A 56,348-nucleotide genomic window follows, 5' to 3' on the forward strand; every position below is an offset into this window, starting at 1 on the left:
GTGTATCAGATGTCATCACCGCCGACTGAAACACCGCCTTCGCGAGCAAGCCCGCTCCCACACCATTGGCCCGATTGCAATGGGACTACGGGTGCTTGAGACCGTTGAGCTTCATCGCACCAGCCAGCGGCAAGTCGCCCTCGAGCTCGGCCAGGCCTGCGGTCTTCACGGTTTCGGGGTCCTGCACATGGCCGTGTTGCAGGTAGCCCAGCAGATTGCCTACCAGCGGGTTGTGGCTGACCAGCAGCGCGTTGTCGACCGACACCAGTTGCTCGGCCACCGCTTGCGGGCGGTTGTCGGGGGTCAGCCATTCGACGGTGCGAATGTCTGGCGCAAAGCCGAGGGCCGTGCGCACGATCTCGGCGGTTTGTTGTGCGCGCAAATAGGGGCTGGCGTAGATGGCCGTGATCGGTGTGCCCATCAACTCGGCAGCCGAACGCAACACTTCCTCTCGACCGTGGGCCGTCAACGCCCGTTCCGAGTCTGGACGACTGCCGCAGGGCTCGGCTTCACCGTGACGCAATACCCAGAGTTTCATAGTTTGGGTTCCTCATCTCGGACCGGGTGCGGTGCAGGCGCCACGCTGTGCGGCGCTTCACCTTCCGGCGTACGCGGCGCCGGCCAATCGGCGAACGGCCAGGGCTTCTGGTCGCTGTGAAAGGTGCCAAACCGACCGATCTGGGCCAGGAACTGGCTCAGGCTGTCGCCGACATTCATCAGGCTGGCGTTCGGGGCGCCATAAAACAAACGATAGACCAGTTGCACCAGCACCACGGCGCCGAGGATGAACTGCGCCACCTGCCAGACCAGCAGGAAAACGATCATCCACAACACCCGCAGCAGGATGGACTCGTAACTGGCTTCTACTTTCGGATCGTTCATGTGCAATGCCCTGCCCTTGTGTAAAACGTGATCAGTTGAAACCACTGGTGGAAATGAAATCGACGTCGGTCTTGGGTTCAGCCCGCATCAGCAGTTCAATCACCTGGTTGAGCGTGCGCCCTTCGAAGAGGATCGCGTGCAGTCCGGCGACCAGCGGCATGTACACACCGACTTCCTGGGCCTTGGCCTTGAGCACTTTCAGGGTGTTGACCCCCTCGGCGACCTCGCCCAGGCGCGTCACCGCGTCCTCCAGGCTCAAGCCCTGACCGAGGGCGAAGCCGACCTGATAGTTTCGGCTCTTGGGTGAAGAGCAGGTCACGATCAGGTCACCCACGCCCGCCAACCCGAGGAACGTCATCGGGTTGGCCCCCTGATTTACCGCGAAACGGGTCATTTCCGCCAGGGCGCGGGTGATCAGCATGCTCTTGGTGTTCTCGCCCATGCCCAGCGCCACCGCCATGCCGGCGATGATCGCGTAGACGTTTTTCAGCGCCCCGCCCAGCTCAACACCGAAGCGATCGGCGCTGGCGTACACGCGGAAAGTGCGACCGTGCAAGGCTGCCTGGACCTGCTGGCAGAGTTCTTCGTCCGCACTGGCGACCACGGTCGCGGTCAACGCATGCTCGGCGACTTCACGGGCCAGGTTCGGCCCGGACAAGACGCCGATGCGCGCCTGCGGCGCGATCTCTTCGAGGATCTCGCTCATCAGCTTGAATGTGTGGGCTTCGATGCCTTTGGTCAGGCTCACCAGCATCTTGCCGCTCAGGCGTTGCGCGTGGGGCGCGAGCACCGAGCGCAGCGCGCTGGACGGCAATGCCACGAAACACAGTTCGCACGCCTCGAGCGTCGCCAGCAGGTCCGTGGTCGGGTCGACGGCCGCCAGCACCTTGATGCCCTTGAGGTAGCGCGGGTTCTCGCGATTGACCCGAATGGCCTCGGCCTGCTCGGGGTCACGCATCCACATGCGGACCTGATGGCCGTTTTCCGCCAACAGGTTAGCCACGGCGGTACCAAAACTTCCGCCTCCCAGTACCGCAATCGGGCGCTGTTCAGTCATATGCAATCCGTTAATCCATACCAGTGGCGATGCCGGCATTATACGGAGCGGCCCAGTCACGGACAGCCCCTGCATCAATTACCGGTGCTTGTGAGGAGCAGACCGATGATTGCGAGGAAAATGCGGTCATCGTGCATGGAAAAGTCGGCTGGCTCGGTTAACATGCGCGCCAGTGATTCGCTATCAAGGATGTGTCGTGTCGTTTGGTCCTGCTTCGTCTCGTTCGCCGCTGGTTCTGGCGTTGATCTTCAGCCCGTCACTGATGGCCGACGACCTGTTCCTCGACAGCGAACCGCTGCCACAGGTGCTGACCGCAACGCGCCTGAAGCAGTCGCCGGCGGCGGTGCCCGGCAGCATGACCGTACTCGACAGCGAACTGATCACCCGCAGCGGCGCCCGTGACATCAGCGAACTGTTGCGCCTGGTGCCGGGCATGATGGTCGGCAACGTCAGCGGCAACCAGCCCACGGTGAATTACCACGGCACCAATGCCAGCGATGCGCGGCGCCTGCAGGTGCTGATTGATGGCCGCTCGGTGTACCGGGCCGGCCTGGCCACGGTGGACTGGAGCGATATTCCCGTGGCCATGGAAGACATCGAGCGCATCGAAGTTTTTCGCGGTCCGAATACCGTCAGCTATGGCGCCAATGCACTGATGGCGGTCGTCAACGTAATCACCCGCAATCCCGCCGACAGCCACGGCACGCGACTCAAGATCACCCGCGGTCAGCGTGGCATCGACGACTTCTACGCCAGCCAGGGTGTGGATTGGGACACCGGAGAACTGCGCCTGTCGCTGTCCGGCCAGCAGGACGACGGGTTCGATTCCGATCGGCGCGGCGCCGATTACCGCGACAACCGTCGCCTCAACCGATTCAACCTGGCCGTCAGTCAGATGCTCGACGAACGGCAAAGCCTCGATTGGCAACTCAATGCCAAGGAAGGAAGCAATCAGCGGCCTTATACCTACCGCCCGGTGTTCTCGGGGATTACCGCCGCCGGTAACAATTCCGATGTAGTCGCCAAGGATTACGCCGGCTCCCTGCGCTGGAACCTGGACATCAACCCTGAGCACAGCCTTTATATCCAGGGCTCGGCCCAGCACTGGGATCGCCAGCAGACATGGCGCGCCTGCGATGCCGAGGTGTCGTTCAGCCCCGAGCTGACCTCGCTCTGGCAACTCAACCCGAACTACACCGAGCGCGTGGCGCGCAACATCGTGAACTACCTGGGCTCCGGTGCGCCGGCCGGCACGTCGACGGAACAGGCCCTGGCCAACAAGGTGCTGGATCAGTGGCGCGCCGGCGCCAGCCAAACCCTGTGCGGCAACATCGACCAGAGCATCCGCGAGACGCGCTACGACCTCGAACTGCAGGACACCTTCAGCCTGTCCGACAGCCTGCGACTGGTCAGCGGCATGAACTATCGTTACGACCGAGCCGATTCCGAGACCTACTTCAATGGCAAATTCGATGACACCACCTGGCGTGCCTTCGGCCAGTTCGAATGGCGGGCGACCGAACACTGGCTGTTGCAGGGCGGGGCGATGTTCGAAGACACCCGGTTGACCGGCAGTTCGTTGACCCCGCGCATGGCGGTCAACTACCTGATCAATCCGCGCCACGGTTTGCGCGCGGTGTACTCGGAAGCCATCCGCTCGCCGGACATGTTCGAGAACAACGTCAACTGGAGTTACCGCGTCACCCACCTGCAACCGGCGGCCTACGGCCAAAGCAGCGCCCGTTACTTCGTCAGGACCCGCGGCCCCGGCGACCTCGACAAGGAGCGCATGCGTTCAAGGGAAGTGGGCTATAACGGCTTTTTCGCCGAGTGGGGACTGGCCGTGGATGTGAAGGTTTTCCATGACGAAATCACCGGCATGATCAGCGAACCCTTGCGCAACAACCAGTACGTCGCCAGCAATGCCAACCGCTCGCGCTTCACCGGGGCGGAAACCCAGCTCGACTGGCGCCTGGGCAGCGCCGACCGGCTGCGCCTGAGCTACGCCTATGTCGATGCCCAGGCGAGCAATCCGCTGGATGCCAGGCAGACCGCCCGTAACAGTGGCTCCGCCGGCTGGCTGCGCAACTGGGGCCAGGGCTGGAACAGTGCCCTCTTCTATTATGGTGACGACGCGCTCAATGGCTATCGCTTCGAACGGGTCGACACGCGCGTCGCCAGACGCATCGGCCTGGGCAAGGCCAGCCTGGAGCTGGCGGGTGTGCTCCAGCAGCGCCTGGACCATCAGCCCACCACATTCATCGATAACCGTTATGACCAGCGCCGAGTGATGTACTTCAGCGCGGAGCTGATGTTCTAGATGGGCCCGCGTGCGCCGCGCAAGCTGCCCACCCTTGGCCCCCTGCTGGCCGGGTTCTGCCTGCTATTGGCCGGTTGGCTGCTGAGCCTGTCGGCCAGCGCCGGGGACATCCTGCTCATCGGCGCCGATGACAGTCCCGCCATACAGGACTTCGCGAGCGCCCTGGGTGAACTGCGCCCCGACGACAGCATCCGCTTTCAATCGGTGACCAGTCTGCCGGCGCCGAGTCAGCTGCCCGGCAGAACCCGCTTGATCCTGCTGGACCTGCCAAGCCTCGACTGGCGCCTGCAGGACGCACGGGGCCCGGCGACGCTGGTGCTGCGCATCAGCCGCGTGCAGGCCCATGAACGGCTGGGCACCACGCGGCCGCCACGCTTGAGCCTGCTGTGGAGCGATCCCCCGCCGGAGCGCCAGCTGCATCTGATCCGCAGCCTGCTGCCGGAGGCCAGGCGCGTCGGCGTGCTGTACGACCATCACAGCGAATTCTTCCTGAGCGAACTGAGTCAGGCCGCCGAAGCGTTGAACCTGGAAATCGTCACCCAGCGCTGGGACAACCCCCATGACAGCCGCCCGTTGCAGGCCCTGCTGAAAAACAGCGACGTGCTGCTGGGTCTCGACGACCCCGACCTGTATAACCCCAGGACCGCAAAAAACCTGCTGCTCAGCAGCTACGCGCGGCAAACCGCGCTGATCGGCCCGAACGTCGGCTTCGTCAGAGCCGGCAGCCTGGCCAGCAGCTACAGCGATCAGAGCGACTGGCTGAGCGTTCTCGACGAGTTGCTCGACCGGCCGACGGCCACCTGGCCACGCTCGCATTACGCCAATCACTTCAAAGTCTTGAGTAACCCGCAAGTGGCTCGTTCATTAGGTATTGAACAGATCGATGAAGCGCTCGTCGCCACACAGTTGGCTGCAGGAGAAAGCCGCCCATGACTTTCCGTCGTCGTTGGGACATCAACACCCGCACACAGATCATCAGCCTCGGCCCGGCCCTGTTGCTGACCTTGCTGCTGATCAGTTTCTTTACCTTCGTGCGGATCCAGGACTTGCGCCAGGAGCTCAACCACACCGGTCAACTGATTGCCAATCAACTGGCCCCTGCGGCGGAATACGGGGTGATTTCCGGCAACAACGAAGTGCTCGACAGTTTGCTCAAGGCCACCCTGGCCACACCGAACGTACGCTTTCTCGAGGTCCAGGACAGCGCCAACCGGATTCTGGTGTACGTCGAGCATCCCTCGGAAACCCACAGCCGCTCGGAACAGGTCGAAGTGTTCCAGGCACCGGTGCGGCTGCAGCGAATCGCCTTGCACAATGATTTCTTTCAAAGCAGCAAGGTCTCCAGTGCAGCGCCCGGCGAGGACTACCTGGGCCGGGTGATCGTCGGTCTGTCCAGCGATGCCTTCAGCAAGCGCCAGCAGGAGATCCTGTTCAAGGCCGGCATCCTGGCGCTGTTCGCCTTGCTGTTCACCTACCTGATCGCCCGGCGCCTGGCCGGCAGCCTGTCGCAGCCGATCCGCGACATCGGCAATGCGGTCAAGGCGATCCAGAGCGGCGATTACACCACCCCGCTGCCGATTGTCGACGACACCGAACTCGGTGCGCTGTCGCAGCACATCAATAACCTGGCCAGCGGCCTCGAGCAGGCCAGCCGTGAACAGCACCAGGCCATGGCGCAGTTGATCCAGACCCGCGAAGAGGCGGAAAAGGCCAACAACGCCAAATCCGACTTCCTGGCGATGATGAGCCACGAACTGCGCACACCGATGAATGGCGTGCTCGGCATGTTGCAGTTGCTGGAGACCACCGAGATGACCGAGGAGCAGGTCGAGTATGCGGCGCTGGCCTCGGAGTCAACCGAACACCTGCTCAAGGTCATCAACGACATTCTCGATTTTTCGCGCATCGAACGCTCGGAACTGGAACTGGAGCACATTGCGTTCAACCTGGCGGACCTGATCAGCAGTTGCGCCCAGTCGTTCCACCACAGCGCGGCGCAACGCGGGCTCGACCTGGCGTTGCGGATTCCCGACGACATGCACGCCTTGCAGGTTCAGGGCGACCCCACGCGCATCCGGCAGATCCTGGTGAACCTGGTGGGCAATGCGCTGAAGTTCACCGAGCAAGGCCGGGTGAGCATCGAGCCGCAGTGGCAATCGCTGGACCACGAACTGCTGTGGTTTACCTGCACCGTGCGCGACAGCGGCATTGGCATCCCGGCCGAAAGCCTGGAGTCGATGTTCAATGCCTTCCAGCAAGCCGACAGCTCGATTTCCAGGCGTTACGGCGGCACCGGGCTCGGGTTGCCGATCGCACGCACCCTGGCCGAACGCATGGGCGGCACCTTGCGTGCCCAGAGTGAAGAAGGTCTCGGCTCGGCATTCACCCTGGAAATCCCTCTGGCGCTGTATAAACAGTCATTGCCGGTGCTGACGCCCCGGGCGCAAACCGGCAGCGGCGATGGCGCAGGTCGCAATGTGCTGCTGGTCGAGGACAATCCGGTCAACCAGACCGTCATCGAGGCCATGTTGCGCAGCCTGGGCTTCACCGTCAGTGTCGCCACCGACGGCGCTCAGGCGGTGCGCAGTGCCGAGAGCCTGATTTTCGAAGCGATCCTGATGGATTGCCGGCTGCCGATCATCGATGGCTACGAGGCCACTCGCCAGATTCGCCAACTGCCCGGCTGCGCCGATCTGCCGATCATCGCGCTGACCGCGAACGCCTTGCAGGGCGACCGGGAAACCTGCCTGTCGGCAGGAATGAACGATTACCTGGCCAAGCCGTTCAAACGTGCGGATTTGCAGCAGATTCTCCAACGATGGGTGCAGTAATGCAGGCCTTTCGAGCATATGCGACTGGCGTGGAAAGCGAAATTGCGGCAGTCTTAGGCACCCGAACAGGCCCGAAAAGGGGCTTGTATAATAATTTCAGTGCACAAGTGTACTTTCATGTCCTTGGTGCTGTGACTTTCACTACAACGCAATAGTCTATGAGTAGGCTGCCGACTCGAGGCATGAATGCTTCGATCGGCCGGGAAGATTTGCCCCACCTGCCGCATGGGATTATTGAGGAGCTCGCATGACCAAACAAAACGCCTTTACCCGGGAAGACCTGCTGCGCTGCAGTCGCGGTGAGCTGTTCGGCCCAGGTAACGCGCAACTGCCCGCCCCGAACATGCTGATGGTTGATCGCATCACCCTGATCAGCGAAGAGGGTGGCAAGTACGGCAAAGGTGAATTGGTCGCCGAGCTGGATATCAATCCGGACCTGTGGTTCTTCGCCTGTCACTTCGAAGGTGATCCGGTGATGCCAGGTTGCCTGGGCCTCGACGCCATGTGGCAACTGGTCGGTTTCTTCCTCGGCTGGCAAGGTCTGCCAGGCCGCGGCCGCGCCCTGGGCTCGGGCGAAGTGAAGTTCTTCGGTCAGGTCCTGCCGACCGCGAAGAAAGTCACCTATAACATTCATATCAAGCGCGTCCTGAAGGGCAAGCTGAACCTGGCCATCGCCGACGGTTCGGTGACTGTCGACGGTCGCGAAATCTACACCGCCGAAGGCCTCCGGGTCGGCGTTTTCACCTCCACTGACAACTTCTAAGGGTTATCCGCATGCGCCGCGTCGTTATCACTGGTCTGGGCATCGTTTCGTGCCTGGGCAATGACAAAGAGACCGTCTCCGCTAACCTGCGTGCAAGTCGCCCGGGCATCCGGTTCAACCCGGAATATGCCGAAATGGGTCTGCGTAGCCAGGTTTCCGGCTCCATCGACCTCAACCTTGAAGAACTGATCGATCGCAAGATCTATCGTTTCGTCGGCCACGCGGCGGCTTACGCCTACCTGGCCATGAAAGACGCCATCACCGACTCCGGCCTGACCGAAGAGCAAGTGTCCAACCCGCGTACCGGCCTGATCGCCGGCTCCGGTGGCGCCTCCACGCTCAACCAGATGGAAGCGCTGGACATCCTGCGCGAGAAAGGCGTCAAGCGCGTCGGCCCATACCGCGTCACGCGGACCATGAGCAGCACCGTTTCCGCCTGCCTGGCCACCCCGTTCAAGATCAAGGGCCTGAACTACTCCATCGCTTCCGCCTGTGCCACCAGTGCTCACTGCATCGGCACCGCCATGGAACAGATCCAGATGGGCAAGCAGGACATCGTATTCGCCGGCGGCGGTGAAGAAGAACACTGGAGCCAGTCGTTCCTGTTCGACGCCATGGGCGCCCTGTCCAGCAAGCGCAACGACACCCCGGAACAAGCCTCCCGCGCCTACGACGCCGACCGTGACGGTTTCGTTATCGCCGGTGGCGGCGGCATGGTCGTGGTCGAAGAGCTGGAACACGCCCTGGCCCGTGGCGCGAAGATCTACGCGGAAATCGTTGGCTACGGCGCGACGTCCGACGGCTACGACATGGTGGCTCCGAGTGGCGAAGGCGCGATCCGCTGCATGCAGCAGGCGCTGTCCACCGTCGACACCCCGATCGACTACCTGAACACCCACGGCACGTCGACCCCGGTCGGCGACGTCGCGGAAATGAAAGGTGTGCGTGAAGTGTTCGGCGACAAGGCACCGGCCATCAGCTCCACCAAGAGCCTGTCGGGTCACTCCCTGGGCGCCGCTGGCGTTCACGAAGCGATCTACTGCATGCTGATGATGGAAGGCAACTTCATCGCCGGCTCGGCCAACATCGACGAGCTGGACCCGGAAGTGGCTGACCTGCCAGTTCTGACCAAGACCCGCGAAAACGCCACCATCAACACCGTGATGAGCAACAGCTTCGGTTTTGGTGGCACCAACGCGACGCTGGTCCTCAAGCGCTGGGAAGGCAAGTAATCTCCCGCTGCTGAGCCGTACCTGAAAACGCCCCGACTGGTTCGGGGCGTTTTTTTGCCTGGGGAAAACTCGGGTCCTCCCCTCCCCGTTGCGCTTCACAAACATGAAGCTTTTGTCATGCAACTCATCGCCCTGCGACCGAATGTCGCGCCGTTGGCGGGCTGCAGCACTGTTGCAGAATCCGTAACTGATCTTTACCGGATGGGTCGATTTACTTAGCCGGCTATCAAACTCTATAACAGAGACCTGCACACGCCTTGCTGCAGATAACAGAGATTGGAGCTAGCAGATGACTGTAAAAGTGACTGAACGCGACGATTCACACATGTCCCATGAAGGCGTAGCCGCCGGCGTACGGATCTGGGATGTGCATCAACAGGACTTGCTGGTCGGGATGTTCCATAACGAGATCGATGCCCACAACTACAAGGCCGAGCTGGAACTCCAGGAACGGCAACGGGAATTACGATCAGCCTGAGCGAACGACAGCATTGAAACGACAAACCCCGCCATGAGCGGGGTTTGTCGTTGGACGCGACCGATTACCACATCAGGTCGTCAGGGATCTTGTAGGCCGCGTACGGATCGTCCTCGGCTGCCGCTTCTTCGGTCTGCACGTTGAGCTGCACAATGCGCTGTGGGTCGCGCTCCTGGATCTTCAGGGCCGCTTCCCGGGGAATCACTTCGTAGCCGCCGGCATGGTGCACGATGGCCAGCGAACCGTTGCTGAGCTTGTTGCGCATCAGCGTGTTGACGCACAGGCGCTTGACCTTCTTGTCGTCAACGAAATTGTAGTAGTCCTCGGTGGTCAGCTTCGGCAGGCGCGAGACTTCGATCAATTGCTTGACCTGCGCGGCACGGGCCTTGGCCTCGGCCTTTTCCTGCTGCTGACGGTTCAGCTCCTGGTCGCGCTTGACCTTCTCGGCCTTGGCTTCCTGGGCAGCGCGCTGCTGGGAATCGTCGAGTTCGATCTGTCCCTTGTGGGCCAGACGTTGCTGTTTCTGCTTCTCTTTGCCGACCTGTTTGGCCTGCTTTTGATTGACCAGCCCTGCTTTGAGCAACTGGTCGCGAAGGGAAATGCTCATGGTGCTTGTTTCTCGCTTGGGCCACTGCTCAACCGCAGTTGGGTAAATTCTTTTCCTGACGTTTGGCTTCGCCCCACAGGGCGTCCAACTCTTCGAGGGTGCAATCTTCCATGGGCCGGTGGGTGTCGCGCAATGCCTGTTCGATAAAACGGAAACGTCTTTCGAACTTGCCGTTGGCGCCGCGCAAGGCGGCTTCCGGATCGACCTTCAGATGTCGCGCCAGATTGACCACGGAAAACAGCAGGTCGCCCACTTCATCGGCAATCGCCGCCGGGTCGTTGTCGGCCATCGCCTCGAGGATCTCGTCGAGCTCTTCACGCACCTTGTCCAGCACCGGCAACGCGTCGGGCCAGTCGAACCCCACCTGCCCTGCGCGCTTTTGCAGCTTGGCCGAGCGCGACAGGGCCGGCAGCGCGGTGGGTACATCGTCGAGCAAGGACAACTGCTGCGGCGCCGCAGATTTTTCGGCACGCTCCTCGGCCTTGATCTCCTCCCACCGCTGCTTGACCTGCTCTTCGCTCAGGCGCGGAACGTCCAGCGGGGCATACAGGTCGCCGGAGGGGAACACGTGCGGGTGGCGCCGGATCAGCTTGCGGGTGATGCTGTCGATGACCCCGGCAAATTCGAAGCGCCCTTCCTCCCGCGCCAACTGGCTGTAATAAACCACCTGGAACAGCAGATCACCCAACTCGCCCTGCAGGTGATCGAAATCGCCGCGCTCGATGGCATCAGCCACCTCGTAGGCTTCCTCGAGGGTGTGCGGGACGATGCTGGCGTAGGTTTGCTTGATATCCCAGGGACAGCCGAATTGCGGGTCACGCAGACGGCTCATCAGGTGCAGCAGGTCTTCAAGGCTGTACATATCGGGTTCTCAGCACAAATCTCCTGTGGGAGCGAGCCTGCTCGCGATGAGGGTGTGTCAGTCAACATTGACAGGACTGACACGCCTTCATCGCGAGCAGGCTCGCTCCCACAGGAGGGGCATCTTCACGGGGTACGGTTACGCCGGGTTTCAATGATGTTCGGCAACTGGGAAATCCGCCCCAGCAACCGTCCCAGCGCATCCAGTCCCGGAATCTCGATGGTCAGGGACATCAACGCGGTGTTGTCCTCCTTGTTCGAGCGGGTATTGACCGCCAGCACGTTGATCCGCTCGTTGAGCAGTACCTGCGAGACGTCACGCAGCAAACCGGAACGGTCGTAGGCACGGATGATGATGTCCACCGGGTAGGTGAGCACCGGCACCGGGCCCCAGCTGACCTGGATGATCCGCTCGGGCTCGCGCCCGGCCAGTTGCAGCACCGAAGCGCAGTCCTGGCGGTGGATGCTCACGCCGCGACCCTGGGTGATGTAGCCGACGATGGCATCCCCCGGCAGCGGCTGGCAGCAACCGGCCATCTGCGTCATCAGGTTGCCGACGCCCTGGATCTGGATGTCGCCGCGCTTGCCCGGCTTGTAGCCGCTGGCCTTGCGCGGGATCAGTTCCAGCTGCTCGTTGCCGCGTTCCGGCTCGACCAGTTGCTGCGCCAGGTTCACCAGTTGCGCCAGGCGCAAGTCGCCGGCGCCCAACGCCGCGTACATGTCCTCCGCCGTCTTCATGTTGGCCTTGTCGGCCAGCTTGTCGAAGTCCACGGCCGGCAGGCCGAGGCGACTGAGTTCACGTTCGAGCAGGGTTTTACCGGCCGCGACGTTCTGGTCGCGGGCCTGCAACTTGAACCAGTGGACAATCTTCGCCCGGGCCCGCGAGGTGGTGATGTAACCCAGGTTCGGGTTCAACCAGTCACGACTCGGCGTGCCGTGCTTGCTGGTGATGATCTCGACCTGCTCACCGGTCTGCAGGCTGTAGTTGAGCGGGACGATGCGCCCGTTGATCTTCGCGCCACGGCAGTTGTGACCGATTTCGGTGTGCACGCGGTAGGCGAAGTCCAGCGGCGTCGCCCCTTTGGGCAGGTCGATGGCGTGACCGTCCGGGGTGAAAATGTAGACCCGGTCCGGTTCGATATCGACCCGCAGCTGTTCGGCCAAGCCACCGATATCGCCCAGTTCCTCATGCCACTCGAGCACCTGACGCAGCCAGGAGATTTTCTCTTCGTAGTGGTTGGAACTGGATTTGACGTCGGTGCCCTTGTAACGCCAGTGCGCGCAAACGCCCAGCTCGGCCTCTTCGTGCATGGAGTGGGTGCGAATCTGCACTTCCAGCACCTTGCCCTCGGGGCCGATCACGGCCGTGTGCAGCGAGCGGTAGCCGTTCTCTTTCGGGTTGGCGATGTAGTCGTCGAACTCTTTCGGGATGTGTCGCCACAAGGTATGAACGATGCCGAGCGCGGTGTAGCAGTCGCGCATTTCCGGCACCAGCACCCGCACCGCACGCACGTCGTAGATCTGGCTGAACTCCAGGCCCTTGCGCTGCATTTTGCGCCAGATCGAGTAGATGTGCTTGGCCCGGCCGCTGATGTCCGCCTCGACGCCGGTGGCCTGCAATTCGCTTTTGAGCTGGCACATCACGTCACTGATGAACCGCTCGCGATCCAGGCGCCGCTCGTGGAGCAGCTTGGCGATCTGCTTGTATTGATCGGGCTCCAGGTAGCGGAAGGACAGGTCCTCCAGCTCCCACTTGATGTGACCGATACCCAGGCGGTGCGCCAGGGGGGCGTAGATGTCGAAGACTTCACGGGCCACGCGGTTGCGCTTCTCGTCGTCGGCATTTTTCACCGCACGGATCGCGCAGGTACGCTCGGCCAGCTTGATCAGCGCGACGCGCACGTCGTCGACCATGGCCACCAGCATCTTGCGCAGGTTTTCCACCTGGCCCTGGGTGCCCATCACCATGGATTTGCGTGGGCTCAGGCTGTCGCTGATCGCCGCCATGCGTAACACGCCGTCGATGAGTTTGGCCACCACCGGACCGAAGCGCTGGCTCACGGCCGGCAGCGGGATCTGGCCTTCGCGCACGCCCCGGTACAGGACTGCAGCGACCAGGGAATCCTGATCGAGTTTGAGGTCGGCGAGAATCTCGGCGATCTCAAGGCCGGTGCTGAAACTCGAGGTCCCTTCGGACCAGAGGTTTTTCGCTGCATTGGCCTGTTGTTCAGACGTGCGAGCGAACTCGCACGCGTCTTTCAAGGCTTCGCGATCCAGTGCCAGATCGACACTGACCGCATGATCGAGCCAAGCCTCGAGATTGATACTGCCGTCGGTGTTGATCGGCTGGTGTGCTCTCACCTGTACCATCTTGCTTTACCTTCCCTACGACGCAGATTCAATGCGTCAAATCGCTGACCTTCGTTGCCGAGTGCACTCGCGGGGCCATGACGAGTGCTGCACGGGCGGGTCAGTCGGACCAGACGAGCCTTCCTAGCTCGCTTCAAATAACGCCATGGCCTCGACATGTGCCGTCTGAGGAAACATATCGAGAATCCCGGCACGTTTTAACCGGTAGCCCTGCTTGATCAATTCGACCGTATCGCGCGCCAGAGTTGCAGGGTTGCACGACACATACACCAACCGTTCGGCGCCTAGCGTCCTGAGCTTGCGCACCACCTCGAAAGCACCGTCACGCGGTGGGTCCAAGAGTACCGCACAAAAGCCTTCGCGCGCCCATTCGGCGTCGGTCAAAGGCTGGGATAAATCGGCCTGAAAAAACGACGCGTTATGCAGATTGTTCGCAGCGGCGTTCGCGGCCGCCCGCTCCACCATCGCCTGCACACCTTCGACCGCCACCACTTCGCGAACGGTTTTGGCCAGCGGCAAGGCGAAGTTGCCCAAACCACAGAATAGATCGAGAACGCGTTCATCCGCTGTCGGCTTCAACCACGCCAGCGCCTGGGCGACCATCGCTTCGTTGACCGCAGCGTTGACCTGGACGAAATCACCCGGGCGGTAGGCCAGCTCCAGATCCCACTGTTCAAGGCGATAGCCCAGGGTCTGATCGGCATCGACCGGTTGCGGTTCGCCCTCGCCATGCAGCCACAACTGCGCTTCATGGAACGCGCAGAATTCCTTGAGAATCGTCATGTCGGCGTCGGACAACGGCGCCATGTGCCGCAGCAGAACCGCCAGCTTCGAGCCGCTGAACAACTCCACATGCCCCAACGCCTGGGGTTTGCTCAAGCGCCGCAACATCTCCGGCAGGCGCGTCATGATCGGTTGCAAGGGCTGTACCAGCACCGGGCATTCGTCGATCGCGACGATGTCCTGGCTGCCAGCGGCGCGAAAGCCGACCTCGAGTTGTTTCGCCTTGGCGTCCCAGCGCACGGCGACCCGGGCGCGCCGACGATAGGCGAACTCCGGACCGCTCAAGGGCGCAGTCCATTCGTCGGGCTCGACACCGGCGACCCGGGACAATTGTTCGGCGAGCATGCGCTGTTTCAGGGCAAGCTGTTCGTCGTGAGGCAGATGCTGAATACTGCAGCCACCACAGCGACCGGCATGGGCGCAGGGTGCCGGGCGACGCAGCTCGCTGGCCTGGAACACCCGCTCGGTGCGCGCTTCGACCACCTTGCCATGGGCGCCCAGCACCCGCGCCTCGACCTCCTCGCCGGCCAGGGCGCCGAGGACGAACCAGGTGCGGCCTTCGAAAAACGCGATGCCGCGACCGTCATTGGCCAGGCGCTCGATACGCAGGCGCTGCTTTTTGCCGGTCGGGATTTGCGCGGCCTTGCTGCCACCCGTGGGCTGGAAGCGCAGGCCTCTCTCGTGTCTGGCCATCAGTTGGGCGCGTCGAAAATGCCGGTCGACAGGTAACGGTCGCCACGGTCGCAGATGATCGCGACGATCACCGCGTTTTCAACTTCCCTCGACAGACGCAACATGCCGGCCACGGCACCGCCCGACGACACGCCACAGAAGATGCCTTCTTCGCGGGCCAGGCGACGGGTCACGTCCTCGGCTTCGCTTTGCGCCATGTCGATGATGCGGTCCACGCGATCGGCCTGGTAAATCTTCGGCAGGTATTCCTGCGGCCAGCGGCGGATGCCCGGGATCGACGCGCCTTCCATCGGCTGCAGGCCGAGGATCTGCACGTTGTCATTCTGTTCTTTGAGGTAGCGCGACACGCCCATGATGGTGCCGGTGGTGCCCATCGAGCTGACGAAGTGAGTGATGGTGCCCTCGGTCTGGCGCCAGATTTCCGGGCCGGTGGTGGTGTAGTGCGCTTCGGGGTTGTCACCGTTGGCGAACTGGTCCAGCACCTTGCCGCGACCTTCGGCTTCCATTCGCTGGGCGAGGTCGCGGGCGCCTTCCATGCCTTCTTCCTGAGTGACCAGGATCAGTTCGGCACCATAGGCGGTCATGGCCGCCTTGCGCTCGGCGCTGGAGTTGTCCGGCATGATCAGGATCATCTTGTAACCCTTGATCGCGGCCGCCATCGCCAAAGCGATCCCGGTGTTGCCCGAGGTCGCTTCGATCAGCGTATCGCCGGCGTGAATCTGTCCGCGCAACTCGGCACGGGTGATCATCGACAGCGCCGGACGGTCCTTGACCGAACCCGCCGGGTTGTTCCCTTCAAGCTTGAGCAATAGGGTGTTGCTGGTGGCGCCAGGCAGGCGCTGCAAACGGACCAGCGGAGTGTTGCCGACGCAATCGGCGATGGTTGGGTACTGCAAGGTCATGGCGTATTCGCAATCCAGACTGCGGGGGCGCCTATCATACCGGCAAACGTTGACGGGCCATATCACGCAAAGTGCGGTGCTTATGGCTTAAAAGAATAAGCACTGTAGATGCTCCCTGTAGGAGCGGACTCGTCCCGGGCGGCGTTCCGACGATGCTCGTTAACGATAACCTTGGCTACAGGGATGTCTGCGGCGCTTGAGACAGCATCGCGAGCATGCTCGCTCCTACAGGGGCGGGGATGTCTTCACCATGGGCCAACAGGCGCATGTTCAGGCGTAAGCCAATCCCAGTGTTCTCGGCCCACACTTGCCCACCCTGCCGTTGCACCGCGTTGCGCGCGATGCTCAGGCCCAGGCCGAACCCGCCGTTGCCCGGCCGCGAGCCGTCGAGGCGGATGAAGGGTGAGAAGATCCGTTCCAGATCCTGTTCGGCCACTCCGCCGCCTTCGTCCTCCAGCCATAAATGCCAGAAGTGCCCTTCACGCCGGCCCTCAAGGCGCACGATGCCGTTTGGCGGCGAGTGCCGGATGGCATTGCGCAGGATGTTTTCCAGGGCCTGGGCCAGGGTGTTGAGGTTGCCCCGCACCCAGCAGGTAGAATCCACCCGGCATTGCAGGCGGCTCACGGCGCAAGCGCTTTCATAACAGGCGTTTTCGGTGAGCATTTCCCACAGCGCCTGGATCTGGATCGCTTCGTCGGGCAACGGCGCGCGCTCGGTGTCGAGCCAGGCCAGTTGCAGCGTGTCCTCGACCAGGCGCTGCATGCCGTCGACTTCGCGGCCGATGCGCTCGCGCAGTTGCGTCAGGTTTTGCTCGCCTTCACTGGCCACGCGCAGACGACTCAGGGGCGTGCGCAGTTCATGGGACAAGTCGCGCAACAACTGTTGTTGCAGGGCGACGGTGCTTTGCAGACGTTCGGACATGTGGTCGAACGCACGGCCCAGCTCACCCAGTTCATCGGAGCGGTTGGTGGTGCGGCTGGACAGGCGCACGCCCAGTTGATCGGCACGCCAGGCGTTCGCCTGTTCGCGCAGTTGATTGAGGGGCACCACCAGCAGGCGATACAACCCGACGCACAACAGCAGGGTGAATAATCCCGGGATGACCACATTGGTGATCACGCGCCAGAACACCTGATAGCGCCCAGGCTGGAAACGCTGGGGCAGTTGGATCACCAGGCTGCCGGCGGAGGGATCGCCGGGAAACGGCACGCGCATCCACGGCAGGTTCTTCTTGTGGATCGGCCAGTCGAGGCCGCGCAGGAAAGTCAGGCGCTCGATTTGCGAGTCGGTCAGCGCCTCACTGCTCAACGACTGCAAATCCCCGCTGATGACCCCCGACCAACCCTGTTCGCGCTGACGCATCACCTGCAGCCAGGCATCGACGCCGGGGCGCTGGCGCTGCCGCCACGCCTGTTCGGCTTCGGCGGCGTAACGGGTCAGGGTGCCCCGGGCTTCATCCGAGAGAAACTGGTTGCGCTCTTCCATGTAGCGCCCCCAGGACCAGCTCAGCCAGATCATCAGCAGACAGAACGCCACCAGCAGGCAGGCCAGTTTCCAGAACAGCGAATGGCGCCCCGGCAGGTCAGCCCACTTCATGGTCGGCGCTCAGGACGTAGCCTTTGCCCCACACCGTGCGCACTTCCCGCTCGGTGTAGCCGATGGCCTTGAGTTTGCGGCGGATCTGGCTGATGTGCATGTCGAGGCTGCGGTCGTGGGCCACGTAGCCGCGCTGCAACACATGCTGATAGAGGAAGGCTTTGCTCAACACTTCGTCGCCATTGCGGTTGAGGGTGTCGAGCAGGCGGTATTCGCTGCGGGTCAGGCCGGCCGCCTGTTCACCATGGAACACGTCGGACTGTTCCTCGTCGAAGTGCAGGCTGTCGACCGCCTGCACCACCGGCGCGACGGCCGGCCGCCGGTCCAGCGCGACTCGGCGCAGGATCGCTTCGATGCGCACGTGCAATTCAGCCATGCTGAAGGGCTTGGGCAGGTAATCATCGGCGCCAAGACGAAAGCCGCTGATGCGATCCGCCTCGGCCCCCAGCGCCGACATCAGCAGCACCGGGGTGGAATGGCTCTGGCGCAACTCGGTCAACACCGACAAGCCATTGAGCCCCGGCAGCAGAATGTCCATCAGCACCACGTCGAAGGTGTTCTCACGGGCCATCGCCAGGCCTTCCTGGCCGTTCTGGCACCAGGTGACCTGAAACCCACTGCGCCCCAGTTGCTCGTGCACGTAGGCACCGAGCACCAGGTCGTCTTCGATGGAAAGGATTCGGGGGTGGCCCGCAGCACTGGGAGTCATGATTATCTGCAAATAATTCTCAATTGGCGATTATTCAAGATTGCCTCGCCACGGGCAAGCCGAGTGTCGCCCGCGGCCTTCAGACCGCTAACGCTCCGACGAATGGCGACATCAATTTTACGAAGATTGCCCGCAAGCAAATCGCTACACTGCGCAAGTGGTGCGTACCGGATGTACGTGCCGGTTCCTAAATGGCTGGATGCAGGAGAGTGGCGTGCTCAAGAAACTGGGAATTAAAGGCCGCGTGCTGTTGCTGACCTTGCTTCCAACCAGCCTGATGGCCCTGGTGCTGGGCGGCTACTTCACCTGGATGCAGCAATCGGACCTGCAAACCCAGCTCATGCAGCGCGGCGAAATGATCGCCGAACAGCTCGCCCCTCTCGTCGCCCCGGCCATGAGCCACAACGACGCCGAACTGCTCGAACGCATCGCCACCCAATCCCTGGAAACCCCTGACGTGCGCGCGGTGACCTTCCTCGACCCGGACCGCACGCCGCTCGCCCATGCCGGCCCGACCATGCTCAATCAGGCTCCGCTGGGCAACAGCTCGCAAATGCTGCGACGCAGCGGCAATGACGCGACCCGTTACCTGCTGCCGGTGTTCGGCAAGCACCGCAACCTGGCCGGCGACCTGATTCCCGAGGAAACCGAGCGCATGCTGGGCTGGGTCGAACTGGAAATCTCGCACAACGGCATGCTGCTGCGCGGTTATCGCAGCCTGTTCGCCAGCCTGCTGCTGATCGGCGCGGGCCTGGGCGCCACGGCGCTGCTGGCGTTGCGCATGGGCCGCACGATCAACCGGCCGCTGAACCAGATCCAGCAAGCGGTGGCACAGCTCAAGGACGGTCACCTGGAAACCCGCCTGCCGCCCTTGGGCAGCCAGGAGCTGGATGAACTGGCGTCCGGCATCAACCGCATGGCCGGCACCCTGCAAAATGCCCAGGAAGAGTTGCAGCACAGCATCGACCAGGCCACCGAAGACGTGCGCCAGAACCTGGAAACCATCGAAATCCAGAACATCGAGCTGGACCTGGCGCGCAAGGAGGCCCTGGAGGCGAGCCGGATCAAATCCGAATTCCTGGCCAACATGAGCCATGAAATCCGCACACCGCTCAACGGCATTCTCGGTTTCACTCACCTGCTGCAGAAAAGCGAACTGACACCGCGCCAGCTCGATTACCTGGGCACCATCGAAAAATCCGCCGACAGCCTGCTGGGCATCATCAACGAGATCCTCGACTTCTCGAAAATCGAGGCCGGCAAGCTGGTGCTCGATCATATTCCGTTCAACCTGCGCGACCTGCTGCAGGACACCCTGACCATCCTCGCTCCCGCCGCCCACGCCAAACAACTGGAACTGGTCAGCCTGGTGTATCGCGACACGCCGTTGTCGCTGGTGGGGGATCCGTTGCGGCTCAAGCAGATTCTCACCAACCTGGTGAGCAACGCGATCAAGTTCACCCGCGAAGGCACCATCGTCGCCCGCGCCATGCTCGAAGATGAACACGAGGACAGCGTGCAACTGCGCATCAGCATCCAGGACACCAGCATCGGTTTGTCCAACGAGGATGTGCGCGCCCTGTTCCAGGCGTTCAGCCAGGCCGACAACTCGCTGTCCCGGCAACCGGGAGGCACCGGCCTGGGCCTGGTGATTTCCAAGCGCCTGATCGAGCAGATGGGCGGCGAGATTGGCGTCGACAGCACGCCCGGCGAAGGCTCGGAGTTCTGGATCAGCCTGAGCCTGCCCAAAACCCGCGACGATGCCGAGGACATGCCGGGCGCGCCGCTGCTCGGACGGCGGGTCGCGGTTCTGGAAAATCACGAACTGGCGCGCCAGGCCTTGCAGCATCAACTGGAGGATTGTGGCCTGGAGGTGACGCCGTTCAACACCCTGGAAAGGCTGACCAACGGCGTGATGGGCGCGCACCAGACCGACCAGGCCATCGACCTCGCGGTGCTTGGCATCACCAGCAACGACATGCCGCCAGAGCGCCTCAACCAGCACATCTGGGACCTCGAACACCTCGGCTGCAAGGTCCTGGTCCTGTGCCCGACCACCGAACAGACCTTGTTCCACCTGTCGGTGCCCAACCCGCACAGTCAGCTCCAGGCGAAACCGGCCTGCACGCGCAAGCTGCGCCGTTCGCTGTCCGACCTGATCAACCCGCGCCAGCAACGCAGCGAGCCCGGCGAACCGGTGTCCAGCCGTGCCCCCAAGGTGCTCTGTGTCGACGACAACCCGGCCAACCTGCTGCTGGTGCAAACCCTGCTCGAAGACCTCGGGGCCAAGGTCCTCGCCGTGGAAAGCGGTTACGCCGCCGTCAAGGCCGTGCAGAGCGAGACCTTCGACCTGGTGCTGATGGATGTGCAGATGCCCGGCATGGACGGACGCCAGAGTACCGAGAGCATCCGCCAGTGGGAAAGTGAACGGCACAGCACGCCGATGCCGATCGTGGCCCTCACGGCCCACGCCATGGCCAACGAAAAACGCGCCCTGCTGCAAAGCGGGATGGACGATTACCTGACCAAGCCGATCAGTGAGCGGCAACTGGCTCAGGTGGTGCTGAAATGGACGGGGCTGGCGTTGCGCAATCAGGGCCCGGAGCGCTCCAGTGACAGCCATGGCGGCCACCAGGAGTTGCAGGTGCTGGATCACGAGGAAGGCCTGCGCCTGGCCGCCGGCAAGCAGGATCTGGCGGCGGACATGCTGGCGATGTTGCTGGCCTCGCTGGAGGCCGACCGCGAAGCGATCCGTGTGGCCCGCGAAACCCAGGATCACACGGCGTTGATCGAACGGGTGCATCGCCTGCATGGCGCGACCCGTTACTGCGGGGTGCCGCAGCTCAGGGCGGCCTGCCAACGCAGCGAAACCCTGCTCAAGCAACAGGACCCGAAAGCCTCCGGCGCCCTGGAAGAGCTCGACCGGGCGATCAATCGTCTGGCGGCCCAGGCCCGGATCAATGCTTGATGCAGGGCAAGGGGTTTTCGACGCCGATGCTCTACTGTAGGAGCGAATTTATCCGCGATGGTCGTCAACGATGACGCTGACTGCCTGAAGCCCCGCAGCGTTCATGTGTCCATCGCCCGGAGCAGGCTCCCACAGGAACAAGGATCATTCGATGCGTACGATCGTTTTCAGCAGCCAGACCTACGACCGCGACAGCTTCCTCGGCGCCAACCTGCCAGCCGGCATCGAGCTGCACTTCCAGTCGGCACGACTGAGCCTGGACACCGTGGCGCTCGCCGAACACCACGAAGTGGTCTGCGCGTTCATCAACGATGACCTCGGCGCACCCGTGCTCGAACACCTGGCAGCGGGTGGCACGCGCCTGATCGCCTTGCGCTCGGCCGGCTACAACCACGTCGACCTGGCCGTGGCCAAGCGCCTGGGACTGACGATCGTGCGGGTTCCAGCCTACTCGCCCCACGCGGTTGCCGAACATGCGGTGGCGCTGATCCTGGCCCTCAACCGCCGCTTGCACCGCGCCTACAACCGCACCCGCGAAGGGGACTTCAGCCTGCATGGCCTCACCGGTTTCGACCTGGTGGGCAAGACCGTCGGTGTGGTCGGCACCGGGCAGATCGGCGCGACCTTCGCCAAGATCATGAACGGCTTCGGCTGCCAGCTGCTGGCCTACGACCCCTACCCCAATCCGCAGGTCGAAGCGCTTGGCGCCCGTTACCTGGACCTGCCGCAGCTGCTCGCGCAATCGCAGATCATCAGCCTGCACTGCCCGCTCAACGCGCAAAGCAAACACCTGATCAACCGCGATTCGCTGGCGCACATGCAACCCGGCGCCATGTTGATCAACACCGGGCGCGGCGGTCTGGTGGACACGCCGGCGCTGATCGATGCCCTCAAGGATGGCCAACTGGGTTACCTGGGGCTGGACGTGTACGAGGAAGAAGCCCAGCTGTTCTTCGAGGACCGCTCCGACCTGCCGTTGCAGGACGATGTGCTGGCCCGCCTGCTGACCTTCCCCAACGTGATCGTCACCGCGCACCAGGCCTTCCTGACCCGCGAGGCGTTGGGCTCAATCGCCGCCACTACGTTGCAGAATATTGCCGCGTGGGCGGCCGGCGCCCCGCAAAACCAGGTGGATGTCGGCTGAACCGGATCGAAGGTCGCTTCTGTGCGGAGTACGGCAACGATGTCCGTGCTAGCATTCCGCGCAGATTTGGAGGACCCATGGTCGAACACGATTTCCGCTACAACCTGATGAACCCGCAACACACCCTCACCGAATGCCGCGCACTGGTGCCCGGGCGCTATCAAGTCACCGGCAACGGCGGCTCGATTCGCAACAATGACGTGCTGGTCGTGACCCTCAAAGGTGCCAAGGACCTGTCCATGCGCCTGACCGTCGAAACCGTACGCCACCTGATCAACCCGCCCGGCCAATGGGTCGCGGTGGCCAGTGGTCCGGTGTTCGGCGAACTGGCGATCCACACCTGGAAGGTCAACTGCGACAGCTGCGCCAAGGAGCTGAGCTTCGAGTTCGCGGTCGATGCCAAACTGGGCAACAAGGCTGAAAAACCTGCGGCCACAGCGCGCATTGCCGAACTGGGCTGGAGCAGCGTGGGCGAGAAGCACCTGTGTCCGAAATGCCAGGAGCCTGCGTGATGAAACGCCTCGCTCTGAGCGCTATGGTCGGTGCCAGCCTGCTGGGTTGCGCCGCCGAGCCGGTCCAACTGCAACAGAACCGCAGCTACATTCTGGAGTGGATCGGCGAGCGCCCATTGATGGATTACAGCCACCTGACCATCACCCTCGGTGAAGACGGCCGGGCCTACGGCAATGCCGGCTGCAACCACTGGTTTGCGCCCTACACCCTGGACGGCGACAAACTGAGCTTTGGCAAGGTCGGCAGCACTCGCAAGCTGTGTGCGCCAGCGCTGATGGAACAGGAAAAACGTTTCCTCCAGGCGCTGGAAGGTGTGCAGCGCTGGGACGTGTCGTCGATCGAGCAGATGCGCTTCTGGCCCGCCGAAGGCAAGCCACTGCGCTGGTGGCTCGAAGAGGGTTGAACCCGGCCTGTTGATCGATCCCACGTTCACACGCGGGATCGATCCACCTTTTCAGGGCGCGGCCTGAAGCGCTTGCAGCTTGGCCATGACGCCCGCCGCTGTCTGCTCTCCCATCAGTTGCTCACGCACCTTGCCCTTGTTGTCGATGATGTAGGTCACCGGCAAGGCCTCACTGCGCGGCAGATCGAAAATCTCGCTCGGATCCTGGGCCAGCACGGTGAACTTGATGCCCAGTTTTTCACTGGCGCTTTTCAGCTCTTCACCCTGCACGTTGTCGAAATTGACCCCGAACACGCCAATGTTCCGGCCTTTCAATTGCTCGGCCAGGGTGTTCAGTTCCGGGATCTCGGTACGGCACGGGCCACACCACTCGGCCCAGTAATTGAGCACCAGCCATTGCTTGTCCAGACGTTCGGCCGCGACTTTCTGGCCGTTCTGGTCGATCCCGTAATCGTTGCCGCAGCCCCCCAGCATCAGCGCTGCGAAAATCGCGAATGCCGCTGCCAATCGCCTTGTCATGTCTTGATCCTTGTTCAAAATTGAATGCGCCTGCGACCCATCGCCTCCCAAGGTTCAGGATTGCGCGCTGCACAGTTAGAATAGCCGCCACCTTACGCCAAATGCGACCCGCACATGACCGATCTGACGCTTTATCACAACCCGCGCTGCTCGAAATCCCGCGGCGCGCTGGAGCTGCTCGAAGCCCGTGGCCTGACCCCGACCGTGGTCCGCTACCTGGATGAACCGCTGGACGCCGCGCAGATCCGGGGCTTGCTGAAAAAGCTCGGCCTCAGCGCCCGACAACTCCTGCGCACCGGCGAAGAGGACTACAAAACCCTCCACCTGGCCGACGCCGGCCTGAGCGAGGCGCAGTTGATCGCGGCAATCGCCGCGCACCCGAAACTGATGGAACGCCCGATTCTTGAAGTCGGCGACAAAGCCGTGATCGGCCGCCCACCGGAGCAGATCCTGGAACTGTTGCCATGAGTGCGCCGTACATTCTGGTGCTGTATTACAGCCGCAGCGGCTCGACCAACGAAATGGCCCGGCAGATTGCCCGGGGTGTCGAGCAGGCGGGGATGGAAGCGCGCCTGCGCACCGTGCCGGCGATCTCTACCGAATGTGAAGCCGTGGCACCGGACATTCCCGACGAAGGCGCGTTGTACGCCAGCCTCGACGACCTGAAAAACTGCGCCGGCCTGGCCCTCGGCAGCCCCACGCGTTTCGGCAACATGGCGGCGCCGCTCAAGTATTTCCTCGATGGCACCAGCAACCTGTGGCTGACCGGCGCCCTGGTGGGCAAACCGGCGGGTGTGTTCACCTCCACCGCCAGCCTGCACGGCGGCCAGGAAACCACCCTGCTGTCGATGATGCTGCCCTTGTTGCACCACGGCATGTTGATCACCGGCCTGCCGTACAGCGAATCGGCCCTGCTGGAAACCCAGGGCGGCGGCACCCCGTATGGCGCCAGCCATCATGCCGGGGCCGACGGCAAAAGCGGCCTGGACACCCATGAAGTCGCGCTCTGCCGGGCACTGGGCCTGCGGTTGGCGAAGACTGCCCAGAAACTGGAGGGCTGAGGGTGGCCAGGAAGCCGAAAGTTCTGCCCGCCCTCGAATGGCTCGAGCCGCGCGTGCGGGCCATGCGCGTGATCAGCCTGCTGTGCTTTTTCGGCCTGGTGGGGCTGCTGTGCGTCTACTACCTGTGGGTGGCGGACCTGCACGGCGCGCGGCCATGGGTGATTCTGCTGATAGAGCTGGTGCCGCTGTTGCTGTTGGCGCCCGGCATGCTGGTCGGCAGCCCGCGCGGGCATTCGTGGACGTGTTTTGCGGTGAATCTGTATTTCATCAAGGGCGCGCTGGCCGCCTACGACCCGAACCGGCAGCTGTTCGGGTTGCTGGAGATGGGCGCGAGCCTGGCGGTGTTCTGTTCGGCGTTGCTGTATGTGCGCTGGCGGCATCAGTTGAACCGCAAGCTGGCGGGTGAAGGCCAGATCTCGGTCGCCTGATCGGCTCTCCCAGTAGGAGCGGGATCAGTGATTGGCGGTGTAAGCCAGCATCATCGAGATCTGGCTCATCGCCCGCCCACCGCTCTCTTCGTGCCACTGGTTGAACACGTCCTGCACCAGAGCCAGGTCGCGCAGGCTGGTGGGCACCTTGTCGATGATCTTTTGCGCATTCAATGCCGCCACCACGTCATAGCTCGGCACGAAGGTGTCCTTGCCGACCATGCGCAGGAACCGGGGCGCCGACAGCCCGCCCAATTGACTGCCGCGCTTTTTCAGGTAGGTCCACAAGCCGACGATGTCGGTCACCGGCCAATCGGCGATCAACGTGCCGAAGCTGCCCTTCTCAAGCGCCACGTCCAGCACGAACTGCGCGTTGCGCGGCACGCTCTTGAGCTTGCCCAGGTGACGGATGATTCGCGCATCCTGCATCAGGCGCTCAAGGTGTTCGGCACTCATCAGCACGACCTTTTCCGGGTCGAAGCGAAAGAACACTTCCTCGAAGGCCGGCCACTTGGCGTCCACCAGACTGTGCTTGAGCCCGGCGCGGAAGACACGCAGGGCCATGGTCGAAAGGTAGCGGTCGTCGGTGATGTCGCGCAATTGCGCCGGGGTCTTGGGAACGGGCAGATGGGCTTGCAGTTCAGCCGCCGAACCGAAGCGGTTCAGGCAGTACTCGTTCAGCCACTTGTAATCGCGCATGCCCTCTCCTGGTATTGAAAAACAGAACCTGTTTACAGGTTGACTACGTTGACGAAGCGCGAAGCCGCGGTTTCGTCGATCTTCAGGCTGGTGAAATCGAACAGGTTGCGGTCCGCCAGTTGCGACGGGATCACGTTCTGCAAACTGCGGAAGATGCTCTCGGTGCGGCCCGGCGTCTTGCGCTCCCAGTCCTGAAGCATTTCCTTGACCACCTGACGCTGCAGGTTTTCCTGCGACCCGCAGAGGTTGCACGGGATGATCGGGAACTGCTTGAAGTCCGAGTAGGCCTGGATGTCTTTTTCGTTGCAGTAGGCCAACGGCCGAATCACCACGTTACGGCCGTCGTCGGCACGCAACTTTGGCGGCATGGCCTTGAGCGAGCCATTGAAGAACATGTTGAGGAAGAAGGTTTCGACGATGTCGTCGCGGTGATGACCGAGGGCCATCTTGGTCGCGCCGATTTCGTCGGCAAAGGTGTAGAGCGTGCCGCGACGCAGGCGCGAGCACAGCGAGCAGGTGGTCTTGCCTTCCGGAATCAGTTCCTTGACCACCGAATAGGTGTCTTTCTCAACGATGTGATACTCGATGCCCAGCGTTTTCAGGTACGCCGGCAGCACGTCCTCGGGAAAGCCCGGCTGCTTCTGGTCCATGTTCACGGCGACGATCTCGAACTTGATCGGGGCAACCTTCTGCAAATGCATCAGCACGTCGAGCATGGTGTAGCTGTCCTTGCCTCCGGACAGGCAGACCATGACCTTGTCGCCGTCTTCAATCATGTTGAAATCGGTAACGGCCTCACCCGCCAGTCGGCGGAGGCGCTTTTGCAGTTTGTTCTGGTTGACCGTGAGAGTGCCCATGACGCGAAATCCGTGAGGTGTGACGAAAGGCCGGCATTTTACGCATAAACGCCGGGCTGGCGAAGCGCTCTCTGTCTGCCGGAGGACTGGCGTTTGACAGAGCCTGCGGCGATTAACAGGCATGTTTACAGCGCGATTTGCTCTAACACCCCTGCACCAATGCCGATAAGACCTTTCTATACTGCGACATAAGGTCGCAGACATATAAAGACCTTTCTTACCTGGCCACTTTGGCCCGTAAGCGCTCCACTGGGGGGCGACGGTAAAAACAAGAGGAGTGACTGGCATGATCCATCACGTAGTGGGGCTCTTCACCCACCCCGACCAGGAATGGAAAGAAATCCGTGGCGATCAGGAGGAAAGCATCAGCCACATGTACCTGACCCACACGCTGATTCTTGCGGCGATCCCCGCCGTGTCGGCGTTTATCGGCACCACGCAGGTTGGCTGGGTGATCGGCAACCGTGCGCCGGTGATGCTGACGAACGAGAGCGCGCTCTGGATGACGATCATGTCGTACCTGGCGATGCTCGGGGGCGTTGCAGTGATGGGCGCGTTCATTCACTGGATGGCGCGCACCTATGATGCCAACCCGAGCCTGGCTCGCTGCGTGGCGTTTGCGACCTATACCGCGACCCCGCTGTTCGTCGGCGGCCTCGCGGCCCTGTACCCCCACATGTGGCTGGGGATGATCGTCGGGACGGCGGCCATCTGCTACACGGTATACCTGCTGTATGTGGGGCTGCCGACCTTCATGAATATTCCATCGGATGAGGGCTTCCTGTTTTCGAGTTCAGTGCTTGCCGTCGGCCTGGTAGTGCTGGTGGCCATCATGGCGTTCACGGTCATTGTCTGGGGGCTTGGCGTAGGGCCGGTCTATACCAATTAGCAACACGTCACCCAATAACAACATCTGCCAATACAGGCCGCCGCAAGGCGGCCTTCTATTGTCCAGGATCACCGCAGGCGCGACGACCATTCGGCGCTTCGGCGATTCGCAAGGCCCCGGGGTTGCGGCATACTCGACATCTCTGGAGAGCCATCAAGCATGCCCGAGCAACTCAATACCCGCGTCGAAGACTGTTTCCAACAAGCCGAATCCTTTTTCAAACGAACGTTCAAACGCCCGGTGGTCAGCCTCAAGCTGCGCGGGCAAAAAGCCGGTGTCGCGCACCTGCACGAGAACCTGCTGCGCTTCAATCCGCAGCTGTACCGGGAAAACAGCGAAGACTTTCTCAAGCAGACCGTGGCCCATGAGGTCGCCCACCTGATCGCTCATCAGCTGTTTGGCGATCGCATCCAGCCCCACGGCGAAGAGTGGCAGCTGATCATGCGCGGCGTGTACGAACTGCCGCCCAATCGCTGCCACACCTATGACGTCAAGCGCCGCAGCGTGACCCGCTACATCTACAAGTGCCCGTGCGCCGACAGCGATTTCCCCTTCTCGGCCCAGCGCCACGGCCTGGTGCGCCAGGGGCGGAGGTATCTGTGTCGGCGGTGCCGCAATACGCTGGTGTTCAGTGGGGAGATGCGAGTCGAGTAGCTGGTTTTTGTGGTGACCGGTCTGGCCCCATCGCGAGCAGGCTCGCTCCCACAGGTATTGATGTCGTATACAAGTTCTGTGAACGACACCAAATACTGTGGGAGCGGGCTTGCCCGCGATGGGGCCCGCATAGGCGCTAGAGAATCACCCCGCCCCGCCGCAAATCGCCAATCCGCTCCCCAGTGAACCCCAAAGCCCCCAACACCTCATCCGTATGCTCGCCCACCCCCGCGCCGATATGCCGAGGCTCAGGCAACCCACCGGAGAACTTCAACGGGCACGCCATCTGCGCCTGGCTCGAGCCATCGCCCCGTGGCACCTGGGTCACCAGCTGCCGCGCCTGCAACTGCGGATGCCGAACCGCCTCCCCCAGGCTCAACACCGGTTCGACACAGGCATCCAGCTCGGCGAACAACCCGCACAATTCGGCAAAATCGTGTTTCTCGAACTCGATCTTCAATGCATCCTTGAGCTGCTTTTGCCGTGCCGGTTGCGGCGACAGGCCCAGGGCTGCCAACTCCTCCAGACCCAACGCCGTGCACAACTGCTTCATGAACGCCGGCTCCAGGCTGCCCACCGACAACCAGCGCCCGTCCCGCGAACGGTAATAGTCATAAAAGCTGCCGCCGTTGAGCACCTGGGTTTCCCGGCCCGGCTCTTCGCCGCAGGCCAGGTAGCCGGCGCCCGCCATGGCGTTCAGGCTGAACGCGCAATCGGTCATGCTAACGTCCAGGTACTGTCCCAGGCCGCTGTGCTGGCGGGCAATCACCGCCGCCAGCAGACCGGCGACCGCATGCAACGAGCCGCCGGCGACATCCGCCACCTGCATGCCCAGGGGCAACGGCCCGGAATCGGCGCGCCCGGTGTAGCTCGCCTGCCCGGCCAGCGCCAGGTAATTGATGTCATGGCCGGCGCGATTCCGGTAAGGACCGGTCTGTCCGTACCCGGTGATCGACACGTAGATCAGTTTCGGATTGATTGCCTTCAGTGCTTCGTAGCCCAGCCCCAATCGCTCCATCACGCCGGGGCGAAACTGTTCCAGGACGATGTCGTGGTCCTGCAGCAACGCCGTGATGATTTCCAGCGCCTCGGGCTGCTTGAGGTCCAGCGCGAGGCTTCGCTTGTTGCGATTGAGGTAGGCGTGGCTCGCCGACACGCCCCGGTCATGGGGCGGCAGCACGCGCACCAGGTCAGCGCGGGTCGGTGATTCGATGCGCAAAACCTCGGCGCCCATGTCGGCTAACAGCAGCGAGGCGAACGGCCCCGGCAGCAGGGTCGAAAAATCCAGAATCTTCAGGGATGCCAATGGACCAGGCATGAGTGATCTCCAATGCGACAGCTCACATGCGATAGCTCCAGCCTAGGCAGCCGACGGCTTCGCGGCAATCACCCGATGTGTCAGCAACTGTGACCGTTGTGCTCAAATCCCAGGCATGAAAAAACCCGCCGAAGCGGGTTCTTCCTTTGCAGCAGGGTTTACTTGACGGTGCTTGGGGTTGGGCCTTCGGCCACGCCCAGGTCGTCTTCGGCACGCTCTTCGGCAATGCCGCGACCGCCAGAAGCCAGCTCGGCCTGCAGCACGTCGTTGTCCAGCTCCTTGACCCACTTGGCCACAACGACGGTCGCCACAGCGTTACCCACCAGGTTGGTCAGCGCACGGGCTTCGGACATGAAGCGGTCGATACCGAGGATCAGCGCCAGGCCGGCAACCGGCAGGTGACCGACGGCCGACAGGGTGGCGGCCAACACGATGAAACCACTGCCGGTCACGCCAGCAGCACCTTTGGAGGACAGCAGCAGTACCACCAGCAGGGTGATCTGGTGAGTGATATCCATGTGGGTGTCGGTCGCCTGAGCGATGAACACGGCCGCCATGGTCAGGTAGATCGCGGTACCGTCGAGGTTGAACGAGTAACCGGTCGGGATCACCAGACCGACGACGGATTTTTTCGCACCCAGGCGTTCCATCTTGATCAGCATGCGCGGCAGGACCGATTCCGAGGAAGAGGTACCCAGCACGATCAGCAGCTCTTCACGGATGTAGCGGATCAGTTTCAGGACGCTGAAGCCGTGAGCGCGAGCGATACCGCCCAGCACGATCAGGATGAACAGCAGGCAGGTGATGTAGAAGCAGGCCATCAGTTGACCCAGCTGCACCAGCGAGCCAACACCGTAGGCACCGATGGTGAACGCCATGGCACCGAACGCACCGATCGGCGCGAGCTTCATGATCATGTTGATGATGTTGAACATCACGTGGGCAAAGCGATCGATGAAGTCCAGGACCGGCTTGCCGTAGGCACCCAGGCGATGCAGGGCGAAACCGAAGATCACCGAGAACATCAGCACTTGCAGGATATCGCCGGTGGCGAATGCGCCAACGATGGTCGATGGAATGACGTTCAGGATGAAGCCGACGACGCTTTGATCAGCACCGGCGGAAACGTACTGGGCCACTTTCGAGGCATCCAGGGTGCTCACGTCGATGTGCATGCCGTTACCCGGCTGAACGATATTGACCACGATCAGGCCAACCAGCAAGGCGATGGTCGAAACGATTTCGAAGTACAGCAGCGCGTAGCCGCCGGTCTTGCCCACCGACTTCATGTTCTGCATGCCAGCGATACCGCTGACGACGGTGCAGAAGATGATCGGGGCGATGACCATTTTGATCAGTTTGATGAACCCGTCACCCAGTGGCTTGACCGCCACACCGAGCTGTGGGTAGTAGTGACCGAGCAGAATGCCGATAACGATGGCAACGATCACCTGGGCATACAGGGATTTGTACAGTGGCTGACGAGTCGTCATTGCAAAGTTCCTCAAGAGCGTCCCGTGACAACATCCATCTGTTGTCGACGACACCTCATTTGCGAACCCTCCTGCACTGGAGGGATTTGTTTTTTCGAGCTGCAGCAAGGCAGACATCTGCCCGTTGTATCGCAAGTGGCGTGCCACTTTTGTCAAAACCGCTGTAAGCCTTTTGCCATCAGGGGTTGCCGATCAAGCGTGCCACGAACCTGTTGCAAAACCGTGGCGGATTTCCGCCCATCCGCCTGATCTCGTCCCGGGATTTGGCGGATATCCGCCTTGTTGAATGCCAGACGGCACGTCTACCATTCGTCGTTCAATGACGGATCTGCCTGTTATGCGCGAACGCACCATCGCCAGCCATTTCGCCCGCGCCGCCCTCGGTGGTGCGCGTCGTCTGGGCCTGGATTGCTCGGAACTGCTGCACCAGCTCGGCATCAGCCCCGAGCTGCTGGAGGAACCGCGTGCGCGAATAGCCCCGGAGCAGTTCACCCGGCTGATCCAGGGGTTGTGGCTGGCGCTCGATGACGAATACCTCGGTTTCGGGCCGGTGCCGAGCAAGACCGGCAGTTTCGCGATGATGTGTCATGCCGTGATTCACTGTCGCAATCTCGATCGGGCGCTGCATCGTGGCTTATTGTTTTATAGCCTATTCCCGGACGGTCCGCGCCTGACCCTGAGCCGCGAAGATCAACTGATCCGCCTGAGTCTCGACGACTCGCAGTTCCACGACCCGGACCACTTCCTCACTGAAAGCCAGTTGATGGTCTGGCATCGGCTCGGCAGTTGGCTGATCGGCCAGCGCATCCGGCTGGAGCAGGCGACGTTCAGTTATGCCAAGCCAGCGCATGGGGCCGAGTACGACTTGCTGTTCCCCTGCCCATTGGTGTTCGGTGCGCCGCAGAGCAGCCTGCTGTTCCACAGCCGCTACCTGAGCATGCCGTTGCTGCAGGACGAACGAACCCTCAAGCATTTCCTGGAACGCTCCCCCGCCGACCTGTTGTCGCGCCCGGACGACGGCGACAGCCTGAGCAGCCGACTGCGCCGCCTGCTCAGCAGCGACAGTGCGCGCTGGCCGGACCTGGAAGCCGTGGCCGCGCACCTGCACATCAGTCCGCAAACGCTGCGCCGGCACCTGCGCGAAGAGGGGTCGAGTTTTCAGGAGTTGAAGGACCAGTTGCGGCGGGACATCGCCATTTATCACTTGGGCCGCGCAGACCTGTCACTGCAGCAGATTGCCGAGCAACTGGGGTTTTCCGAGCCATCGGCGTTTCATCGGGCGTTCAAGAAGTGGACGGGCCTGACACCGGGCGCCTATCGGGCGCAGGAGAACTGAAGTTCCAGCGCTCGTCAGGCGCCGTGTCCAATGCCATCAGGGGAACCTACCCGTTCATAGGGGTGGAAACTTACTCTAAACGCGGGATGACCAGCGACAAGCCAGGATATATCTTGTCCGGATGTTCCAGCACCGAGCGGTTCGCATTGAAAATCAGCGTAAACCTGGCTGCCTCCCCATAAAACTCTCGGGCGATCTTTGCCAAAGTATCTCCCTTCACAACAACATACATATTCAACTGAGTGACGGGCGGAATCGCCAGTGTTGCGGGTGGCGCAAACTCCACATCACCCAGTTGTTTAATTTGTTCAATGAATGAATCGAGATGATTGGCCGTGGTCGCATGAATATCGTGCATCAAGACAATCGAGTTCTTTTTGTTTCTGATCTGTTCAATACCATGGGTGACCCAGCCTCCCTGTCGATAGTCGGGATTCCAGTCCAAGGTATCCACACTCCAGAGCACCTGCCGATACCCAAGACCGGCTACCGTCCGATCGACCAGCGCGTCGTGAGCGCCGTAAGGCGGGCGCATGATCGGGTCCGGATCTTGAAAGGGTGCCAGCGCCTGTTCGGTCTTCTGGATTTGCTCGATGATGGTGTCCGGGTCCTGGCCGACCAGCCTGAGATGATCGTAAGTGTGATTGCCTATCCGGTGCCCTTCATCGAGGATGCGTCGAATACGGTCGGCCTGCTTGGCAACCAGGTGACCTACCACAAAGAAAGTTGCCTTTATATCGGACTTCGCCAATGTATCGAGCACTGTTTCGGTGTGGGTTTGCCGAGGTCCATCATCAAACGTAAGCCACACTTTTTTATTGTCCATTAGTTCGCTCTCCGGGTGACGTGCAATGAGTTGGCCCATAACAACCTCAAGCCGTAATCCTACGGATACCTGCAGTTGATAGAGCGTTGCTTATTACCTGTCAGCCAAGCACTTAAAGCCAACAAAACATTGTTGCCGGTCGTTTAATCCCAGTTGGGAAGCGACATCACTCCATGCACTATCCCGTCACGCTCAAGGGGTGGGGAAATGTATGCGAAACGCCGCTCCGCCCATCGGCGAATCCCCCAGGGTCAGCCGGGCGCTGTAGCTCTCGATGATGTCCTTGACCACTGCCAAGCCGATGCCCTGCCCAGGGTGCTGACGGTCCAGGCGTTCGCCGCGTTCCAGGATCCGCGCACGCTGGTCCGGCGGCACCCCCGGCCCATCATCCTCGACGCACAAATCAATGCCGTCCAGGCTTTCGCGCACGCTCACGCGCACCTCCCCCAGGCACAGGCGGTAGGCGTTCTCCAGCAGGTTACCGAGCATTTCCAGCAATGCGCCCTGTTCGATCGGCACGTAGCAGTGCTCCGGCAAATCGAAGGCCACCCGCACGCGCTTGTCGCGGTAGACCTTGTCCAGCGTGTCGCACAGGCTTTGCAGCACTGGTTGCAGGCGCACCTGATGGCGCACCAGACCGCTTTTGCGCAGGCTGGCGCGCTGCAATTGGTAGCTGATCTGCTGACTCATGCGTTCGATCTGGGTTTGCAGCACCCAGGCCTGGTCGCGGTCCCGGGGGCGCTGGGCCATGTCTTCGCTGACGCCCTGCAACACCGCCAATGGGGTTTTCAGGCTGTGCGCCAGGTCATCCAGGGAGTCGCGATAACGGCTGCGCTGCTCGCGCTCGCTGTGCAACAGACGGTTGAGCGAACCGGTCAGGCGCAACAGTTCGCGCGGATGCTCTTCGCTGAGGCTTTCGCGCGCACCGCTTTCGATTTCGTCGAGTTCCTGGCTCAGCCGGCGCAGCGCCCGCAAGCCCCAGGTCAGGCCGATCCACAACAAGGCCAGGAGCACCAGCAGCGCCGCGCCAAACCCCAGGTAGAGATTTTCCCGCAGGCCTTCGAGGGTGACTTCGTACTCGCGCACCGGTTGCAGGGTGACAATGCTGAACGCCGCGCTCTTGCCGCCGAGCAGTTTGACCTCGACGTCATAGACGAAATAATCCTGGCCGTCGGCTTCGCTGATCCGCGCGAATTCGTTGCCGCGCCCGTCATAACGCGGCTTGTAATTGATGTGCTCTTCGCGGGTGCCTTTGGAGCGCCAGACCAGATGGCCGTCGCGATCATAGATGTAGCCGAGCAGGCGGCTGTCCGTGAGATTGAAACGCTCATCGGGCAACTGCGCCGGCATTTGCAGGTGATTGCCCTCGACCCGCGCGGCCGAGATCAGCGTGGTGACGTCCGACGCCAGGCGTTGCTCGATGGAGTCCTGCAACGCCAGGCTGAACGCCCCCTGCATCGCCGGCAATAACGCCAACATGAACAAAACCGCCAACAGCGTGGCGGCCAGCATCAAGCGGACACGAAGGGAACGGATCAAGTGCAGCGCTCATTGAACAGGTAGCCCAGGCCACGCACGGTGTCGATCGGCTTGAACCCCGCCGGGCCTTCGAGTTTGCGGCGCAGACGGCCGACCAGCACTTCGATCACGTTCGGATCGCGCTCGTCATCATCCGGGTAGAGCTGTTCCATCAGGCGGTCCTTGGCGACCACCTGCTGGTGATGGCGCATCAGGTACTCGAGGATGCGGTATTCATAGGCGGTCAGCGCCAGCGGCTGTTCGTCGAGGGTGGCCTGTTTGCGGTTGAGGTCGAGCAGCAGCGGACCGGCGACGATGGTCGACTGGGTGAAACCGCTGGAGCGGCGCAACAAGGCATTGAGGCGCGCATCCAGCTCTTCGAACTGGAACGGTTTGACCACGTAGTCGTCGGCACCGGCGGCGAGGCCTTCGACCTTGTCCTGCCAGTTGCCGCGGGCGGTGAGGATCAGGATGGGAAAGGTCTTGCCGCCCGCACGCAGCTGACGAATCAGGTCGAGCCCGCCCATGCCCGGCAGGCCGAGGTCGATCACCGCCAGGTCATGGTTGAACTGCTCGGTCTGGTACAGCGCATCGACGGCGTTGCCCACCGATTCGACGACATGACCGCTGTCCGTCAGGCGGGTTTGCAGGTGATGGCGCAACAGCGCTTCATCTTCGACGACCAGCAATTTCATAACGCTCTCCCGGGCTCTGCACAAGCATAACGGCGTTTGTCACGACAGATCATAGTGCCCCATCAGATGCTTCTGGCTGAGTTTAATGCCATTGTAAAAACCCGACACATCGGCGTAGGCGACGGCGTATCCCCGGGAAGCGACCCGTTGGCTCAAGGGCGCGCCCCAGATACTGTCCTGATGCGGCTCGCGAATCGAACTGAAGCTGTTCAGGGTAAGGGATTTACGTTCCCGATCAGCGTTTTTTCCTTGAGCAAGGTTGAGGGCGCTGTCGTCGCCGGCGAACGCCGCCGTGCTCGCACTCAACACGGTGAAGGCCAGAATCAGGTTTTTAATGCCAGTCATTCGGGAATCTCCTCAGACGCAGGTGCCTTGGGTATGACGCTACCTTACTCACCGCCCCCTGAACCGGCCCTGAACGTTCTCTGAACCCTCGCTGAATCAAATCGACTAGGCTGAGCTGATCACTTTCTTTCAGGAGACCGAACATGCGCGCATTCGTCGCTGTCATTCTGCTGGCCTTGAGCGGCCTGGGCCAGGCCGCCATCAAGACCGAGGAAATTCCCTATAAAAGCCCGGATGGCACCCAGTTGATCGGCTACTACGCCTACGACGATGCCATCAAGGGCCAACGCCCGGGCGTAGTGGTGGTGCACGAATGGTGGGGGCTCAACGACTACACCAAGCGCCGCGCTCGCGATCTGGCGGCGCTGGGTTACAGCGCGCTGGCCATCGACATGTACGGCGACGGCAAGAACACCGAGCACCCCAAGGACGCCATGGCCTTCATGCAGGCAGCCTTGAAGGACAGCGCCGCTTCCAGCGCGCGCTTCAAGGCCGGGCTCGACCTGTTGAAGCAACAGCCACAGACCAATCCGGACAAGGTGGCAGCAATCGGTTACTGCTTCGGCGGCGCGGTGGTGCTGAATGCGGCACGTCAGGGCGTACCGCTGGCGGGCGTGGTGAGCTTCCACGGCGCGCTGGCGACCCGGACACCGGCCGAGCCAGGCAAGGTCAAGGCGAAAATCCTCGTCGAACATGGGGCGCTGGACAGCATGGTCACGGCGGAAAACGTGGTGGCGTTCAAGAACGAGATGGACAAGGCCGGGGCCGACTACAGCTTCGTCAGCCTGGAAGGCGCCAAACACGGCTTCAGCAACCCCGACGCGGATCGCCTGGGCCACGGCGATCATGGCGGGCCGGACATTGGCTACAACAAGGCAGCGGATGACAAGTCCTGGGCGGACATGCAGGCGTTTTTCAAGAAGATCTTTGGGTGATCATATAGACCGAGTCGCCCCCCATCGCGAGCAAGCCCGCTCCCACAAGGATCATCGCGACTCTGAAGTAAACGCAAGACCTGTGGGAGCGGGCTTGCTCGCGATGGGGCGCACCTCGGTCCAACGCCGGGCTACCCTCCCGGCACTCAACCCGGCAAAATGCCCCCATGAATGCCCTCCCTGCCCTGCCCGCCTGTTGCACCCCGCTCGATGCCGACTGGCCGCTGCCGTTCGTGCTGCCCGAGACCGTACTGCTGAGCACGCATTTCAACAGCTCGAAATTGACCGGCGATGATTTCCGGCGCAGCGCCATCGAGCCACCGGCCACCATCCAGCGCTCGGTGGCCAAGCGCCAGGCCGAGTTTCTCGCCGGGCGCATCTGCGCCCGGGCTGCCCTTCAACAACTGGAAGGCCTGAACCTGGTCCCGGCCATTGGCGATGACCGGGCGCCGGTCTGGCCCGCGCACATCTGCGGTTCGATCACCCACAGCACCGGCCGGGCGGCGGCGATCGTCGCGCGCAAAAGCCATTGGCGCGGCCTGGGCATGGACCTGGAAAACCTGCTCGATCCCGAGCGGGCAGAACGCCTGGCCGGAGAAATCCTCACCCCTGCCGAGCTGCAACGCATGGCCGCCGGGTGCCCGGATCAACTGGCGCTGCGGGTGACCCTCACCTTTTCAGTGAAGGAAAGCCTGTTCAAGGCGCTGTACCCCATCGTGCAGAAGCGCTTTTATTTCGAACACGCCGAGTTGCTGGAGTGGACCGAGGCCGGGACCGTGCGCCTGCGGCTGCTGACCGACCTGTCCAGTGAATGGCGCCATGGCACCGAGCTGGATGCGCAGTTCGGGGTCAAGGAGGGGCAGTTGTTGAGTCTGGTCAGTATTGCGGCCTGAGGGCAGGTGGTGATTGGGCGGGCCTCACAGAGAACATGAAGATCAGCGTTTCTCCTGATGCCTCGGCCAGCTCAAGCTGAAACACGCACCACCCAGGCTCTTGCTCTTGCTGATCAACGCCCGGCCGTCATGCCAGTGAATGATCCGCCGCACAATGGACAACCCCAGGCCATGTCCGCCCGAGGCGCGGGTCCGGCTGTCATCCAGGCGCAGGAACGGGGTGAAGATTTTCTCCCACGCCGACTCGGGAACCCCCGGCCCGTCGTCTTCGATGTCCACCCGACAGCGCTGTTGCCCCACCTGGTAGCTGACGGTCACCCGCGACTGCGCGTGGCGCATGGCGTTGCTCACCAGGTTTTGAATGGCCCGGTGCAGGTAACGCGGCTCCGCCTCGACCCAGGCATCGTCGCAATCGGCGGCCGACAGGCACATGCCGCGCTGGACCGTGACGTCGGCGCGCAACGGCGCCAACTCTTCGATCACCTGGTTGACCAAGGCATCAAGGTCGATGCGCTGGAAGTTCAGCGCCGGCGAGCCCTGCTCCAGACGCGCATAGGTGAGCATCTCGTCCACCAGCCGATCGAGGTCCTCGATGTCGTGGTCCATGCCCTCGCAATACTTTTCCAGGGCTTGCGGCGTGGTCGCGGAACCGATCATCTCCAGGCCGAAGCGCAGGCGCGCCACCGGCGTGCGCAATTCGTGCGACACGGCGCGCACCAGTTCGCGCTGCACCGCCAGCAATTGCTGCAGGTGTTCGGCCATGCCGTTGAAGGCCGAAGCCAGGCGGCCCACCGAATCCGCGCCCCGTGCCGGGACGCGGGTTTCCAGGCTGCCCTTGGCGATGCGCGTGGCGGCGGCTTCGAGGCCGCGCAAACGGCGCTCCAATTGCCGCACCAGCAAATAGACGATCAGCCCGATCAGGCTCAGACCCAGCACCGCAATCAGCACCAGCCATTGTGGCGGGTAAGGATTCATCTGGTACAACGGGCCGATTTCCAGCACCCATGGCGTGCCGACCATGCCGGCAAACACCCGGATCGAATCGCCCTCCTTGCCCAAGGCCATCACCGTGTCACCTTCCGACACGCGGCGGCTCTGGTCCTCGTCCATGTCGGCGTCGTCGGCAGTGACCAATCTCAGGTCGAAACCAAAACCCTTTTCTTCCTTTATCTGGGCCAGGCGCGCTGACTGCTCGGCCACCGGCACGCGCACCAGTTCGTCGGTGAGCAAATAAATGGTCGCCCGGGCCAGTTGCTCGCTGATCTGCTGCACTTCCCCCATGAGCATCAACTGTTCGTGTTCGCTGACCAGCCGATAGACCTTGGCCGCATGGGGTCCGGTCTGCTCCACCAGCGCCTGGCCGCGCAGCACACGGGTGCGCTGAGTCAGGTCGAGGTCGGTCTGGGCGAAGGTCTTCAACGACAGCGGAATGCCGAGCAAACGTTCCCACACCAGCAAGGCCCGGTGGCGCTGACTGTCGTCCATCGGCTGCAGGTTGTCGGCCATCAGCGAGAACGTGCCGTGGGCCAGGCGCTCGCGGTACTGCTCGCTGCGCACCTGGTTGAGCAGGTGCAGGGCGAGCACGCCGAGCACCGCCACCAGGATCAGCGCCGCACACATGCCGCCATAGATGCGCAGGAAGATCGAGTTCACGGAGCAGGGTCTACACAGGCTTCGGGCACGAACAGATAACCTTTGCTGCGAATGGTCTTGATCAGTCTCGGATGGTCGGGGTCGTCGCCGATTTTCGGGCGGATGCGCGAGATGCGTACATCGATGGAGCGATCCTGGCCGTCATAACCGATGCCGCGCAGCGCGGTGAAAATCTCTTCACGGGACAGAATCCGCCCGGCATTGGCCACCAGCAGCCACAGCAGGTCGAACTCGGCGCTGGTCAGTTCGATGCCACTGTCATGCAGCCAGGCTTCACGCAAGGCGTTGTCCACCACCAGCGGGCCGAACTGCAGGCGACGGAGTTTTTCCGCCACCGGCTCTGGCGGCTCGCTGCGCCGCAGCAACGCCTGGATACGGGCGAGCAACAGGCGCGGGCGCACCGGTTTGCACACGTAATCGTCGGCGCCCAGGTCCAGGCCGAGAATCTGGTCGGTGTCGTCGGTGCGGGCCGTGAGCATCAGGATCGGACCGTCATATTGATTGCGCACCTTGCGGCAGATGCTCAGGCCATCTTCGCCAGGCAGCATCAGGTCGAGGATCACCAGGTCCGGTTGCTCCTTGATGATACGGGCGGCGGCCAAGGCGCCATTGCCCTCGATCGACACGCGCAGGCCATTGGCTTGCAGGTAGTCGCGGGTCAGTTCGGCCAGACGCTGGTCGTCTTCCACAATCAGGACCTGCCAGACTTCTTGCTCCACGGTGACCTCTGCTTGCCAACATCAAGGAAGGATCCGCCCGTCTTTTTGTAATGATTGGGGAGGATAAGAATGCGTACGTACCGGCCGATTGTATAAACGCCACCCGCCCAGAACACAAGCCGGTAAATGCGTTCGGACCGCCCGGTTTTTTGTGATACGGTTCGCGCCCTTCGAAATCCGGACAGCTGTTTTCGCTGATTGAAAATCAGTGAAAATTCGCTCGATCCAGCAGTCTAGCGGCCTACACGCGGATTGAACCCCTCACACACAATTTACGCACAGGGTTATCCACAGGTAGTACGTTGCAACACCCCCCAAAACGCATTATCTTGTAGCACGGCGCTAAAAAAACCCTACATGTAGGGTTTTCCCTTAGAAAGCCCAACCACATTTCAGACCGGGAACTCAAGCGCTTTATTGCCTGTTTCCGGTTGAACCAAGCGTCATTTTACAAGCCCAAACCGCTCCCGCGGATGGCACCGTTTTCTTCAGGCCGGTAGGGCCACAACGGTACGGGTGTTGCAGACATGACTGCCACCCGGAATGGAATCCGGCGCCGGGCCCAGGCTCGCCGCCAAAGACTTCGGCAAGGACGCGGCATCATTAGCCTTTTTCCTACTGTCCCGAAGTGGTTATGCCCGACGCCCGTCGGTTGTAGTGCTTCAGGACAGAACGGTGGGCACCGTGATGGTGCTCGAACAAACATAGAGAATGTGGAGACACACCCCCATGCAAACCGACACAACTCGCGAGAACCCGCAAGGCACCTTGCCGCAGGCTGTGGATTCGAATTCGGATCTGTCCGCCACCGCGCCTGGCCAGTTGCGCGTGATCAAGCGTAACGGCACTGTCGTGGCTTACACCGATGACAAAATCACCGTTGCCATCACCAAGGCGTTCCTCGCAGTTGAGGGCGGCACCGCTGCCGCTTCGTCGCGCATCCATGACACCGTGGCCCGCCTGACCGAGCAGGTCACCGCGACCTTCAAGCGTCGCATGCCATCGGGCGGCACCATCCACATCGAAGAAATCCAGGATCAGGTCGAACTGGCCCTGATGCGTGCCGGCGAGCAGAAAGTGGCCCGCGACTACGTGATCTACCGTGATTCGCGTGCCAAGGAGCGTGCGGCGCACACCCCGGCCGAAGCCACCGTCAACGCTCACCCGTCGATCCGCATCACCCGTGCCGACGGCAGCCTGGCGCCGCTGGACATGGGTCGCCTGAACACCATCGTCACCGAAGCGTGCGAAGGCCTGGAAGAAGTCGACGGCGACCTGATCCAGCGTGAAACCCTGAAGAACCTGTACGACGGCGTGGCCCTGACCGACGTCAACACCGCCCTGGTGATGACCGCCCGTACCCTGGTCGAGCGTGAGCCGAACTACTCGTTCGTCACCGCCCGCCTGCTGATGGACACCCTGCGTGCCGAAGGCCTGGGTTTCCTCGGTGTCGCCGAAAGCGCCACCCACCACGAAATGGCCGACCTGTACGCCAAGGCCCTGCCGGCCTACATCGCCAAGGGCGTTGAATACGAACTGGTGAACCCGGAGCTGGCCAACTTCGACCTGGAAAAACTGGGCAAGGCGATCAACCACGAACGCGACCAGCAGTTTACTTACCTGGGCCTGCAAACCCTGTACGACCGCTACTTCATCCACAAGGATGGCGTGCGTTTTGAACTGCCGCAGATCTTCTTCATGCGCGTGGCCATGGGCCTGGCCATCGAAGAGAAAGACCGCGAAGCCCGTGCGATCGAGTTCTACAACCTGTTGTCGTCCTTCGACTACATGGCGTCGACCCCGACCCTGTTCAACGCCGGCACCCTGCGTCCGCAATTGTCCAGCTGCTACCTGACCACCGTGCCGGATGACCTGTCGGGCATCTACCACGCGATCCACGACAACGCCATGCTGTCGAAATTCGCCGGCGGCCTGGGTAACGACTGGACCCCGGTGCGGGCGCTGGGCTCTTACATCAAGGGCACCAACGGCAAGTCCCAGGGTGTGGTTCCGTTCCTCAAGGTCGTGAACGACACCGCCGTGGCCGTCAACCAGGGTGGCAAGCGCAAAGGCGCTGTCTGTGCCTACCTGGAAACCTGGCACATGGACATCGAAGAGTTCATCGAGCTGCGCAAGAACACCGGTGACGATCGTCGTCGTACCCACGACATGAACACCGCCAACTGGATCCCTGACCTGTTCATGAAGCGTGTCTTCGATGACGGCAAGTGGACCCTGTTCTCGCCGTCCGAAGTTCCGGACCTGCACGACCTGACCGGCAAGGCCTTCGAAGAGCGCTACGAGTACTACGAAGCCCTGACCGAGTACCCGGGCAAGGTCAAGCTGTTCAAGACCATCCAGGCCAAAGACCTGTGGCGCAAGATGCTGTCCATGCTGTTTGAAACCGGCCACCCATGGCTGACCTTCAAGGACCCGTGCAACCTGCGCAGCCCGCAGCAGCACGTGGGCGTGGTCCACAGCTCGAACCTGTGCACCGAGATCACCTTGAACACCAACAAGGACGAGATCGCGGTCTGCAACCTGGGCTCGATCAACCTGCCGAACCACATCGTGGACGGCAAGCTCGACACCGCCAAGCTGCAACGCACCGTGAACACCGCCGTGCGCATGCTCGACAACGTGATCGACATCAACTACTACTCGGTGCCGCAAGCGAAGAACTCCAACTTCAAGCACCGTCCGGTTGGCCTCGGCATCATGGGCTTCCAGGATGCGCTGTACCTGCAGCACATCGCTTACGGTTCCGATGCGGCCGTCGAGTTCGCCGACAAGTCCATGGAAGCGGTCAGCTACTTCGCCATCCAGGCCTCCTGCGACCTGGCCGACGAGCGCGGCGCCTACGAGACGTTCCAGGGTTCGCTGTGGTCCAAAGGCATCCTGCCGCTGGATTCGCAACAGATCCTGATCGAAGCCCGTGGCCAGAAGTACATCGATGTCGACCTGAAGGAAAGCCTGGACTGGGCACCGGTTCGCGCCCGTGTACAGAAAGGCATCCGTAACTCGAACATCATGGCCATCGCACCGACCGCGACCATCGCCAACATCACCGGGGTATCGCAGTCGATCGAACCGACCTACCAGAACCTCTACGTGAAATCGAACCTGTCGGGCGAATTCACCGTGATCAACCCGTACCTGGTTCGCGACCTCAAGGCTCGCGGCCTGTGGGACTCGGTGATGATCAACGACCTGAAGTACTACGACGGTTCGGTGCAGCAGATCGAGCGCATCCCGCAGGAGCTCAAAGCGCTCTATGCCACCGCGTTCGAAGTGGACACCAAGTGGATCGTCGACGCCGCCAGCCGCCGTCAGAAGTGGATCGACCAGGCTCAGTCGCTGAACCTGTACATCGCCGGCGCTTCGGGCAAGAAGCTGGACGTGACCTACCGCATGGCCTGGTACCGTGGTCTGAAAACCACCTACTACCTCCGTGCCCTGGCCGCGACCAGCACCGAGAAGTCGACCATCAACACCGGCAAGCTGAACGCTGTTTCCAGCGGCGGCAACCACGGTGACGACTCGGTCCTGGCCGCTCCGGCAGGTCCTGCTCCAGTGCCTAAGGCCTGCGCCATCGACGAGCCGGATTGCGAAGCTTGCCAATAAGCTGAGCCGGCAGGCGCCGCAAGGCGCCCGTCCTGAAAACCCCCGATCAGTCCCCTGGATTGTCGGGGGTTTTGTTTTGCCTCGTGTTTTGCTTCCCCTGTGAGCAGGCTTGCCAGCGATGAGGCCGGCACATCCTGCATCACAGGCGTCTGACACACCGCCATCGTCGGAACGCCACCCGGAGCAGGTTCAAGTCAAAACCCCGGACATAAAAAAACCCCTCTTTCGAGGGGTTCCTTATCCAGCAGTGTCCAGCATCAGGTCATCTGAATGATGGTCTGCATGATGGTGCTCTGGGTCGAGATGGTCTTGGCGTTCGCCTGGTAGTTGCTCTGCGCCTTGATCAGGTCAACCAGTTCGCTGGTCAGGTTGACGTTGGACTCTTCCAGCGAGTTGGAGTTGATCGAGCCCAGGGTGCCGGTTTCCGGTGCATCGTAGCCCGGGATACCCGAGGCGTAAGTCTCTTTCCAGCTGGTACCGCCTACGGGCTGCAGGCCTTGTTCGTTGGTGAAGCTGGCCAGCGCGATCTGACCGATCGGCTTGCTCTTGCTGTTGCTGAAGTTGGCCAGCATGACGCCGCTGCCGTCGATGGTCAGACTGGTGATCTGGCCCGTGGCGTAACCGTCCTGGACAGGGATCGAACGTGCGGTATCGGCGTTGAACTGCGTGGTGTTGGACATGGACACCGAAATCGGTCCGGCGGAAGCGCCGTTGGCCTTCCACACGCCGTTGGTCACGGTGCCAGGCACCCAGCCGGTGATGTTCAGGTCAGGGCTGACGATCGGCGTCGGGACGGCCGGCGTGGTGACCGAAGTCAGCTTGCCGGTCTGGTCGAACGCCATGGTCGAAGCCACCGGAGGCGTCAGCGGATCGGTAGGATCGCTGCCGTTGGGGTTGCGACCATCGATCAGGGTGTAGACCTTCCAGGTGTTCGGGGCCGTCTTCACCATGTATTGATCCATGGTGTGCTCGTTACCCTGGGCGTCGTAGACCTTGGTGCCGAATTGCTTGGTGAAGGATTCGGATTTGCTCGGGTCGAACGGGTTGGTCGTCTCGTTGATTTCCACGGCTGTGGAGTTCAGGTTGATCGTCGACGAAATGGAGCTGGTGTTTTTGGGTGCCAGGTTCGAGGTGTCGATGCGCAGGTCGGTCAACACGCCGTTCTGGATCTTGCCATTGGCATCCACGCCGTAGCCTTGCAGGCGCGCGGTGCCGTCGGAGTTGGTGACGTAACCGTCCTTGTCGACCTTGAACGTACCGGCACGGGTGTAGGACAGCGAGCCGTTTTCGTTCAGCACGAAGAAGCCCGAACCGTTGATCCCCATGTCCAGCACGTTGCCGGTGTTGTTGATATCACCCTGGGTGAACTGCTGGGAAACGTTGGCCAGGCGCACACCGTTGCCGATGGTCTTGCTGCCGGTGCCCAGGCGGGTCGCCGAGTACACGTCTTCGAATTCTGCACGGGACGATTTGAAACCGACGGTCGCGACGTTGGCGATGTTGTTGCCGGTCACGTCCAGTTGTTTGTTGGCTGCATAGAGACCGCTAAGGCCGATGTTAAAAGACATGTTCCACTCCTTTGTGCCGGGTTAGTCGGCTCTTACATACCAATGGTTTGTACTTTGGACAGGGCAACGCTGCCCAGGCCGGCCAGGTTGAGCATCAACTCACCGCCGGTCTGGCTGATGGTCACGCTGGTGACGGTGGCCGGCAGGTAGGTGACCAGTGAGGTCGCCTTGCTGTCGTAGGTCGCGGTGGCGGCGAAGGTGTACGTACCCGCCGCAGCGACTTCGCCCGCCTCGTTCTTGCCATCCCAGATGAAGCTGGCGTTACCGGCTTTCTGGCTGCCAAGGTCGATGGTGCGGATCACCTTGCCATCGGCATCGGTGATCTTGACCTTGACCGGATCGACCGCTGCCGGCACGGCAACGGTGCCGGTGAAGCTCTTGGAGGTGTCGACCACCGCCTTGTCGCCCGGCGCGATAACCGAACGGCCCACCAGCGAAGACGCCTGCAATGCCTGGGACGAGCTCAGGCTGCCGGCCAGGTTGGTCGCCAGGCCACCGACAGTGTCGTTGAGCGTGGTGATGCCCTCCAGGCTGCTGAACTGCGCCAACTGGGCAACGAACTCGCCGTTGTCCTGGGGCTCCAGCGGGTTCTGGTTTTTCAGCTGGGTCACCAGCAACTGCAGGAACGCGTCCTTGCCCAGGGCCTTCTTGCCCGCAGCACTGTTGGTAGCGGCTGCCAGACCGTCGGCGCTGGTGTTGGTCTTGATCGAAGAGTTGGCCAGGATGTCGTTCATGCCGAGGCCGCTGGTGGTATCAGTAACACTCATCTGCGTCGCCCCTTATCACTGACCGAGGGTCAGGACCTTCTGCATCATGGTTTTGGCAGTGTTCATCATTTCCGCGTTGGTCTGGAACGAACGGCTGGCGGAAATCATGTCGGCCATTTCTTCCACGACGTTGACGTTCGGGTAGTAGACATAACCCTTGGCGTCGGCCGCTGGATGATTCGGTTCGTAGCGGGCTTCCAGGTTGCTCTGGTCCTCGACCACGCCCAGCACCTGCACGCCCTGACCTGCGGCGTCCTGGTTCTGGAACAGCGAATCGCTGCCGCCACTCTGGCCGCCCTGGAACATGGTGGCGAACACCGGATGACGCGCGCGGTAGGTCTGGTCGATGCTCGACGAGACGGTTTCGGCGTTGGCGATGTTCGAGGCCACGGTGTTCAACCGGGTGGTCTGGGCGCTCATGCCGCTACCGGCAATGTTGAAAACGCTGGCTAGCGACATGATTTATTCTCCACGCAGGGCTGAGACCAGCCCTTTGAATTTGCTGTTGAGCAGAGTGAAACTGGCCTGGAAGTTGACCGAGTTTTCCGCGTAGTTCGACTGCTCCAGCTGAGCGTCGACGGTGTTCTGGTCGATCGACGGCTGCATCGGCGTGCGGTACATCAGCGACTCGTCGCCATTGCCCAGGCCTTCTGCCTCGATATGACGGCTGTTGGTCCTGTTCAAGGCGAAATTGCCGTTCTTGGTTTTCTCGCTCTGCTCGGCGAGCACTTTCGAGAAGTCCAGGTCCCGGGCCTTGTAGTTCGGGGTGTCGGCGTTGGCGATGTTGTTGGCCAGGACTTCGGCACGCTGGGCGCGGAAGCCCAGGGCTTGTTCGTGAATACCGAGCGCTTTATCGAAGCTGATGCTCATGTCGGGAAACCTTCGGGTGACCTGATTTTTCGTACGATGGAGATAGCAAGCGGCGTGCCAACTCGCCAAGCGCCCTGTTTGCGGGGCTTTGCGTGGAATGCGCCTGGCGGCATGCCAGAAAAGCGGCAACGGGTTTCCGCCGTCTGCCGCTTTTCTGCCGCTTTCTGACAGACACCTTCCTTGTGGGAGCGGGCTTGCTCGCGATGGCGGTGGGTCAGCCAAGATTGCTTTACCTGACTCACCGCTTTCGCGAGCAAGCCCGCTCCCACAGGGGGGGGAGTGCCTGGCAGGAGAAAAACCACGCATAAAAAAACGGGAGCCCCCGAGGACTCCCGTTATTTTTTGCGCGACGACCAACCCGTCACTTCGCCTGGTAGATGATCCCCGGGCTGCACTGGACCATCTGATAATGATCCGGCAGACCATTGAGCGCTTCGGAAGCGCCGAGGAACAGGTAACCGCCTGGCTTGAGCGTGCTGTGGATGCGCAACAGGATGTCTTTCTTCACCTCGGCGGAGAAGTAGATCAGCACATTGCGGCAGAACACGATGTCGAACTTGCCAAGGCTCGCGTAGCTGTCCAGCAGGTTGAAGGCGCGGAACTCCACCCGACTCTTGATCGGCGCCTTGACCGCCCAGCGGCCCGGCCCTTTCGGGTCGAAGTAGCGTTGCAGGCGTTCCGGCGACAAACCGCGGCCGATCGCCAGGCTGTCGTACTCACCGGTCTTGCAGTTGATCAGCATGGAACCCGACAGGTCGGTGGCAACGATCTGCACCCCCATCTTCAACTGCCCCATGTTGACCCGCTCGAACTCATCGATGGCCATCGACAGCGAATACGGTTCCTGCCCCGACGAACAGGCCGCCGACCAGATGCGCAGGCGCTGGCCGGGAGCCGCCTTGATCGCCTCCGGCAGCACCTTGTTCTTCAGCACTTCAAACGGATAGGTGTCACGAAACCACAGGGTTTCGTTGGTCGTCATGGCATCGACCACCATTTCGCGCAAACCGCTGCGCGGCTGGCTCTGGATGCGCTGAACCAGCTCACCCAGCGACTTGATGCCCTGCTGCTCCATCAGTTTGTTGAGACGGCTCGAGACAAGGTACTGCTTGTTTTCACCCAGCAAGATGCCACAGGCTTTTTCCAGGAAGACCCGGAACTGTTCGAAATCCAAATTACCCGTAGACAATGATGCCGCCTCTTAAATCGTGTGAACCGCCAGGGGCAACAGGCCCCTAGCTGATATCTGCTGCTTTGATCCGGTCAACCACCCGGGATGCCAGGTCGTCAGGACGGAATTTGGCCAGGAAGTCATCGGCACCGACCTTCTTGACCATCGCCTGATTGAACACACCCGACAATGAAGTATGCAGGATGATATGGAGCTTTTGCATGCGTGGGTCGTTGCGGATCTCGGCCGTCAGGGTGTACCCGTCCATTTCCGGCATCTCGATGTCGGAAATCATCATCAGGAACTCCTCTTCCGGCTTCTTGCCCTCATCGACCAGCTTGCGCAGGTAGTCCAGCGCCTGCCGTCCGTCGTTCAACGCCACCACTTCGACACCGACCGTCTGCAGGCAGCGTGTCACCTGCTTGCGCGCCACCGACGAGTCATCGACGGTCAGCACCCGCAAGGACAATGCCTTGTGCTGGGTTTCGACATCGACCACACCCACGGAAATCGCTTCCGGCGTCGGCGCCACTTCCGCCAGCACCTTCTCGACGTCGATGATTTCGACTAACTGATTGTCGACCCGAGTCACAGCGGTCAGGTAATGATCGCGCCCGGTGCCCTTGGGCGGCGGATGGATCTCTTCCCAGTTCATGTTGACGATGCGCTCCACCGAGCGCACCAGAAAGCCCTGGGTCTTGGTGTTGTACTCCGTGATGATCACGAAGGGATTGCTCTGATCTTTCAACGCCCCCGCCCCGGTCGCCATCGCCAGATCGAGGATCGGAATGGTTGCCCCCCGGATACTTGCCACACCGCACACGACAGGACTGGACTTGGGCATCACGGTCAGCGAAGGGCATTGCAGCACCTCGCGTACCTTGAACACATTGATCCCGTAGAGCTGCTGGCCGTCGAGACGGAACAACAACAGCTCCAGGCGATTCTGCCCTACCAGTTGCGTGCGCTGGTTTACCGAATCCATTACACCAGCCATGCCCAGACTCCTACACCAACGCTAAGTGTGTTGCGACGCACATTCATGATTAAACGGCACGGCGCTTGCTTTTTAACTCTTATGAACACAGAACCGACATTTTTCCGACGCCTGACATCCACCCTCCGCAGATTGCTCTGTGCGATGTCGGCCGTCTGCCTGTTCAACGCTGGCAGCCCTGCCCTTGCTGACGAAGTTACCTTGCCTGACATGCTTATCGGCGTCACCCAGGGCTTTCTTGAATTCACCGTAGAAGACTACCTGGCCACCAGTCAAACGGAAGGTCGTTACGAAATCCAGGTCAACAAGCTCGATCCGCGCCTGCGCATGCCCATGTGCGACAAGGAATTGACAGCCACACTTGAAAGCCCGGCCAAGCCGCTGGGACGGGTGACGGTCAAGGTTCGCTGTGAAGGCAGTTCCCCGTGGACGGTGTTCGTACCCGCTCAAGTCCGCCTGTTTCGCGATGTCGTGACCACCACCCGGCCCCTGCGCAGGGCCGACATCGTCGAGCCCGCAGACGTGATCCTGCGCGAACGTGACATCAGCCTGATCACCCAGGGCTACCTGACGAGCGCAGACCAGGCGATTGGCCAGCGACTTACCCGACCAATGGTCGCGGATCAGGTGGTGACGCTGGTCAATCTCGAACAGACCGAAGTCATTCGCAAAGGTGATCAGGTAGTGATTACCGCCCGCAGCGGCACGCTGAGCGTGCGGATGCCCGGCGAAGCGCTGTCCAACGGCGGCATGAGCGAACAGATTCGCGTGAAAAATCTCAACTCCCGACGGGTCATCAAGGCGCAAGTGACCGCGCCGGGGCAGGTGGAAGTGGCCATGTAGGAACGTGAAGAGGTGGCATTGCCCGGGGCTGTTCCCTAAACTGTGGCGCATGCAGCAGACGTGCTGGCGCTCGCGGGCTCATTGATAAAATGAGTCTAAAGTTTTCACAGGGATGGCCGAAAACATGGCAAGCGTCCAAATACTCAGAGGTTTTTACCATGGTCATCGATTTCAGCCGTTTGAACAGCTCTTCGCCATTGACGGGCAGTACACGTACCAGCGCCGCCAAGGACACCGCCGAAGCCGGCCAGTCCGCAGCGCTGAAAACCCCGGCCGAACAGGCCTCCGTCAAGAGCGGGGAATCGGTACACCTCAGCAATGAGGCTCAGCAGTTGCAACAGGTCACTGACAAGCTGCGCGATCAGCCTGCCGTCGACAAGGCCCGCGTGGCCGAGTTGAAAGCAGCGATTGCCGATGGCAGCTATAAAGTCGACAGCAACCGTGTAGCCAGCAAACTGCTCAACTTCGAAGCCCAGCGCTAGGCCTCGGCCTGCGCCAGGCTTTTGGACGCTTAAAACCCAAGGCCAGCCATGCACGACACTAATTTATTGCAACTGATCAACGACGACTTTGCTCCAGCTCAATACCTGCTGGAGTTGCTGCAAACCGAGTCCATCGCCTTGCACGGTCGCGACATGCCTCTGCTCGAAGACATTCTGGCGCAGAAGCAGGCAATGATCATTCTGCTCGAACAGCATGGCCGCAAGCGCAGTGAAATCCTCGCCAGCCTGAACCTGCCGGTCAATCGCAGCGGCCTGGAGCAACTGGCCAGCCAATCGAGCGTTGGCGCGCAACTGCTGGAGCAGAGCGACGCCCTGACTGACCTTCTGGCCCAATGCCAGGCGGCGAACGCCAACAATGGCCAGTCGATCCTGGTTCAGCAGGCCGCCACGGCCAACCAGCTGAAAATCCTCACCGGCGGCGAACCGCCAGCACTTTATGATGCACGCGGATCCACCGCGAAGCTTGCGAAGCCGCGTCCGCTCAGTCAGGCTTGAGCCTGCAAATGATCACGCCCTATCAAGACTCGCAACATGCTGGCAGTATAGTGGCCAGCCGTAGTCATATTTTGTCTGGAGATTGATTAACCGTGTCCAATGCCTTAAACGCGGAAGATGCCCCGCAGCCACCCAAGGTGCTTACCACACCGTTGGAGATCTCCGGCAACCTGCGCCAATTGCAAGACAGCCATGATCCGCTGATCATCACTTTCCACGAACGCACCCAGCGCTTCCAGAGCTATCTGGTCGACGTTGACCGCGAACGTGGCATCATCAAGCTCGACGAAATGATCCCCCGCGACGGCGAACGTTTCATGCTGGCCGGCGAACCCTTCCGGGTCGAAGGTTTTCATGAAGGCGTGCGCATCGCCTGGGAAAGCAACGGCCAACCGACGCTCGACGAGTCCGGTGACGAGCGCTGCTACATTGCCCCGCTGCCAGACGAAGTGGTTTACCACCAGCGCCGCAATGCATTCCGCGCCGCATTGAAGCTGGCCCAACTGGTTGACATCGACCTGGACGGTGAAAAGCTCAAGACGCCGATCCGTGGCAAGCTGCTGGACATCTCGGCGACGGGCTGCAAGCTGCGCTTCGATGGCGACATCACCGAAAGCCTGCAACTGGGTCAGGTCTACGACCGCTTCGCCGCCGCCCTGCCCTTCGGCAAAATGACGGCACCGGTCGAACTGCGCTACCTGCATTTCGAAGAAAGAATCTCCACCACCTTCGCCGGTATCCGCTTCCACAACATGAGCGGGCTGGTGCAGCGCCAGGTCGAGCGATTCGTCTATCAGCTTCAACGTGAAGCGCGACGCTTCGACAAAGACGACCTGTAACAGCAGGCGCCTGTGAAAACGGGCAGTCCCTTGCGGTGACTGCCCGTTTTTTTTATGCCTGTCTTTTACCCCAGGCTTCAGGGAATGGCATCCGGAATGTTTTTTCCGTGCCCTGCATCCGGCCCCTCTGCAGGTGGTGTGGATCGCGCTTCGGTCCGTGGCTTCGATTCAGATTCGGACTCAGGTTCAGGTTCAAGCTCCGGCTCCGGCTCCGGCTCCGGCTCCGGCTCCGGCTCAGGATTGACCGGGCTTTGCATCTGCTCCTGCACCGATTGTTCATCGACCCGGGGATCAAGCGCCGCCACCAGCGGCGAGCTCGACATGCTGTCCGGCATCGCCACGTGGTGCAGCGGCGCGTCGTCCACCTGATGCAGGTTGGTGACCGCTTTCGGGCGGATCCGCCACACCAGCACCAGCGCGAAGAAGCTGAAGAAGGCATACAGCATGTGGCTGCCGAACATCTTCATCAGCACACCGGCCACCAGCGGCCCGATACTGGCGCCGACACCGTAGGTCACCAGCAGCATGGCCGTCAGCGACACCCGCCGGTCGGCCTCGACATGGTCATTGGAAAACGCGACCGCCAGCGGGTACAGGCAGAACTTCACCAGCGAGCAGATGAACCCCATGATGAACAGCACTTCCAGCGGCACCTGCTGCATGATCGCCAGCGGCAAACCGGCAACGACCAGCACCAGGGCGAAACAGCGGATCAACAGCGCCCGGTCATAACGATCGGAGAGCCAGCCCAACGGCCACTGCACCAGCAGGCCGGCAAAAATGCAGGTACCCATGAACAGACCGACCTGCTCGGTGGACAGTCCCTGCTGCGAGGCATACAGCGGCGCCAGGCCGTAGAACGAACCAATGATCAGCCCGGCCCCCAGCACCGTACTCAACGACTGCGGCACGCGCTTGATGAAGAAGCGCGGATCCATCGGCGCAGGGCGCAGTGGCGCCGGGTGAATGCGCCGGGTCAGGGCCACCGGCACCAGGCACAGGGCAAAGCACAGGGCCACCAGCATCAACAGCTCCGGACCGAGCGCCGGGTGCATGACCAGAATCAATTGGCCCAGCACCAGGCCCAGATAGGACGCGATCATGTAGCCGCTGAATACCGTCCCCCGCTGGGAGGCGTCGGCCTGCTCGTTGAGCCAGCTCTCGATCACCATGTACTGGCACATCATGCCGAGGCCGACGATGACCCGCAGGAAGATCCACGCCGGCAGCCAGTCCACCAGGCCATGACCCAGCACCGCCGCGCCGACGATCCCGGCACAGGCCGAATACGCCCGGATGTGCCCGACCCGGGCGATCAGCCGGTGACCGATCTTGCCACCCAGCACCAGGCCGAAGTAGTTGGCCGCCATCAACGCACCCACCCACAGGCTATTGACGTTGTCAGCCGCCAGGCGCAAGCCCAGGTAGGTACTCAACAGGCCGGAGCCGATCAACATCATCAGCGAGGCGAAATACAGTGCTCGAAAGGCTTTCCAGATCTGGCGCATCGGCGTTCCGAGCGGCTCCTTGCGGTGAGAAACAGGCTAGCGAAAAGATAGCCCGAAGACGAAGGTTCGTCAGGCCTGGGCGGCCAGGACACGGCGCTCCCAGGGGGTAATTTCATCAAAGAAGCTGGTCAATTCCAGGGTCTTCGAAGCCACGTAGCCTTCGATGAACTCCTTGCCGAACAGTTCCTTGGCCAATGGGCTACGGTTCAGACGTTCAAGCGCGGCGTGCAAGGTACAGGGCAACACAAGATTGTCCGGCACCTCGAACTCACCCTGGATCGCGGCGCTGGGCTCCAGCCGGTTCTCGATGCCATGCAACCCCGCTGCCAGGCTGGCGGCAATCGCCAGGTACGGGTTGGCATCGGCACCCGGCAAGCGGTTCTCGACCCGACGCGCAACCGGCGCGCTGGCCGGGATGCGCAAGCCGGCCGCACGGTTGTCGTGGGACCAGCAGGCGTTGTTGGGAGACGCAAAGGGGTGGCACAAACGCTGGTAGGAGTTCACGTTCGGCGCAAACAACGCGGTGAAGTCCGCCATCGCCGCCTGCTGACCGCCGATGAAATGACGGAAGGTCGCGGTCGGCTCGCCCGCCTCGTCGCTGAATACGTTCCGAGCGCTGCCCACTTCGACGATGCTCTGGTGGATGTGCATCGAACTGCCCGGCGTGTGCGCCAACGGCTTGGCCATGCAGACCGCGGTCAGGCCGTGCTTGAGCGCGACTTCCTTGAGCAGATGCTTGAACAGGAACGTCTGGTCGGCCAGCTGCAGCGCGTCGCCATGCAGCAGGTTGATCTCGAACTGACTGACGCCCATCTCGTGCATGAAGGTGTCGCGGGGCAAGCCGAGCGCCGCCATGCACGCGTAGACTTCCGTGAAGAACGGGCGCAAGCCATTGTTGGAACTGACGCTGAATGCGCTTTGGCCGTCTTCGCGCCGACCGTCCAGACCCAGCGGCGGCTGGAAGGGTTGCGTCGGGTCGGGGTTGGGCGCAAAGACGAAGAATTCCAGTTCGGTGGCCACCACAGGCGCCAGGCCGCGCGCCGCGTAACGCGCGATCACCGCCTTGAGCTGGCCTCGGGTCGACAGGCGTGAGCTTTCGCCCGTCAGCTCATCGGCGTCGCAGATCGCCAATGCCCGTGGCGGCTGGCTCCAGGGCAAGCGATGAACCTGCGCAGGATCGGCCACCAGCGCCAGGTCGCCGTCATCGCTGCCATAAAAACGGGCCGGCGGATAACCGCCCATGATGCATTGCAGCAGCACGCCTCGCGCCATCTGCAGGCGCCGCCCTTCGAGAAACCCGTCGGTGGTCATGACCTTGCCGCGCGGCACGCCATTGAGGTCCGGGGTCACGCATTCAATTTCGTCAATGCCGATCAATCGCTGTGCGAGTGAACCCTGGCCCTCGGTCGTCATGACGCTTTCCCTTGTAGTGCAAGCCGTGAACGGCGACCGTACAAAATAGGCTGCACCTGTTCGCAATATCAAGCAGCGAAAAACAAAAACATCATGGCAAATAGAGACTGAACACACCGCCGCCCAACGGACCGCCATTGCTGATACGCGTGTGCCCGCCCACGCCGTTACGCTGGTGCAAGGCCGCAATCCGTCCGGCGAAATACAGGCCCAGCCCGGTACTGCCACTGCTGTGGTTGATGCCCTGCACGTAGTCCGCCTGGCGCTCGATCATCTCGGCCGGGTACCCGTCACCATCGTCATTGATGGTCAGCACCAGTTGCCCGGCTTCATCGCTGACACTGATCAACACCGCGTGGCGAGCGTAACGAACGGCGTTATTGATGCAGTTGCCCAGCACCGAGGCGATCAGCTCCCGGTCGAAAAAGCCCAACGGGCTCAACGGGTCCACTTCATAGGTCGCCATGATGCCGCGACTGGCGAACACGTCCTGATGGCAGGCCAGTTGCGCTTCGATGAAATCGTCCAGTTCGTGATAGGCCGGTTGCAGCGGCATCTGGTTGACGCCGAGCTTGTACAGCCCCAGCAGTTGCACCAGCATGCCGTTGAGGTGGGCGAACTCGAACTCGATCACGCCCTGCTCCGGCGTCTGCCCCTGCGGGTTGGGCAAACGTGCCAGCCATTGGCTGTGGGCCTGCATCAGCAGGGTCAGGGAGTTCTTCATGTCGTGCACGGTGGAGGCAATCACCGTGGAGAAATCCAGTGCCGGGTCGTCCTTGCTCATTCGCCAAACGCCTTGAGTTTCAGTTTCTGGTAACGCGGGAAGCGCGCATCGGTGTCAGGCATCAGGCCGACCATTTTCAGGCAGGCCCGACACTCTTCCAGTTCCGCCGACGGCACACTGGTGTCCGTGCCGTGCAGCAGTGACTGCGCCATGTTCAGCGCGATGCTGATGTTCTTTGGCTGCATCGCCAGGGCCTTGCGGAATACCGTTCGCGCTTCGGCCAGGTTGCCGGTCTTGTACACCCGCACGCCCTGGCGATTGAGATCGGCCGCGGCGTTGCTGGAGTTGAGAATGTTCGGGTCATCGGTCAGCTTGGCGATGCCCTTCATCACGTTCGGGTCGTCGCCGTAGATCTCTGCGCAGTTTTTCAGCATCGACGCCCCCGCATCGGCCTGACCGAGCATCTGCAGTTGCTTGGCCACCAGCAGCGCGGCTTCGGCGCTCATGAACTGTTCCATGCCATCGAGGCGCAGCATGGCTTGTTCGGTCAGTTTGTCCGCGGTTTCGGCATCGTTGAGCAACAGGCTGGTGGCTTTCATCAGCCGTGCGCGGATCTGCAGGCCCGGGTCACCAGGGTTTTCCTTGGCCACGGCGCTCAGGGTGGTGTTGATCTCCAGGCGGGTGCGGGTGTCCAGGCCCCGGTCACTGCCTTTGCTGATCAAGGCATGGGCCAGGCCGAGGTTGCTTTCGGCGTCCTTGTAACGCGATTGCGCGCCCTGGCTCACGGCCTGCCGATAGGCCCGGGAGGCGGTGTCGAAATCTTCGTTGGTCATCGCCAGCTTGCCCAGCAACGCCTGCCGGCGAACCGCCAATGGCGACAAGCGAATCGCCTCCTCCAGCACCTGCTGCGCGCCCTTGGTGTCACCTTCGGCGACCAGCACATCGGCCATGCCGTCGTAGAGCGCCGGCATCATCGGGAACACTTTCAGGGCTTTTTCATAGACACCTTTGGCCTGCGCGACCTGGCCGCGCTTGAACAGCAACTGCCCCAAACCGGCAAAGGCCCAGGGCAACG

The 56,348-nt window shown here is 61.8% G+C and carries 54 protein-coding genes (1 of these 54 running past the window's edge); 23 read left to right on the forward strand and 31 right to left on the reverse strand.

Annotation, left to right across the window (positions count from 1 at the left end):
- Positions 1-85 precede the first annotated feature (85 nt).
- From sixA to QIW53_RS04250, 3 genes are read right to left on the reverse strand one after another with little or no spacing between them, the layout of a single operon-like run.
- Positions 86-538, reverse strand: a complete 453-nt coding sequence (gene sixA / locus QIW53_RS04240) for a phosphohistidine phosphatase SixA (protein WP_371048439.1) — start codon at positions 536-538, stop codon at positions 86-88.
- The gene (locus QIW53_RS04245; protein ID WP_371048440.1) at positions 535-882 is read right to left on the reverse strand and encodes a DUF4389 domain-containing protein; all 348 of its coding nucleotides are present in this window, start codon (positions 880-882) and stop codon (positions 535-537) included. Before QIW53_RS04245 ends, sixA begins: the two co-directional genes overlap by 4 nt.
- Positions 883-913: 31 nt before the next feature.
- Positions 914-1,939 (reverse strand): NAD(P)H-dependent glycerol-3-phosphate dehydrogenase, encoded by a 1,026-nt coding sequence (locus QIW53_RS04250; RefSeq protein WP_371048441.1) that lies wholly within the window; start codon positions 1,937-1,939, stop codon positions 914-916.
- A gap of 196 nt (positions 1,940-2,135) precedes the next feature.
- Here QIW53_RS04250 and QIW53_RS04255 point away from each other — a divergent pair, with 196 nt between their 5' ends.
- The 6 genes from QIW53_RS04255 (at position 2,136) to QIW53_RS04280 (ending at position 9,563) form a co-directional block, all read left to right on the forward strand.
- Positions 2,136-4,259, forward strand: a complete 2,124-nt coding sequence (locus QIW53_RS04255) for a TonB-dependent receptor plug domain-containing protein (RefSeq protein ID WP_371048442.1) — start codon at positions 2,136-2,138, stop codon at positions 4,257-4,259.
- The gene (locus tag QIW53_RS04260) at positions 4,260-5,192 is read left to right on the forward strand and encodes an ABC transporter substrate-binding protein (protein WP_371048443.1); all 933 of its coding nucleotides are present in this window, start codon (positions 4,260-4,262) and stop codon (positions 5,190-5,192) included.
- Positions 5,189-7,090, forward strand: coding sequence for an ATP-binding protein (locus QIW53_RS04265; RefSeq protein WP_371048444.1), 1,902 nt, complete (start codon positions 5,189-5,191; stop codon positions 7,088-7,090). The genes QIW53_RS04260 and QIW53_RS04265 overlap by 4 nt, the downstream gene beginning before the upstream one ends.
- 247 nt (positions 7,091-7,337) lie before the next feature.
- A complete protein-coding gene (gene fabA, locus QIW53_RS04270; protein WP_003227150.1) occupies positions 7,338-7,853 on the forward strand; it encodes a 3-hydroxyacyl-[acyl-carrier-protein] dehydratase FabA in 516 nt (171 codons plus the stop codon).
- Positions 7,854-7,864: 11 nt separating this feature from the next.
- Positions 7,865-9,085 (forward strand): beta-ketoacyl-ACP synthase I, encoded by a 1,221-nt coding sequence (gene fabB / locus QIW53_RS04275; RefSeq protein WP_015096439.1) that lies wholly within the window; start codon positions 7,865-7,867, stop codon positions 9,083-9,085.
- Positions 9,086-9,374: 289 nt separating this feature from the next.
- Positions 9,375-9,563, forward strand: a complete 189-nt coding sequence (locus QIW53_RS04280) for a hypothetical protein (RefSeq protein ID WP_192305919.1) — start codon at positions 9,375-9,377, stop codon at positions 9,561-9,563.
- A 64-nt stretch (positions 9,564-9,627) separates the two neighbouring features.
- Here QIW53_RS04280 and QIW53_RS04285 read toward each other — a convergent pair whose 3' ends face one another.
- The 7 genes from QIW53_RS04285 to QIW53_RS04315 all read right to left on the reverse strand — a co-directional run bounded on the left by QIW53_RS04285 (position 9,628) and on the right by QIW53_RS04315 (position 18,085).
- Positions 9,628-10,170, reverse strand: a complete 543-nt coding sequence (locus QIW53_RS04285; protein WP_371048445.1) for a DUF2058 domain-containing protein — start codon at positions 10,168-10,170, stop codon at positions 9,628-9,630.
- A gap of 28 nt (positions 10,171-10,198) precedes the next feature.
- On the reverse strand, positions 10,199-11,032 hold the full coding sequence (mazG, locus tag QIW53_RS04290; RefSeq protein WP_371048446.1) for a nucleoside triphosphate pyrophosphohydrolase: 834 nt from the start codon (positions 11,030-11,032) through the stop codon (positions 10,199-10,201).
- Between the two features lie 125 nt (positions 11,033-11,157).
- Positions 11,158-13,401 carry a GTP diphosphokinase gene (relA, locus tag QIW53_RS04295; protein ID WP_371048447.1) on the reverse strand — a complete coding sequence of 748 codons (2,244 nt, stop codon included), beginning with the start codon at positions 13,399-13,401 and terminating at the stop codon, positions 11,158-11,160.
- A 123-nt stretch (positions 13,402-13,524) separates the two neighbouring features.
- Complete coding sequence (gene rlmD / locus QIW53_RS04300) at positions 13,525-14,877, reverse strand: 23S rRNA (uracil(1939)-C(5))-methyltransferase RlmD (protein WP_371048448.1); 1,353 nt, start codon at positions 14,875-14,877, stop codon at positions 13,525-13,527.
- On the reverse strand, positions 14,877-15,779 hold the full coding sequence (gene cysM / locus QIW53_RS04305; RefSeq protein WP_201193223.1) for a cysteine synthase CysM: 903 nt from the start codon (positions 15,777-15,779) through the stop codon (positions 14,877-14,879). Before cysM ends, rlmD begins: the two co-directional genes overlap by 1 nt.
- A gap of 175 nt (positions 15,780-15,954) precedes the next feature.
- Positions 15,955-17,376 (reverse strand): histidine kinase sensor domain-containing protein, encoded by a 1,422-nt coding sequence (locus QIW53_RS04310; RefSeq protein WP_371048449.1) that lies wholly within the window; start codon positions 17,374-17,376, stop codon positions 15,955-15,957.
- Positions 17,363-18,085, reverse strand: a complete 723-nt coding sequence (locus QIW53_RS04315; RefSeq protein ID WP_371048450.1) for a response regulator transcription factor — start codon at positions 18,083-18,085, stop codon at positions 17,363-17,365. The genes QIW53_RS04310 and QIW53_RS04315 overlap by 14 nt, the downstream gene beginning before the upstream one ends.
- Before the next feature lie 214 nt (positions 18,086-18,299).
- Between QIW53_RS04315 and QIW53_RS04320 the strand changes: the two genes are divergently transcribed.
- The 4 genes from QIW53_RS04320 to QIW53_RS04335 all read left to right on the forward strand — a co-directional run bounded on the left by QIW53_RS04320 (position 18,300) and on the right by QIW53_RS04335 (position 23,113).
- Positions 18,300-21,053 carry a response regulator gene (locus QIW53_RS04320; RefSeq protein WP_371048451.1) on the forward strand — a complete coding sequence of 918 codons (2,754 nt, stop codon included), beginning with the start codon at positions 18,300-18,302 and terminating at the stop codon, positions 21,051-21,053.
- A gap of 151 nt (positions 21,054-21,204) precedes the next feature.
- Entirely contained in the window at positions 21,205-22,197 is a 993-nt protein-coding gene (locus QIW53_RS04325; RefSeq protein ID WP_371048452.1) for a 2-hydroxyacid dehydrogenase, read from the forward strand.
- A gap of 77 nt (positions 22,198-22,274) precedes the next feature.
- Positions 22,275-22,709 (forward strand): hypothetical protein, encoded by a 435-nt coding sequence (locus QIW53_RS04330; RefSeq protein WP_371048453.1) that lies wholly within the window; start codon positions 22,275-22,277, stop codon positions 22,707-22,709.
- Positions 22,709-23,113 (forward strand): META domain-containing protein, encoded by a 405-nt coding sequence (locus tag QIW53_RS04335; protein ID WP_371048454.1) that lies wholly within the window; start codon positions 22,709-22,711, stop codon positions 23,111-23,113. Before QIW53_RS04330 ends, QIW53_RS04335 begins: the two co-directional genes overlap by 1 nt.
- Positions 23,114-23,164: 51 nt before the next feature.
- Here the strand turns inward: QIW53_RS04335 and QIW53_RS04340 are convergent, their stop codons facing one another.
- A complete protein-coding gene (locus tag QIW53_RS04340) occupies positions 23,165-23,632 on the reverse strand; it encodes a TlpA family protein disulfide reductase (protein ID WP_371048455.1) in 468 nt (155 codons plus the stop codon).
- Between the two features lie 114 nt (positions 23,633-23,746).
- Here QIW53_RS04340 and arsC point away from each other — a divergent pair, with 114 nt between their 5' ends.
- The 3 genes from arsC to QIW53_RS04355 are packed head-to-tail and all read left to right on the forward strand — an operon-like array spanning position 23,747 to position 25,121.
- Positions 23,747-24,100 (forward strand): arsenate reductase (glutaredoxin), encoded by a 354-nt coding sequence (gene arsC / locus QIW53_RS04345; protein WP_371048456.1) that lies wholly within the window; start codon positions 23,747-23,749, stop codon positions 24,098-24,100.
- On the forward strand, positions 24,097-24,693 hold the full coding sequence (gene wrbA, locus QIW53_RS04350; RefSeq protein ID WP_371048457.1) for an NAD(P)H:quinone oxidoreductase: 597 nt from the start codon (positions 24,097-24,099) through the stop codon (positions 24,691-24,693). Before arsC ends, wrbA begins: the two co-directional genes overlap by 4 nt.
- A 2-nt stretch (positions 24,694-24,695) precedes the next feature.
- Positions 24,696-25,121, forward strand: a complete 426-nt coding sequence (locus tag QIW53_RS04355; protein WP_371048458.1) for a DUF2069 domain-containing protein — start codon at positions 24,696-24,698, stop codon at positions 25,119-25,121.
- A 24-nt stretch (positions 25,122-25,145) separates the two neighbouring features.
- Here QIW53_RS04355 and QIW53_RS04360 read toward each other — a convergent pair whose 3' ends face one another.
- Positions 25,146-25,820: a DNA-3-methyladenine glycosylase I gene (locus tag QIW53_RS04360; protein ID WP_371048459.1), complete on the reverse strand. Its 675-nt coding sequence runs from the start codon at positions 25,818-25,820 to the stop codon at positions 25,146-25,148.
- Positions 25,821-25,852: 32 nt separating this feature from the next.
- Complete coding sequence (ttcA, locus tag QIW53_RS04365) at positions 25,853-26,677, reverse strand: tRNA 2-thiocytidine(32) synthetase TtcA (RefSeq protein ID WP_192305887.1); 825 nt, start codon at positions 26,675-26,677, stop codon at positions 25,853-25,855.
- Between the two features lie 286 nt (positions 26,678-26,963).
- Here ttcA and QIW53_RS04370 point away from each other — a divergent pair, with 286 nt between their 5' ends.
- The gene (locus QIW53_RS04370; protein ID WP_192305885.1) at positions 26,964-27,566 is read left to right on the forward strand and encodes a Yip1 family protein; all 603 of its coding nucleotides are present in this window, start codon (positions 26,964-26,966) and stop codon (positions 27,564-27,566) included.
- A 159-nt stretch (positions 27,567-27,725) separates the two neighbouring features.
- Complete coding sequence (locus QIW53_RS04375; RefSeq protein WP_371048460.1) at positions 27,726-28,220, forward strand: SprT family zinc-dependent metalloprotease; 495 nt, start codon at positions 27,726-27,728, stop codon at positions 28,218-28,220.
- Between the two features lie 136 nt (positions 28,221-28,356).
- On the opposite strand, the gene QIW53_RS04380 is transcribed toward QIW53_RS04375, so the two are convergent.
- Together QIW53_RS04380 and QIW53_RS04385 are read right to left on the reverse strand one after the other, a co-directional pair.
- Positions 28,357-29,538, reverse strand: coding sequence for a CaiB/BaiF CoA transferase family protein (locus tag QIW53_RS04380; protein WP_371048461.1), 1,182 nt, complete (start codon positions 29,536-29,538; stop codon positions 28,357-28,359).
- A 158-nt stretch (positions 29,539-29,696) separates the two neighbouring features.
- Positions 29,697-31,031: a dicarboxylate/amino acid:cation symporter gene (locus QIW53_RS04385; RefSeq protein ID WP_371048462.1), complete on the reverse strand. Its 1,335-nt coding sequence runs from the start codon at positions 31,029-31,031 to the stop codon at positions 29,697-29,699.
- Positions 31,032-31,368: 337 nt separating this feature from the next.
- On the opposite strand from QIW53_RS04385, the gene QIW53_RS04390 reads away from it, so the two are divergent.
- Positions 31,369-32,367, forward strand: coding sequence for an AraC family transcriptional regulator (locus QIW53_RS04390; protein WP_371048463.1), 999 nt, complete (start codon positions 31,369-31,371; stop codon positions 32,365-32,367).
- A 70-nt stretch (positions 32,368-32,437) separates the two neighbouring features.
- Here the strand turns inward: QIW53_RS04390 and QIW53_RS04395 are convergent, their stop codons facing one another.
- The 4 genes from QIW53_RS04395 to QIW53_RS04410 form a co-directional block, all read right to left on the reverse strand.
- The gene (locus QIW53_RS04395; protein WP_371048464.1) at positions 32,438-33,232 is read right to left on the reverse strand and encodes a polysaccharide deacetylase family protein; all 795 of its coding nucleotides are present in this window, start codon (positions 33,230-33,232) and stop codon (positions 32,438-32,440) included.
- Between the two features lie 153 nt (positions 33,233-33,385).
- The gene (locus tag QIW53_RS04400; RefSeq protein WP_371048465.1) at positions 33,386-34,732 is read right to left on the reverse strand and encodes an ATP-binding protein; all 1,347 of its coding nucleotides are present in this window, start codon (positions 34,730-34,732) and stop codon (positions 33,386-33,388) included.
- A complete protein-coding gene (locus tag QIW53_RS04405; RefSeq protein WP_371048466.1) occupies positions 34,729-35,406 on the reverse strand; it encodes a response regulator in 678 nt (225 codons plus the stop codon). Before QIW53_RS04405 ends, QIW53_RS04400 begins: the two co-directional genes overlap by 4 nt.
- A gap of 39 nt (positions 35,407-35,445) precedes the next feature.
- The gene (locus QIW53_RS04410; protein WP_371048467.1) at positions 35,446-35,751 is read right to left on the reverse strand and encodes a hypothetical protein; all 306 of its coding nucleotides are present in this window, start codon (positions 35,749-35,751) and stop codon (positions 35,446-35,448) included.
- Between the two features lie 143 nt (positions 35,752-35,894).
- Here QIW53_RS04410 and QIW53_RS04415 point away from each other — a divergent pair, with 143 nt between their 5' ends.
- Together QIW53_RS04415 and QIW53_RS04420 are read left to right on the forward strand one after the other, a co-directional pair.
- Positions 35,895-36,686 (forward strand): dienelactone hydrolase family protein, encoded by a 792-nt coding sequence (locus QIW53_RS04415; protein ID WP_371048468.1) that lies wholly within the window; start codon positions 35,895-35,897, stop codon positions 36,684-36,686.
- Positions 36,687-36,853: 167 nt separating this feature from the next.
- A complete protein-coding gene (locus QIW53_RS04420; protein ID WP_371048469.1) occupies positions 36,854-37,579 on the forward strand; it encodes a 4'-phosphopantetheinyl transferase family protein in 726 nt (241 codons plus the stop codon).
- Between the two features lie 42 nt (positions 37,580-37,621).
- Here the strand turns inward: QIW53_RS04420 and QIW53_RS04425 are convergent, their stop codons facing one another.
- On the reverse strand, positions 37,622-39,232 hold the full coding sequence (locus QIW53_RS04425) for an ATP-binding protein (RefSeq protein ID WP_371048470.1): 1,611 nt from the start codon (positions 39,230-39,232) through the stop codon (positions 37,622-37,624).
- Entirely contained in the window at positions 39,229-39,951 is a 723-nt protein-coding gene (locus QIW53_RS04430; RefSeq protein ID WP_371048471.1) for a response regulator, read from the reverse strand. Before QIW53_RS04430 ends, QIW53_RS04425 begins: the two co-directional genes overlap by 4 nt.
- 729 nt (positions 39,952-40,680) lie before the next feature.
- Here QIW53_RS04430 and QIW53_RS04435 point away from each other — a divergent pair.
- A complete protein-coding gene (locus tag QIW53_RS04435) occupies positions 40,681-43,575 on the forward strand; it encodes a ribonucleoside-diphosphate reductase subunit alpha (protein WP_371048472.1) in 2,895 nt (964 codons plus the stop codon).
- 257 nt (positions 43,576-43,832) lie between these two features.
- Here QIW53_RS04435 and flgE read toward each other — a convergent pair whose 3' ends face one another.
- The 6 genes from flgE to QIW53_RS04465 form a co-directional block, all read right to left on the reverse strand.
- A complete protein-coding gene (flgE, locus tag QIW53_RS04440; protein WP_371048473.1) occupies positions 43,833-45,143 on the reverse strand; it encodes a flagellar hook protein FlgE in 1,311 nt (436 codons plus the stop codon).
- A 32-nt stretch (positions 45,144-45,175) separates the two neighbouring features.
- Positions 45,176-45,910 (reverse strand): flagellar hook assembly protein FlgD, encoded by a 735-nt coding sequence (flgD, locus tag QIW53_RS04445; protein WP_371048474.1) that lies wholly within the window; start codon positions 45,908-45,910, stop codon positions 45,176-45,178.
- Between the two features lie 15 nt (positions 45,911-45,925).
- Positions 45,926-46,369 (reverse strand): flagellar basal body rod protein FlgC, encoded by a 444-nt coding sequence (gene flgC, locus QIW53_RS04450; protein ID WP_046046514.1) that lies wholly within the window; start codon positions 46,367-46,369, stop codon positions 45,926-45,928.
- A gap of 3 nt (positions 46,370-46,372) precedes the next feature.
- The gene (gene flgB / locus QIW53_RS04455) at positions 46,373-46,780 is read right to left on the reverse strand and encodes a flagellar basal body rod protein FlgB (protein WP_371048475.1); all 408 of its coding nucleotides are present in this window, start codon (positions 46,778-46,780) and stop codon (positions 46,373-46,375) included.
- Between the two features lie 361 nt (positions 46,781-47,141).
- Entirely contained in the window at positions 47,142-47,969 is an 828-nt protein-coding gene (gene cheR / locus QIW53_RS04460; protein WP_371048476.1) for a protein-glutamate O-methyltransferase CheR, read from the reverse strand.
- Positions 47,970-48,015: 46 nt separating this feature from the next.
- Complete coding sequence (locus tag QIW53_RS04465; protein ID WP_371048477.1) at positions 48,016-48,948, reverse strand: chemotaxis protein CheV; 933 nt, start codon at positions 48,946-48,948, stop codon at positions 48,016-48,018.
- 81 nt (positions 48,949-49,029) lie between these two features.
- Between QIW53_RS04465 and flgA the strand changes: the two genes are divergently transcribed.
- The 4 genes from flgA to QIW53_RS04485 all read left to right on the forward strand — a co-directional run bounded on the left by flgA (position 49,030) and on the right by QIW53_RS04485 (position 51,628).
- Positions 49,030-49,791, forward strand: a complete 762-nt coding sequence (gene flgA / locus QIW53_RS04470) for a flagellar basal body P-ring formation chaperone FlgA (protein ID WP_371048478.1) — start codon at positions 49,030-49,032, stop codon at positions 49,789-49,791.
- A 158-nt stretch (positions 49,792-49,949) separates the two neighbouring features.
- On the forward strand, positions 49,950-50,273 hold the full coding sequence (flgM, locus tag QIW53_RS04475) for a flagellar biosynthesis anti-sigma factor FlgM (protein WP_371048479.1): 324 nt from the start codon (positions 49,950-49,952) through the stop codon (positions 50,271-50,273).
- Positions 50,274-50,321: 48 nt separating this feature from the next.
- A complete protein-coding gene (locus tag QIW53_RS04480) occupies positions 50,322-50,789 on the forward strand; it encodes a flagella synthesis protein FlgN (protein WP_371048480.1) in 468 nt (155 codons plus the stop codon).
- Between the two features lie 92 nt (positions 50,790-50,881).
- Complete coding sequence (locus QIW53_RS04485) at positions 50,882-51,628, forward strand: flagellar brake protein (RefSeq protein WP_371048481.1); 747 nt, start codon at positions 50,882-50,884, stop codon at positions 51,626-51,628.
- Between the two features lie 77 nt (positions 51,629-51,705).
- On the opposite strand, the gene QIW53_RS04490 is transcribed toward QIW53_RS04485, so the two are convergent.
- The 4 genes from QIW53_RS04490 to QIW53_RS04505 form a co-directional block, all read right to left on the reverse strand.
- Positions 51,706-53,136 carry an MFS transporter gene (locus QIW53_RS04490; RefSeq protein ID WP_371048482.1) on the reverse strand — a complete coding sequence of 477 codons (1,431 nt, stop codon included), beginning with the start codon at positions 53,134-53,136 and terminating at the stop codon, positions 51,706-51,708.
- A 69-nt stretch (positions 53,137-53,205) separates the two neighbouring features.
- On the reverse strand, positions 53,206-54,447 hold the full coding sequence (locus tag QIW53_RS04495; RefSeq protein WP_371048726.1) for a glutamine synthetase family protein: 1,242 nt from the start codon (positions 54,445-54,447) through the stop codon (positions 53,206-53,208).
- A gap of 193 nt (positions 54,448-54,640) precedes the next feature.
- Positions 54,641-55,333, reverse strand: coding sequence for a sensor histidine kinase (locus QIW53_RS04500; protein WP_371048483.1), 693 nt, complete (start codon positions 55,331-55,333; stop codon positions 54,641-54,643).
- Positions 55,330-56,348 carry the 3' portion of a response regulator gene (locus QIW53_RS04505; protein ID WP_371048484.1) on the reverse strand. It continues 586 nt past the right edge of the window, so 1,019 of the gene's 1,605 nt are visible here — the last part of the coding sequence; the start codon falls outside the window, past its right edge; it ends in the stop codon at positions 55,330-55,332. Before QIW53_RS04505 ends, QIW53_RS04500 begins: the two co-directional genes overlap by 4 nt.

Origin of the sequence: Pseudomonas fluorescens (assembly GCF_041354075.1) — a bacterium.
GTDB classification, from domain to species: Bacteria; Pseudomonadota; Gammaproteobacteria; order Pseudomonadales; family Pseudomonadaceae; genus Aquipseudomonas; species Aquipseudomonas fluorescens_CE.

What these genes read in the sequence shown, in the direction of transcription:
- sixA (WP_371048439.1), bottom strand. Translation starts at nt 538, where the DNA reads ATGAAACTCTGGGTATTGCGTCACGGTGAAGCCGAGCCCTGCGGCAGT.
- QIW53_RS04245 (WP_371048440.1), bottom strand. Translation starts at nt 882, where the DNA reads ATGAACGATCCGAAAGTAGAAGCCAGTTACGAGTCCATCCTGCTGCGG.
- QIW53_RS04250 (WP_371048441.1), bottom strand. Translation starts at nt 1,939, where the DNA reads ATGACTGAACAGCGCCCGATTGCGGTACTGGGAGGCGGAAGTTTTGGT.
- QIW53_RS04260 (WP_371048443.1), top strand. Translation starts at nt 4,260, where the DNA reads ATGGGCCCGCGTGCGCCGCGCAAGCTGCCCACCCTTGGCCCCCTGCTG.
- QIW53_RS04265 (WP_371048444.1), top strand. Translation starts at nt 5,189, where the DNA reads ATGACTTTCCGTCGTCGTTGGGACATCAACACCCGCACACAGATCATC.
- fabA (WP_003227150.1), top strand. Translation starts at nt 7,338, where the DNA reads ATGACCAAACAAAACGCCTTTACCCGGGAAGACCTGCTGCGCTGCAGT.
- fabB (WP_015096439.1), top strand. Translation starts at nt 7,865, where the DNA reads ATGCGCCGCGTCGTTATCACTGGTCTGGGCATCGTTTCGTGCCTGGGC.
- QIW53_RS04280 (WP_192305919.1), top strand. Translation starts at nt 9,375, where the DNA reads ATGACTGTAAAAGTGACTGAACGCGACGATTCACACATGTCCCATGAA.
- QIW53_RS04285 (WP_371048445.1), bottom strand. Translation starts at nt 10,170, where the DNA reads ATGAGCATTTCCCTTCGCGACCAGTTGCTCAAAGCAGGGCTGGTCAAT.
- mazG (WP_371048446.1), bottom strand. Translation starts at nt 11,032, where the DNA reads ATGTACAGCCTTGAAGACCTGCTGCACCTGATGAGCCGTCTGCGTGAC.
- relA (WP_371048447.1), bottom strand. Translation starts at nt 13,401, where the DNA reads ATGGTACAGGTGAGAGCACACCAGCCGATCAACACCGACGGCAGTATC.
- rlmD (WP_371048448.1), bottom strand. Translation starts at nt 14,877, where the DNA reads ATGGCCAGACACGAGAGAGGCCTGCGCTTCCAGCCCACGGGTGGCAGC.
- cysM (WP_201193223.1), bottom strand. Translation starts at nt 15,779, where the DNA reads ATGACCTTGCAGTACCCAACCATCGCCGATTGCGTCGGCAACACTCCG.
- QIW53_RS04310 (WP_371048449.1), bottom strand. Translation starts at nt 17,376, where the DNA reads ATGAAGTGGGCTGACCTGCCGGGGCGCCATTCGCTGTTCTGGAAACTG.
- QIW53_RS04315 (WP_371048450.1), bottom strand. Translation starts at nt 18,085, where the DNA reads ATGACTCCCAGTGCTGCGGGCCACCCCCGAATCCTTTCCATCGAAGAC.
- QIW53_RS04325 (WP_371048452.1), top strand. Translation starts at nt 21,205, where the DNA reads ATGCGTACGATCGTTTTCAGCAGCCAGACCTACGACCGCGACAGCTTC.
- QIW53_RS04330 (WP_371048453.1), top strand. Translation starts at nt 22,275, where the DNA reads ATGGTCGAACACGATTTCCGCTACAACCTGATGAACCCGCAACACACC.
- QIW53_RS04335 (WP_371048454.1), top strand. Translation starts at nt 22,709, where the DNA reads ATGAAACGCCTCGCTCTGAGCGCTATGGTCGGTGCCAGCCTGCTGGGT.
- QIW53_RS04340 (WP_371048455.1), bottom strand. Translation starts at nt 23,632, where the DNA reads ATGACAAGGCGATTGGCAGCGGCATTCGCGATTTTCGCAGCGCTGATG.
- arsC (WP_371048456.1), top strand. Translation starts at nt 23,747, where the DNA reads ATGACCGATCTGACGCTTTATCACAACCCGCGCTGCTCGAAATCCCGC.
- wrbA (WP_371048457.1), top strand. Translation starts at nt 24,097, where the DNA reads ATGAGTGCGCCGTACATTCTGGTGCTGTATTACAGCCGCAGCGGCTCG.
- QIW53_RS04360 (WP_371048459.1), bottom strand. Translation starts at nt 25,820, where the DNA reads ATGCGCGATTACAAGTGGCTGAACGAGTACTGCCTGAACCGCTTCGGT.
- ttcA (WP_192305887.1), bottom strand. Translation starts at nt 26,677, where the DNA reads ATGGGCACTCTCACGGTCAACCAGAACAAACTGCAAAAGCGCCTCCGC.
- QIW53_RS04370 (WP_192305885.1), top strand. Translation starts at nt 26,964, where the DNA reads ATGATCCATCACGTAGTGGGGCTCTTCACCCACCCCGACCAGGAATGG.
- QIW53_RS04375 (WP_371048460.1), top strand. Translation starts at nt 27,726, where the DNA reads ATGCCCGAGCAACTCAATACCCGCGTCGAAGACTGTTTCCAACAAGCC.
- QIW53_RS04380 (WP_371048461.1), bottom strand. Translation starts at nt 29,538, where the DNA reads ATGCCTGGTCCATTGGCATCCCTGAAGATTCTGGATTTTTCGACCCTG.
- QIW53_RS04385 (WP_371048462.1), bottom strand. Translation starts at nt 31,031, where the DNA reads ATGACGACTCGTCAGCCACTGTACAAATCCCTGTATGCCCAGGTGATC.
- QIW53_RS04390 (WP_371048463.1), top strand. Translation starts at nt 31,369, where the DNA reads ATGCGCGAACGCACCATCGCCAGCCATTTCGCCCGCGCCGCCCTCGGT.
- QIW53_RS04395 (WP_371048464.1), bottom strand. Translation starts at nt 33,232, where the DNA reads ATGGGCCAACTCATTGCACGTCACCCGGAGAGCGAACTAATGGACAAT.
- QIW53_RS04405 (WP_371048466.1), bottom strand. Translation starts at nt 35,406, where the DNA reads ATGAAATTGCTGGTCGTCGAAGATGAAGCGCTGTTGCGCCATCACCTG.
- QIW53_RS04410 (WP_371048467.1), bottom strand. Translation starts at nt 35,751, where the DNA reads ATGACTGGCATTAAAAACCTGATTCTGGCCTTCACCGTGTTGAGTGCG.
- QIW53_RS04415 (WP_371048468.1), top strand. Translation starts at nt 35,895, where the DNA reads ATGCGCGCATTCGTCGCTGTCATTCTGCTGGCCTTGAGCGGCCTGGGC.
- QIW53_RS04420 (WP_371048469.1), top strand. Translation starts at nt 36,854, where the DNA reads ATGAATGCCCTCCCTGCCCTGCCCGCCTGTTGCACCCCGCTCGATGCC.
- QIW53_RS04435 (WP_371048472.1), top strand. Translation starts at nt 40,681, where the DNA reads ATGCAAACCGACACAACTCGCGAGAACCCGCAAGGCACCTTGCCGCAG.
- flgE (WP_371048473.1), bottom strand. Translation starts at nt 45,143, where the DNA reads ATGTCTTTTAACATCGGCCTTAGCGGTCTCTATGCAGCCAACAAACAA.
- flgD (WP_371048474.1), bottom strand. Translation starts at nt 45,910, where the DNA reads ATGAGTGTTACTGATACCACCAGCGGCCTCGGCATGAACGACATCCTG.
- flgC (WP_046046514.1), bottom strand. Translation starts at nt 46,369, where the DNA reads ATGTCGCTAGCCAGCGTTTTCAACATTGCCGGTAGCGGCATGAGCGCC.
- flgB (WP_371048475.1), bottom strand. Translation starts at nt 46,780, where the DNA reads ATGAGCATCAGCTTCGATAAAGCGCTCGGTATTCACGAACAAGCCCTG.
- QIW53_RS04465 (WP_371048477.1), bottom strand. Translation starts at nt 48,948, where the DNA reads ATGGCTGGTGTAATGGATTCGGTAAACCAGCGCACGCAACTGGTAGGG.
- flgA (WP_371048478.1), top strand. Translation starts at nt 49,030, where the DNA reads ATGAACACAGAACCGACATTTTTCCGACGCCTGACATCCACCCTCCGC.
- flgM (WP_371048479.1), top strand. Translation starts at nt 49,950, where the DNA reads ATGGTCATCGATTTCAGCCGTTTGAACAGCTCTTCGCCATTGACGGGC.
- QIW53_RS04480 (WP_371048480.1), top strand. Translation starts at nt 50,322, where the DNA reads ATGCACGACACTAATTTATTGCAACTGATCAACGACGACTTTGCTCCA.
- QIW53_RS04490 (WP_371048482.1), bottom strand. Translation starts at nt 53,136, where the DNA reads ATGCGCCAGATCTGGAAAGCCTTTCGAGCACTGTATTTCGCCTCGCTG.
- QIW53_RS04495 (WP_371048726.1), bottom strand. Translation starts at nt 54,447, where the DNA reads ATGACCACCGACGGGTTTCTCGAAGGGCGGCGCCTGCAGATGGCGCGA.
- QIW53_RS04500 (WP_371048483.1), bottom strand. Translation starts at nt 55,333, where the DNA reads ATGAGCAAGGACGACCCGGCACTGGATTTCTCCACGGTGATTGCCTCC.